Annotated in this window: 54 protein-coding genes (1 of these 54 running past the window's edge); 27 read left to right on the top strand and 27 right to left on the bottom strand. The window is 40.0% G+C overall.

The features are described from left to right. Positions 1–836, bottom strand: partial view of a 3-hydroxyacyl-CoA dehydrogenase family protein gene (locus BVH04_RS05470; protein WP_086540326.1) — the 5' portion only. The gene continues 55 nt to the left of window position 1, outside the view; only the first 836 of its 891 coding nucleotides appear in the window; the start codon lies at positions 834–836; its stop codon lies off the left edge, out of view. Positions 837–1,012: 176 nt separating this feature from the next. On the opposite strand from BVH04_RS05470, the gene BVH04_RS05465 reads away from it, so the two are divergent. Then, positions 1,013–1,849: a CvfB family protein gene (locus tag BVH04_RS05465; protein ID WP_086540325.1), complete on the top strand. Its 837-nt coding sequence runs from the start codon at positions 1,013–1,015 to the stop codon at positions 1,847–1,849. Here the strand turns inward: BVH04_RS05465 and BVH04_RS05460 are convergent. Continuing rightward, the gene (locus BVH04_RS05460; protein WP_086540324.1) at positions 1,827–2,201 is read right to left on the bottom strand and encodes an arsenate reductase family protein; all 375 of its coding nucleotides are present in this window, start codon (positions 2,199–2,201) and stop codon (positions 1,827–1,829) included. The two genes, BVH04_RS05465 and BVH04_RS05460, sit on opposite strands and share 23 nt — an antisense overlap. Positions 2,202–2,305: 104 nt before the next feature. On the opposite strand from BVH04_RS05460, the gene BVH04_RS05455 reads away from it, so the two are divergent. Both BVH04_RS05455 and BVH04_RS05450 read left to right on the top strand, forming a co-directional pair. After that, positions 2,306–2,800, top strand: coding sequence for a YkgJ family cysteine cluster protein (locus tag BVH04_RS05455; protein ID WP_086540323.1), 495 nt, complete (start codon positions 2,306–2,308; stop codon positions 2,798–2,800). Between the two features lie 46 nt (positions 2,801–2,846). Then, the gene (locus BVH04_RS05450; protein WP_086540322.1) at positions 2,847–3,779 is read left to right on the top strand and encodes an ROK family protein; all 933 of its coding nucleotides are present in this window, start codon (positions 2,847–2,849) and stop codon (positions 3,777–3,779) included. Here the strand turns inward: BVH04_RS05450 and BVH04_RS05445 are convergent. Continuing rightward, entirely contained in the window at positions 3,760–4,146 is a 387-nt protein-coding gene (locus tag BVH04_RS05445) for a hypothetical protein (RefSeq protein ID WP_086540321.1), read from the bottom strand. The genes BVH04_RS05450 and BVH04_RS05445 overlap by 20 nt on opposite strands. A 2-nt stretch (positions 4,147–4,148) precedes the next feature. After that, entirely contained in the window at positions 4,149–5,381 is a 1,233-nt protein-coding gene (locus tag BVH04_RS05440) for a sterol desaturase family protein (protein ID WP_086540320.1), read from the bottom strand. Between the two features lie 115 nt (positions 5,382–5,496). On the opposite strand from BVH04_RS05440, the gene BVH04_RS05435 reads away from it, so the two are divergent. From BVH04_RS05435 to BVH04_RS05415, 5 genes are all read left to right on the top strand, one after another. Then, positions 5,497–5,991, top strand: coding sequence for a DNA topoisomerase IV (locus BVH04_RS05435; RefSeq protein ID WP_086540319.1), 495 nt, complete (start codon positions 5,497–5,499; stop codon positions 5,989–5,991). A 23-nt stretch (positions 5,992–6,014) separates the two neighbouring features. Beyond that, on the top strand, positions 6,015–7,916 hold the full coding sequence (locus BVH04_RS05430; RefSeq protein WP_086540318.1) for a DNA topoisomerase IV subunit B: 1,902 nt from the start codon (positions 6,015–6,017) through the stop codon (positions 7,914–7,916). A 106-nt stretch (positions 7,917–8,022) separates the two neighbouring features. After that, positions 8,023–8,652, top strand: coding sequence for a SatD family protein (locus BVH04_RS05425; RefSeq protein WP_086540317.1), 630 nt, complete (start codon positions 8,023–8,025; stop codon positions 8,650–8,652). 308 nt (positions 8,653–8,960) lie between these two features. Further along, positions 8,961–11,585 carry a DNA gyrase/topoisomerase IV subunit A gene (locus BVH04_RS05420; RefSeq protein WP_086540316.1) on the top strand — a complete coding sequence of 875 codons (2,625 nt, stop codon included), beginning with the start codon at positions 8,961–8,963 and terminating at the stop codon, positions 11,583–11,585. A 17-nt stretch (positions 11,586–11,602) separates the two neighbouring features. After that, complete coding sequence (locus BVH04_RS05415; RefSeq protein WP_086540315.1) at positions 11,603–12,307, top strand: TrmH family RNA methyltransferase; 705 nt, start codon at positions 11,603–11,605, stop codon at positions 12,305–12,307. Here BVH04_RS05415 and BVH04_RS05410 read toward each other — a convergent pair. After that, on the bottom strand, positions 12,304–12,909 hold the full coding sequence (locus BVH04_RS05410; RefSeq protein WP_086540314.1) for a hypothetical protein: 606 nt from the start codon (positions 12,907–12,909) through the stop codon (positions 12,304–12,306). The genes BVH04_RS05415 and BVH04_RS05410 overlap by 4 nt on opposite strands. A 144-nt stretch (positions 12,910–13,053) precedes the next feature. Between BVH04_RS05410 and BVH04_RS26040 the strand changes: the two genes are divergently transcribed. Beyond that, positions 13,054–13,569 (top strand): hypothetical protein, encoded by a 516-nt coding sequence (locus BVH04_RS26040; RefSeq protein WP_240510838.1) that lies wholly within the window; start codon positions 13,054–13,056, stop codon positions 13,567–13,569. Then, positions 13,570–14,610 (top strand): hypothetical protein, encoded by a 1,041-nt coding sequence (locus BVH04_RS05405; RefSeq protein ID WP_240510837.1) that lies wholly within the window; start codon positions 13,570–13,572, stop codon positions 14,608–14,610. Positions 14,611–14,664: 54 nt separating this feature from the next. Here the strand turns inward: BVH04_RS05405 and BVH04_RS05400 are convergent, their stop codons facing one another. Both BVH04_RS05400 and pckA read right to left on the bottom strand, forming a co-directional pair. Then, positions 14,665–15,102 carry a peptidylprolyl isomerase gene (locus tag BVH04_RS05400; RefSeq protein WP_086540313.1) on the bottom strand — a complete coding sequence of 146 codons (438 nt, stop codon included), beginning with the start codon at positions 15,100–15,102 and terminating at the stop codon, positions 14,665–14,667. Between the two features lie 260 nt (positions 15,103–15,362). After that, complete coding sequence (gene pckA / locus BVH04_RS05395) at positions 15,363–16,961, bottom strand: phosphoenolpyruvate carboxykinase (ATP) (protein ID WP_086540312.1); 1,599 nt, start codon at positions 16,959–16,961, stop codon at positions 15,363–15,365. 346 nt (positions 16,962–17,307) lie between these two features. Here pckA and BVH04_RS05390 point away from each other — a divergent pair, with 346 nt between their 5' ends. Further along, the gene (locus BVH04_RS05390) at positions 17,308–18,807 is read left to right on the top strand and encodes a peptide MFS transporter (RefSeq protein WP_394335224.1); all 1,500 of its coding nucleotides are present in this window, start codon (positions 17,308–17,310) and stop codon (positions 18,805–18,807) included. A 78-nt stretch (positions 18,808–18,885) separates the two neighbouring features. Here BVH04_RS05390 and BVH04_RS05385 read toward each other — a convergent pair whose 3' ends face one another. Both BVH04_RS05385 and tyrS read right to left on the bottom strand, forming a co-directional pair. Then, entirely contained in the window at positions 18,886–19,581 is a 696-nt protein-coding gene (locus BVH04_RS05385) for a TetR/AcrR family transcriptional regulator (protein WP_086540310.1), read from the bottom strand. A gap of 149 nt (positions 19,582–19,730) precedes the next feature. Beyond that, positions 19,731–21,023, bottom strand: a complete 1,293-nt coding sequence (tyrS, locus tag BVH04_RS05380; protein ID WP_086540309.1) for a tyrosine--tRNA ligase — start codon at positions 21,021–21,023, stop codon at positions 19,731–19,733. A 173-nt stretch (positions 21,024–21,196) separates the two neighbouring features. Between tyrS and BVH04_RS05375 the strand changes: the two genes are divergently transcribed. Next, positions 21,197–24,436 carry a S41 family peptidase gene (locus BVH04_RS05375; protein ID WP_086540308.1) on the top strand — a complete coding sequence of 1,080 codons (3,240 nt, stop codon included), beginning with the start codon at positions 21,197–21,199 and terminating at the stop codon, positions 24,434–24,436. Positions 24,437–24,508: 72 nt separating this feature from the next. Here BVH04_RS05375 and BVH04_RS05370 read toward each other — a convergent pair whose 3' ends face one another. Together BVH04_RS05370 and BVH04_RS05365 are read right to left on the bottom strand one after the other, a co-directional pair. After that, a complete protein-coding gene (locus BVH04_RS05370) occupies positions 24,509–24,838 on the bottom strand; it encodes a BlaI/MecI/CopY family transcriptional regulator (RefSeq protein WP_086540307.1) in 330 nt (109 codons plus the stop codon). A gap of 163 nt (positions 24,839–25,001) precedes the next feature. After that, entirely contained in the window at positions 25,002–25,751 is a 750-nt protein-coding gene (locus BVH04_RS05365) for an acyl-CoA desaturase (RefSeq protein WP_086540306.1), read from the bottom strand. A gap of 143 nt (positions 25,752–25,894) precedes the next feature. Between BVH04_RS05365 and BVH04_RS05360 the strand changes: the two genes are divergently transcribed. The 6 genes from BVH04_RS05360 to BVH04_RS05335 all read left to right on the top strand — a co-directional run bounded on the left by BVH04_RS05360 (position 25,895) and on the right by BVH04_RS05335 (position 31,533). Beyond that, on the top strand, positions 25,895–26,260 hold the full coding sequence (locus BVH04_RS05360; RefSeq protein WP_086540305.1) for a phage holin family protein: 366 nt from the start codon (positions 25,895–25,897) through the stop codon (positions 26,258–26,260). A 363-nt stretch (positions 26,261–26,623) separates the two neighbouring features. Then, on the top strand, positions 26,624–27,187 hold the full coding sequence (locus tag BVH04_RS05355; protein ID WP_086540304.1) for a hypothetical protein: 564 nt from the start codon (positions 26,624–26,626) through the stop codon (positions 27,185–27,187). Positions 27,188–27,241: 54 nt separating this feature from the next. Then, positions 27,242–28,144: a histone deacetylase family protein gene (locus BVH04_RS05350; RefSeq protein WP_086540465.1), complete on the top strand. Its 903-nt coding sequence runs from the start codon at positions 27,242–27,244 to the stop codon at positions 28,142–28,144. Between the two features lie 97 nt (positions 28,145–28,241). Continuing rightward, the gene (locus tag BVH04_RS05345) at positions 28,242–28,841 is read left to right on the top strand and encodes an OmpH family outer membrane protein (RefSeq protein ID WP_169714363.1); all 600 of its coding nucleotides are present in this window, start codon (positions 28,242–28,244) and stop codon (positions 28,839–28,841) included. A gap of 97 nt (positions 28,842–28,938) precedes the next feature. After that, positions 28,939–29,910, top strand: a complete 972-nt coding sequence (locus tag BVH04_RS05340) for a deoxyhypusine synthase family protein (protein ID WP_086540303.1) — start codon at positions 28,939–28,941, stop codon at positions 29,908–29,910. Between the two features lie 3 nt (positions 29,911–29,913). Then, entirely contained in the window at positions 29,914–31,533 is a 1,620-nt protein-coding gene (locus tag BVH04_RS05335; protein WP_086540302.1) for an OmpA family protein, read from the top strand. Positions 31,534–31,707: 174 nt separating this feature from the next. Here BVH04_RS05335 and BVH04_RS05330 read toward each other — a convergent pair whose 3' ends face one another. Continuing rightward, positions 31,708–33,165, bottom strand: a complete 1,458-nt coding sequence (locus BVH04_RS05330) for a Gfo/Idh/MocA family protein (RefSeq protein WP_086540301.1) — start codon at positions 33,163–33,165, stop codon at positions 31,708–31,710. Between the two features lie 249 nt (positions 33,166–33,414). Here BVH04_RS05330 and BVH04_RS05325 point away from each other — a divergent pair, with 249 nt between their 5' ends. From BVH04_RS05325 to BVH04_RS05315, 3 genes are all read left to right on the top strand, one after another. After that, complete coding sequence (locus BVH04_RS05325) at positions 33,415–35,013, top strand: family 20 glycosylhydrolase (protein ID WP_086540300.1); 1,599 nt, start codon at positions 33,415–33,417, stop codon at positions 35,011–35,013. A 155-nt stretch (positions 35,014–35,168) separates the two neighbouring features. After that, the gene (locus tag BVH04_RS05320; RefSeq protein ID WP_086540299.1) at positions 35,169–36,518 is read left to right on the top strand and encodes an alanine/glycine:cation symporter family protein; all 1,350 of its coding nucleotides are present in this window, start codon (positions 35,169–35,171) and stop codon (positions 36,516–36,518) included. 2 nt (positions 36,519–36,520) lie between these two features. After that, the gene (locus tag BVH04_RS05315) at positions 36,521–37,624 is read left to right on the top strand and encodes a glycerate kinase (protein ID WP_086540298.1); all 1,104 of its coding nucleotides are present in this window, start codon (positions 36,521–36,523) and stop codon (positions 37,622–37,624) included. 11 nt (positions 37,625–37,635) lie between these two features. Here BVH04_RS05315 and BVH04_RS05310 read toward each other — a convergent pair whose 3' ends face one another. The 5 genes from BVH04_RS05310 to BVH04_RS05295 form a co-directional block, all read right to left on the bottom strand. Beyond that, positions 37,636–38,076, bottom strand: a complete 441-nt coding sequence (locus BVH04_RS05310; RefSeq protein ID WP_086540462.1) for a DUF6526 family protein — start codon at positions 38,074–38,076, stop codon at positions 37,636–37,638. A gap of 56 nt (positions 38,077–38,132) precedes the next feature. After that, positions 38,133–38,282, bottom strand: coding sequence for a hypothetical protein (locus BVH04_RS25375; RefSeq protein ID WP_169714362.1), 150 nt, complete (start codon positions 38,280–38,282; stop codon positions 38,133–38,135). A gap of 71 nt (positions 38,283–38,353) precedes the next feature. Beyond that, the gene (locus BVH04_RS05305) at positions 38,354–38,542 is read right to left on the bottom strand and encodes a hypothetical protein (RefSeq protein ID WP_086540297.1); all 189 of its coding nucleotides are present in this window, start codon (positions 38,540–38,542) and stop codon (positions 38,354–38,356) included. Between the two features lie 287 nt (positions 38,543–38,829). Next, a complete protein-coding gene (locus BVH04_RS05300) occupies positions 38,830–39,186 on the bottom strand; it encodes a response regulator (protein ID WP_086540296.1) in 357 nt (118 codons plus the stop codon). Positions 39,187–39,400: 214 nt separating this feature from the next. Continuing rightward, positions 39,401–39,976, bottom strand: coding sequence for a DUF4136 domain-containing protein (locus tag BVH04_RS05295; protein ID WP_086540295.1), 576 nt, complete (start codon positions 39,974–39,976; stop codon positions 39,401–39,403). Between the two features lie 139 nt (positions 39,977–40,115). Here BVH04_RS05295 and BVH04_RS05290 point away from each other — a divergent pair, with 139 nt between their 5' ends. Continuing rightward, positions 40,116–40,598, top strand: coding sequence for a deoxycytidylate deaminase (locus BVH04_RS05290; RefSeq protein ID WP_086540294.1), 483 nt, complete (start codon positions 40,116–40,118; stop codon positions 40,596–40,598). Here the strand turns inward: BVH04_RS05290 and murB are convergent. Then, a complete protein-coding gene (gene murB, locus BVH04_RS05285) occupies positions 40,595–41,608 on the bottom strand; it encodes a UDP-N-acetylmuramate dehydrogenase (RefSeq protein ID WP_086540293.1) in 1,014 nt (337 codons plus the stop codon). The two genes, BVH04_RS05290 and murB, sit on opposite strands and share 4 nt — an antisense overlap. Positions 41,609–41,776: 168 nt before the next feature. Between murB and BVH04_RS05280 the strand changes: the two genes are divergently transcribed. From BVH04_RS05280 to BVH04_RS05270, 3 genes are read left to right on the top strand one after another with little or no spacing between them, the layout of a single operon-like run. Further along, a complete protein-coding gene (locus tag BVH04_RS05280; RefSeq protein WP_086540292.1) occupies positions 41,777–42,721 on the top strand; it encodes a succinylglutamate desuccinylase/aspartoacylase family protein in 945 nt (314 codons plus the stop codon). Positions 42,722–42,764: 43 nt separating this feature from the next. Beyond that, positions 42,765–43,910: an ergothioneine biosynthesis protein EgtB gene (gene egtB / locus BVH04_RS05275; RefSeq protein WP_086540291.1), complete on the top strand. Its 1,146-nt coding sequence runs from the start codon at positions 42,765–42,767 to the stop codon at positions 43,908–43,910. Between the two features lie 3 nt (positions 43,911–43,913). Further along, positions 43,914–44,879, top strand: coding sequence for an L-histidine N(alpha)-methyltransferase (locus BVH04_RS05270; RefSeq protein ID WP_086540290.1), 966 nt, complete (start codon positions 43,914–43,916; stop codon positions 44,877–44,879). Between the two features lie 48 nt (positions 44,880–44,927). Here BVH04_RS05270 and BVH04_RS05265 read toward each other — a convergent pair whose 3' ends face one another. The 9 genes from BVH04_RS05265 to BVH04_RS05225 all read right to left on the bottom strand — a co-directional run bounded on the left by BVH04_RS05265 (position 44,928) and on the right by BVH04_RS05225 (position 54,865). After that, on the bottom strand, positions 44,928–46,658 hold the full coding sequence (locus BVH04_RS05265) for a phospho-sugar mutase (RefSeq protein ID WP_086540289.1): 1,731 nt from the start codon (positions 46,656–46,658) through the stop codon (positions 44,928–44,930). A 274-nt stretch (positions 46,659–46,932) separates the two neighbouring features. Then, entirely contained in the window at positions 46,933–47,925 is a 993-nt protein-coding gene (locus BVH04_RS05260; RefSeq protein ID WP_086540461.1) for a YihY/virulence factor BrkB family protein, read from the bottom strand. A 17-nt stretch (positions 47,926–47,942) separates the two neighbouring features. After that, positions 47,943–48,902, bottom strand: coding sequence for a mechanosensitive ion channel family protein (locus BVH04_RS05255; RefSeq protein WP_086540288.1), 960 nt, complete (start codon positions 48,900–48,902; stop codon positions 47,943–47,945). Positions 48,903–48,964: 62 nt separating this feature from the next. Next, a complete protein-coding gene (locus tag BVH04_RS05250; protein ID WP_086540287.1) occupies positions 48,965–49,987 on the bottom strand; it encodes a DNA topoisomerase IB in 1,023 nt (340 codons plus the stop codon). Between the two features lie 419 nt (positions 49,988–50,406). Beyond that, entirely contained in the window at positions 50,407–51,501 is a 1,095-nt protein-coding gene (hppD, locus tag BVH04_RS05245; protein ID WP_086540286.1) for a 4-hydroxyphenylpyruvate dioxygenase, read from the bottom strand. Between the two features lie 75 nt (positions 51,502–51,576). After that, the gene (locus tag BVH04_RS05240) at positions 51,577–52,578 is read right to left on the bottom strand and encodes a 1-acyl-sn-glycerol-3-phosphate acyltransferase (protein WP_086540285.1); all 1,002 of its coding nucleotides are present in this window, start codon (positions 52,576–52,578) and stop codon (positions 51,577–51,579) included. A 32-nt stretch (positions 52,579–52,610) separates the two neighbouring features. Then, positions 52,611–53,513: a bile acid:sodium symporter family protein gene (locus tag BVH04_RS05235; RefSeq protein WP_086540284.1), complete on the bottom strand. Its 903-nt coding sequence runs from the start codon at positions 53,511–53,513 to the stop codon at positions 52,611–52,613. Beyond that, entirely contained in the window at positions 53,514–54,224 is a 711-nt protein-coding gene (locus BVH04_RS05230; RefSeq protein WP_086540283.1) for a DUF3307 domain-containing protein, read from the bottom strand. Then, positions 54,224–54,865: a hypothetical protein gene (locus tag BVH04_RS05225; protein ID WP_086540282.1), complete on the bottom strand. Its 642-nt coding sequence runs from the start codon at positions 54,863–54,865 to the stop codon at positions 54,224–54,226. Before BVH04_RS05225 ends, BVH04_RS05230 begins: the two co-directional genes overlap by 1 nt. A 287-nt stretch (positions 54,866–55,152) precedes the next feature. Between BVH04_RS05225 and BVH04_RS05220 the strand changes: the two genes are divergently transcribed. Both BVH04_RS05220 and BVH04_RS05215 read left to right on the top strand, forming a co-directional pair. Next, complete coding sequence (locus BVH04_RS05220; protein ID WP_086540281.1) at positions 55,153–56,523, top strand: Gfo/Idh/MocA family protein; 1,371 nt, start codon at positions 55,153–55,155, stop codon at positions 56,521–56,523. Positions 56,524–56,528: 5 nt separating this feature from the next. Further along, positions 56,529–57,437: a sugar phosphate isomerase/epimerase family protein gene (locus BVH04_RS05215; RefSeq protein ID WP_240510836.1), complete on the top strand. Its 909-nt coding sequence runs from the start codon at positions 56,529–56,531 to the stop codon at positions 57,435–57,437. Positions 57,438–57,671: the final 234 nt, after the last annotated feature.

Here is a 57,671-nt window from a genome sequence, read left to right as displayed (position 1 = left end):
TAAAAACCTTCTCCTGATTTCACTCCTTTGAATCCAGCTTCGACCATATTGATTAACAGTGGACATGGAGCATATTTTGGGTTGCCAAAGCCATCATTTAACACTTTAAGAATGGAAAGGCATACATCCAAACCAATGAAATCTGCCAATTGCAGCGGCCCCATTGGGTGTGCCATGCCAAGCTTCATCACCGTGTCTATTTCATGCACACCGGCCACACCCTCAAAAAGAGTGTAAATCGCCTCGTTGATCATCGGCATCAGAATTCTATTTGCCACAAAGCCGGGATAATCATTGACTTCGACAGGATCTTTGGAAAGATTGGCTGAGAGACTCATGATCTTGGCTGTCACCTCATCGGAAGTGGCATAGCCACGAATTACTTCCACCAGCTTCATCACAGGAACTGGATTCATAAAGTGCATACCAATTACCTGCTCTGGTCTTCTCGTAACAGCAGCTATTTTGGTGATGGAAATAGACGAAGTATTACTTGCCAAAATTGCAACATCTGGGCTGAATTGGTCTATTTGACGAAAAAGATCCAGCTTGATTTCCATATTCTCAGTAGCGGCTTCCACTACCAAATCAGCGGATTTAACACCGGCTTCCAAAGCTGTGAATGTTTTGATTCTACTTAAGGCTGCATTTTTTTCGTCTTCTGAGATCAATCCTTTACCAACTTGTCTATCTAGGTTTTTGGTAATTGTAGCTAGGGCTTTGGTCAAATATTCCTGCTTGATATCGATCAAACGGACATTATAACCATGCTGAGCAAACACATGTGCGATACCATTTCCCATCGTGCCAGAACCAATGACTGAGATGTTTTTCATAAGAAGGTGATTAAGATTAAAGTTAGAATTTGGGTCTGTTTCAACGGATATAGCCAATTGAAGAGTTCAAAGCTAATCCCGACAGTCACCAAATCCAATTTTTTAACTTTCGATCCCTGACTTTGTTTGTCGCAAAAGTTCAGTTTCGAACTGCGATTATTGCCTACCTTTGAGTCATGAAAGAACTTGGTTTAATTTCAAAATTACCCATAAATAGATTTACGGACTTCGGAGCCTACCTAGCTCTCAGTTCTGGAGAAGAACTTTTGCTACCTAAAGGTTACCTTAAAGGAGAGGAGAAAGAAGGAGATGAGATCGAAGTATTTGTGTACACAGATAGTGAGGATCGTCCTGTTGCGGTGACTCAAAAGCCATTTGCGCTCTTGGATGAGTTTGCTGTTTTGGAGGCCAAAGAAGTCACTTCTTTCGGAGCATTTGTGGATTGGGGTTTGCCGAAAGATCTTTTCGTACCAAAATCTGAAATGGGTAAAAACATGGAAGTGGGCCAGAAATACTTGGTCAGGATCTGTGTGGATTTTAAGACCAATCGATTAATTGGAGTAAATAAGTACCGGGATTTCATGCGTCTGGCACCGTTTGACTGGGAAGAAGGAAAAGAGCTTGAAGGAGTGATTTTTGAGGAAAGCGACTTGGGTTTCAAAGTTTTGATTGACAACGAATACGAGGGATTGCTTTTCAAAAATGAAATTTTTCAGCCTTTGGAACTAGGTGAAAAGCGTAAAGTCTATGTGAAAAAGAACCGTGAAGATGGGAAGTTGGATTTGCAATTACTGCCTCCAGGTAGGGTGAAATACGACGAAGGATCAGAAAAAATACTTGCTATATTGGAATCAAATGGCTTTTTGCCCTTGCATGATAAATCAACTCCTGAGGAGATTCAGGAGCAATTGAGCATGAGCAAGAAGCATTTCAAACAATGCATTGGTCAGCTGTACAAAGCTAGGATGATCCAAATAGAGTCGGATGGGATCAGACTAAATGCATCGAATTAAGCTTTAAGATATCGGTAGGAGTGATGCAGAGAATTGCCCTGTTCCGAAGACTTGCAATTGGTGCTTTAATCAGATTTGGAGATTTGATTAAGATATTGAGCCAGCTTTCATCATCCCAGTTTTTTCCAGCAATGAATCGCTGGTAATCCGGATGAGCTCGATTGAGTAGATCTTTAGCTCTGAGATTGAGTTTCACTAATAGCATATTCCACTGAGTGGCTGTGAGCCTCTCTTTACTTAGGTCAATTGTATTCACAAATGGAGAGATTGACTTTGCGTAAGCAAGCGTTTGCTTATCTACTAGCTGTGTAGGCGAATGATAGAAATACAACTCTGAAGGATGTGTTTTCATGGCTTTTAGGGATTATATGCTTTTTAAGATACTGAAAATCTACCTTTTATAAAAGAATTATTTTTCTTAAATAGCTTTTAAACATCATTTAACTTCCTGAGAAATTGGAAATTGACCTTGATAATTTCGGTAAAGAGAGCAGATCAGAATATTCTTCTAATCAAAAATTAAAGACTAGACTTAGAAAAGTAAAGCCAAACGTCTTGGACGAAAAGTTTGAGAATCTTCATGTAGAGGTTTTTAGAGAGCTCGATTGCCTGGACTGTGCGAACTGCTGTAAGACGACAAGTCCTATTTTTTTGAATACAGATATAGATCGATTAGCAAAAGTATTTCGGATGAAAAGCAGTGCTTTCATTGATGAGTATTTACATCGGGATGAGGAAGGAGATTTTGTGCTAAATTCTTCTCCCTGTACTTTTTTGGGTGCGGACAATAAATGTCTAGTATATGAGGATCGACCCAAGGCTTGCCGAGAATATCCACACACGAATCGTAAAAAAATGCATGGTATTTTGGAGCTTTCGCTTAAAAATACCCTCGTTTGTCCTGCAGTTCTCAAAATTTTCCAGCAGATTGGGAAGGATTATAGGAAGTAATACTTTTCTTTTGCTTTTTTGAAACCATAAACCTATTAATAATACTATGCAAAAGCAGGAAGCACATTTCCTAGGAGTGGACGTGGGTGGAACTCACTTGAAAATTGGCCTTGTAGATAGAGAAGGCAATATTATAGACTTTGTAAAGGAAGAGACCGCTTCTTACCGTAATAATCCTGAAGGATTTGGACCTGCATTTATAGCAGGTTTAGAGAAATATCTATCTAAATATCCACAAGTTAAAAATATCGGAATTGGCCTGCCTGGCATGATTTCCAAAGACAGAAACACTGCTCTTGAAATCCCTGCTATTCCTGCTCTAAACGGCTTTAATCTGAAAGGCGGGCTTGAGGAGAAGTTCCCGAAACACGAATTTTTCTTGGAAAATGACGCTGCTGCAGCTGCCATAGGGGAGTTTTATTTTGGAAAAGATGATCCTGCCCAGAATTTCCTGTTTATCACCATGGGAACTGGTATTGGCAGTGCCTTGGTATTGGATGGTGAAGTATTCAAAGGCTCCAGAGGCAACGCTATGGAGATGGGACACATGCTTTCCAAAGGAGCTGCAAGACTAGAGACACTAATCGGAAGACAAGGGATCTTAAATATCATGTCTCGCCTCATAGATGCTTACCCTGAAAAGGCCGGCGTCCTAGTAGGAGCTGAACTAGGAACACATCTTCTAGTGGATACTGCAAAAGCTGGAAATCCAGTTTCTTTGATGGTATTTGAAGAAGTCGGTAGGATTTTAGGTGAAGCGATTGTTTCAGCCATCCGTATTTTAGATGTAACTGACGTGTATTTTGGTGGCGGAATTTCTGCTGGTCTGGAGTTTATGATGCCTACCCTTGATCGCACGATAAAGCAATATCTGACGCAGTATTATGGCAAGGATCTGGTTTTGAAAAAAGCCACTCTTGAAAATAACGCGGGCACGCTGGGAGCAGCTGCACTGTGTTTTATGGGTTCTGGGTTGTAATAGTCACCTCAGAAACTTTACTTATAGCATTCAATCGAAAAAGAACTCTTAGGGGTTCTTTTTCTATTTCTACCCCATCGCAAGCTTCACTGGGCTCCAGGAAATAGGAGAAAAAAGTTTGACTTTTATCTACCAATTCTACTCGATCCGGACGTCCAAAAGTTTTGATTAAAGCTTGGTTGTCCACTCCTAAAAAAGAGTTCTTTAACCGCTCAAGCTCTTCCAAATCCTGCATTCTTAGACTCTTGCAACCGTAGTGATCAGATTTCCAATTTTCCATATCCATACTCCCAGTGTCTCTTTTGGAGCTACAGGAAAAAGCAACGGAAAGAGATAGTATTGAAAAAAGCAGAAGGGTTCTATTCATGATTATAGAGAAATGGAATGTATTTGTGATTTGAGTTGCTGATTTTTCCAGAGCCAAAAGAAGGAAGCTAGGCTGTAAGCGCTTAAAGCTCCGACTATAATAGGCAAAGGTAGGAGAGATTGAATTAAGAAAAAGACAACTCCTGAAAAAGCCAATATTCTCAACACCTCTTGGGGTAAGTACCAGTTTCTCTTTTCAAACACTCCCGAAAAGCTCACCGTAGTCCAGATGATTAAGGCAGTTACGAGCACTTTAGGTAGCCAGGTAAAGCTATCGACTTTGAAGAGAAATAACCCTGTAAGTACTAAGACAAAAATATACTGGGCAAAAACGTACCAGTTCAAAGAGGGGGGGACGACTGTGTCAAATTTTTGAAAATCCGCTTCTACTTCTTTGGGGGCGCGATAGCCTCCAAGGTAATCAGGTAGCCAGCCAGGCTTATAGAAGAGGTATTTCACGCGATCCGACCAATTCGGAATCATCTTGAGTTCTTCTTTCATATTGGCATAGTGCGCCAGATTCACCCAGACTGGATTCCAGCTTTTGACTGGAGTGGTGATTCCATAAATAGGCTTTTCTTCTTCCTCTTTAAAAGTGCCAAACCACTTGTCAAAAATGATGAAAGTTCCCGCGTGGTTTTTGTCGATGTATTTGGGATTTCGGCCATGATGGACACGATGATGGGAAGGTGTATTCATGAATTTTTCCAGGAATCCCATTCTATCTATTGCTTCAGTATGAATCCAAAATTGGTACAACAAATTGATTCCTGAAGCTAATATCAACATGACTGGATCAAAGCCAAGTAAGGCAAGAGGGAAATAGAAAAAGAACGTCCAAATGGTCTGCGTGCTACTTTGTCGAAGGGCTACGGAAAGATTATACTCTTCACTGGAATGATGCACCACATGGCCACCCCAGAATAAATTAATCTCATGACTCTTCCGATGTGCCCAATAGTAGCAAAAATCATAGAGGAAAAATAAGAGCAGGAATGTCCAAACATTATTTGGAATGTGATAGACTGCAAGGTTCTCATAGATCAACACATAAATTCCTATTGAAAGGACTTTGATGAAGACTCCTGTCACTTGGGATACTACGCCACAATTGATATTTGTAATTGCATCGTTAATTCTATAACCAGGATGTTTTTGAAATCTGAGTGCAATCATTTCTATTGCCATTAAGATGAAATACATCGGGATCGCGATCACTACTGGACTGAGGTTCATTATATTGAATGTTTTTGCGAAGCTACTTGTCAAAGATAAAGATAAAAGGAACACGGATAAGTCTGATTCTGTTTGGGCAAATCCTTTATATTAGCGCATTCAATTCGCCTCAATTATGTATTACCGATTCGGAAAAGCCTTTTATTTTCTCACTGTCGTTCTCTTCATTTTCTTCCTTTTGTATTTCTATTCTGCAATGCCAGAGAAGGTTAGTTACAATTTTGATGAAAATGGATTATCACCCGAAAAGCTTAGCAAAGAGACTTTTTTTTATGGAATGATCGCCATTTTTATTATAATGAATGTGATCGTACTACTTCCTCCAAAATTACTTGAAACCAAAAATCACAAAGGATTGATCCGAATTTTCCCGATAGGGGATAATTTTCGAGATTATTATCTGGGTTGGTTTTATTCCTTTGGAGGTATACTCAATATGAGCTTAGGCATGCTGGTGTTTTATACTCATGCTATCAATAATCAAGATGAAATCGCCGCTAGCCAGTACAATTTCTTCTTTTACCTTATTCCTGGGCTTTTCGTCGTCTGGGTGATTGGATTGTTTGCGATCCTGGTGGGGAAATTCAATCAGGTGAAAAATAAGTCTTGACGATAATTAGGATCAAATAGAATATGGCTGAAGCAGTTAAATATACAGAAGACAGTATCAAATCCCTTGATTGGAGAGAGCACATCAGACTAAGACCCGGTATGTACATCGGTAAATTGGGTGATGGAAGTGCGCAAGATGATGGGATCTATGTCCTAGTGAAAGAGGTATTAGACAACTCCATTGATGAGCACATGATGGGCTACGGGAGAACTATAGATGTGAAAATCTCCGAACATAAAGTAGAAGTTCGGGATTATGGCCGAGGTATTCCGCTGGGAAAAGTGATCGATTGTGTATCCAAAATCAATACCGGTGGCAAATACGACTCGGGAGCTTTCCAGAAATCTGTAGGTCTGAATGGTGTCGGTACCAAAGCAGTGAATGCACTTTCCGATTTTTTCAAAGTACAAGCTTATCGTGAGGGAGATACCAAAGTGGCTGAATTCGAAAAAGGCATCTTGGTAAGCGATCCTCCGATCAGCAAATCATCTGATCGAAATGGTACCAAAGTGATATTTTCTCCTGATGGAGGGATTTTCAAGAATTACCACTTCATACCAGAATACCTTGAAAATCAGATTTGGTACTATGCCTATCTGAATGCTGGTCTTACCATTAATTATAATGGCAAGAAGTACTTCTCCGATAGAGGACTTTATGATCTGCTTTCCAATAAGATTGACGAGGAAACTCAGAGATACCCAATCATTCACCTGAAAGGAAATGATATAGAAATGGCTCTCACTCACTCCAATCAGTATGGAGAAGAGTATTATTCTTTCGTAAACGGGCAATATACAACCCAAGGAGGAACGCATTTGGCAGCATTCCGAGAAGCACTGGTTAAGACAGTTCGTGAGTTTTTCAAGAAGGATTACGATGCTTCCGACATTCGCCAAAGTGTGGTAGCTGCAATTTCTATACGTGTTCAGGAACCAGTTTTCGAATCTCAAACCAAGACAAAGCTAGGTTCTCAATCTATTGGTCCTGATGGCCCGACCGTGCGAGCCTTTATCAATGACTTTTTGAAGACTGACCTTGATAATTACCTACATAAAAACCCGGCAGTTGCTGATGCACTATTGAAGAGAATTCTTCAATCTGAGCGCGAACGAAAAGAGATTTCTGGAATTAAGAAGCTTGCCAATGAACGGGCGAAAAAGGCCAATCTTCATAATAAGAAGCTGAGAGATTGCCGCGTTCACTACGACGATCCAAAGGCAAACGAGGACGTGAAAGCGAATACAATGCTCTTCCTTACCGAGGGTGACTCTGCCTCGGGATCTATCACCAAATCACGTGATGTACAGACTCAGGCTGTCTTTTCTCTTAGAGGAAAGCCATTGAACTGCTTTGGAATGACCAAGAAAGTAGTATATGAAAATGAAGAATTCAATCTTCTTCAGCATGCCTTGAATATTGAAGATGGAATCGAGAATCTTAGGTATCGTAAAATTGTAATCGCAACAGACGCTGATGTAGATGGCATGCACATTCGCTTGCTGATCATGACTTATTTCTTGCAGTTTTTCCCTGATCTGGTGAAGAATGGGCATTTATTCATCCTTGATACCCCGCTTTTCCGCGTGCGAAATAAGAAAGAAACGATCTATTGCTACTCGGATGAAGAGCGACAGCGAGCTATTCATAAGCTTGGAAATAAGCCAGAGATTACCCGATTCAAGGGATTGGGAGAGATTTCTCCGGAGGAATTCGGTGGATTTATTGGAGAGGATATTCGATTGGAACCAATTATCCTGAATAAGGAAACAAAGATTGTTGACTTGCTTACTTTCTATATGGGGAAAAACACGCCTACTCGTCAGAATTTTATAATCAAGAATCTTAAAATTGAGAAAGACTTGGCCCTGGATGACCCTAAGACCACTGAGGGGACTGAAGAAGAAAATGAAGCCGCTTAACTTTTGCGTATAAAATGCAATAATTTTCAAAATTGTATTAATTATGCAAATCTATTTTAAATTGCATCATATTTACAATGATTTAATGATGTAAATTAAATGCCTTATGAGAGAGTGGATACTTATGGGAGATGTGGTCAAAAGCAGCGATGCTGACCAATTAGCCCTACAAAAGAATTTCGCTGAGCTTATCAGAATGGTTAACGATTCATTCAAGGAAGTATTAGCATCACCTTTGACGATTACATTAGGTGACGAATTTCAAGGGATTGTAAAGTCCGTAGAAGCTGTTGCTTTCGTCCTTGTAGCTTTGGAGGAATATAGATGGCAGCTAGAAATACCCATTCTGATTAGATATAGTGTGACATTGGGAGAGATTGATACAGAGATTAATCCCGTAATCGCCTACGGAATGCTGGGTTCTGGATTTGCAGAAGCCAAGGAGGCACTGGTGGAGATGAAGTCAGCCGAAGATAGATTAATGCTGAATGGGGATTTTCCCCAAAAACGCCAGATGGCCTTATCACTCAACCTTCTCTTGGAATTACAAGAGCAGTGGAAATGGAAAGACAAGGACATAATTAAAGGTTATTTTAAGTTTGAGGACTACAAAAAAGTAGCAAAAGACTTAGACAAAGATGTTTCGCTGATGTGGAGACGATTTAGATCTTTAGATTTCTCTTCTTATCAAAAAAGGAAGAAGCTTGTCAATCTGATATATGGGGACAGAGATTAGGTTTATTGGTTTTTATTAGGCTTCTGAAGTGCCCGCTTATTTCATCTTTAAGCGTGTGCGAATGAAGTATCTAAAAAACTATGGCTTAAACGTCCAATGTGGAATGAAATAATTGAGCGGATCTTTATTTAGCTCTGTCTGATTGCCGGTGTTTACTATAGATTGACGCTATTTGGCGCTTTGAAAATCGGTACAAGAATCAAAGCAGATTAAAACAAAATTTCAAATGACTATTTCCTAGTCGGAAATATGATTTCTGTTGGACTGGTTTTATTGACTTTCCAACTTTATAAATACTGGACTGTAACATGAGTGACGAAAATAATTTATCTGAGAACGGAGACGAATCGCTGCACACTTCTGTCCCTGTGACAGGAATGTACAAGGAATGGTTTCTTGATTATGCTTCATATGTAATTCTAGAGCGGGCTGTTCCAGCAATTGAGGATGGTCTGAAGCCTGTACAGCGAAGAATCATGCATGCAATGAAGGAGATGGATGATGGCAGATTTAATAAAGTTGCCAATATCATCGGTCAATCCATGCAGTTTCACCCACATGGTGACGCTTCCATCGGTGATGCAATAGTAAATATGGGTCAAAAGGACCTGCTAATAGAAACCCAGGGAAACTGGGGTGACGTAAGGACTGGTGACCGAGCAGCGGCTGCTAGATATATTGAAGCTCGACTTTCCAAGTTTGCTCTTGAGGTATTGTTCAATGCGCAAACTACCGAGTGGCAACTTTCTTACGACGGTAGAAAAAGAGAGCCAGTTACGCTACCTGTCAAATTCCCCCTTTTGCTGGCGCAGGGTGTAGAAGGTATAGCGGTGGGACTTTCTACCAAGATCCTTCCACACAACTTTTGCGAGTTGGTAATTGCTTCTATTGAGATCCTTAATGGAAATAAAACCAATGTACTACCAGATTTTATCACAGGAGGATTTGCAGACTTCTCCGAATACAATGAAGGTCTAAGAGGTGGTAGAGTAAAAGTTCGAGCAAGAATTGAAGAAGAAGATAGTAAAACACTTTTAATAAAGGATATACCATTTGGAGTGACTACAGATACTTTGATTGATTCTATCCTGAAAGCAAATGATAAGGGTAAAATTAAGATCAAAAAAGTAGTCGATAACACTGCTAAAGATGTGGAGATAGCGATTCAGTTGGCGCCTGGAGTTTCTCCTGATGTTACGATTGATGCGCTGTATGCTTTCACAGATTGTGAAGTGTCTATCTCGCCAAATGCTTGCGTGATTATCAAGGATACTCCAGTATTTCTCACTGTAAATGATATTCTTGAATACAATACCAAGCAGACCAGAGCTCTTCTCAAGCGCGAGCTAGAAATTCGCAAAGGTGAGTTGATGGAGAAGTTGCTATTTTCTTCCCTAGAAAAAATATTCATCGAAAACAGAATCTACCGAGACATAGAAGAGTGCACTACTTGGGATGATGTTTTGAAAGCTATAGATGAAGGTTTGGATCCCTATAAGCCTGATTTTTATAGAGAAATCACCACGGATGATTTGGTTCGCTTGACAGAGATCAAGATCAAGCGTATTTCCAAATTTGATACGTTCAAAGCAGATGAGTTGATGAAGCGACTTCAAGATGAGCTGAAGGAAGTGAATCACCATTTGAGACACCTGACCGATTATGCGATAGCATACTATGAAAACCTGCTGACAAAATACGGTAAAGGCCGAGAGCGTAAGACTGAAATCAGGACTTTTGATGCTATTCAGGCCAATACGGTGGCGGCAAGCAATGCGAAGCTATATGTAAATCGTGCAGATGGCTTTGTAGGGTACGGGCTCAAAAAAGATGAGTTTATATGCGATTGTTCTGATCTAGATGATATCATCGTGATTCGAAAAGATGGTGTGTGCATGGTTTCCAAGATCCAGGAGAAGAATTTCATGGGCAAGGATATTTTGCATGTAGCCGTATTCCGAAAAGGTGATGAGCGAATGGTATATAATTTCATCTACTTAGATGGAGGAACTGGCCGTGCGATGGTGAAGCGTTTCCAGGTATTGGCTGTCACTAGGGACAAAGAGTACCTGCTTAACAAAGGAAGCAAAGGAAGTAAGACGCTTTATCTCACTGCCAATCCAAATGGAGAAGCAGAAATTATCACCGTTTATTTGACTCAGGGAGCAAAGGCACGGGTCAAGGTTTTTGATTTTGATTTCTCTACAATTGAAATCAAAGGAAGAGGAGCAGGAGGAAATATTCTGACTCGATACCCAATTCGGAAGATTCAATTGAAGATGGAAGGTGTCTCCACTTTGGGAGGATTGAATATCTACTACGACTCAATTGTGGGTCGATTGAACACGGATGAGCGAGGGAAATTGATAGGCAATTTCCTTGGAGACGATAGAATTTTGGTTTGTTACAAAAGTGGTGATTATGAATTGACCACCTTTGAATTGACTAATCGATACGATGCTTCAAACATTGTATTGATCGAGAAATTTAATTCTGATAAAGTGCTGTCAGCTATTTACTTTGATGGTGGAAGTAAAACCTATTATATAAAGCGTTTCCAAATCGAAACGACTACGCTAAATAAGAATTTCAATTTTATTTCCGATCATAAGCAGTCTTATCTGAAGCTAGTCTCTACCGAAAAGCAACCTCAGGCTCGCGTCACTTTGATCAAAGGCAAAGAGGAAGAAGTGATGGAGTATGATTTGGATATGTTGATCGATATCAAAGGATGGAAAGCTTTAGGGAATAAATTAAGCACTTATGAAGTGAAAGAGCTAAGCTTAATAGAGTCCAAAAAGGCTGAGGAATCAAAAGAAACAGAGTCAGAAGGAAAGGAAGATGAAACGGATTCTGATGATGATCTGGAAATTGGATCTACGATAGATTTGTCTGTAAAAAAAGATGATGATGAACAATTGGGGCTATTTTGATAGTCTCATTTTTTTAAATGCAGGAAAAAAATCACTTAGAAACTATCGACCAAGGCTGGCTGGATTATTTGAGCCAATTCATCACTGAGCATAAGAAATCAGTGATGGAGAAAGTGCTCGCGCAAAGAACGCGGTTCATGACTGTAGTCTTGGAGGATATTTTCAAAACTCATAATGCCAGTGCGGTTCTCCGAACCTGCGATTGTTTTGGGATACAGGATGTGCATGTCATTGAAAAGGTGAATGCATACAAAATCAATCCTTTTGTGACCCGAGGAGCTTCTCAGTGGATTGATTTATACAAGTATCACAACAAAGAGGGTACCGCCGTCAAGGATTGCTTTTCTAGCCTCAGAGAAAAAGGCTATAAGATCTATGGAACTAGCCCATTGCCAGGCTCAATTTCAATTCATGATTTGGAACCTGATGAAAAGATTGCACTGGTATTTGGAAATGAGCACGAGGGAATAAGTGCCGAAGTGCAGCAAAGCGTCGATGGATTGGTGCATATTCCTATGCTGGGCTTCACTGAGAGCTTTAATATTTCAGTTGCCGCTTCAATATCACTTTACGAACTAGTAAAAAAAGTAGAGAACTACGATCATCCTGATTTCTATTTGACAGAACATGAGAAGCAAATTCTTAGAATGAAATGGTTTAGATCTGTGGTAACTAGAGCTGATTTGCACGAAAAAGCCTATCTGAAATCAAAGAATACCTAATTCTTCTTTTGGAAAATAGAATTGATCTGCTCATTTAAAGGCACTTTCTGGGACTTGTTTTTTGCCTTTTGCCGCCGTCTTTGCTTTTTCTTTTGCTCCTTACTTTTCACCAATACCATGCGGGCAGAGATACCCACTTGTCCTCTATAAAATTCCTCACGGCCGACTAGATTTATATTAGGCTTGTAATCTATAGAAATGGCAGTATTCAAAAGCGTGAGTTCCAGTCCTCCTATCAAGTCTATTCCTGCTGTAGAATTCCCGTAAGTATGTAGAATTTGATTGCTTTCCTCGTCTTTCACAAAGGTTTCCTCCATACCCAAAGACCCGCCAACCCCATAATAATAATTAAATCGCTTGGAGATAATGGGACGGTGCTTTTCCAACAATGCGGTAAAAGTAGTGTTCCTCTTAAAGTCTGATTGAAGGATACCTTCTACGGTAAGTCCCTTTGTGATTCGTTGCTGGGCGGTCAGGCCGACTGTTCTATAGTTGCTATTATTACCAAATCGAAGTCCAACGGCAGTTCCATAACGCTGAGCCTGTGCGACGGATAGAGAAGCAAAGAAGACGATAGTGCAAAGAGTAAGGCGTGCTTTCATAGACTGATGTTAAAGGAATGACTCTTGTTCAATAACTATTCCAAGAAAGTCATGAGGCATCCAACCAACTAGTTTCGAGGACACTTTGAGAAAAAATCTCCTAACTTAGAATTCACCTTTTTCTGCTTTAAATCCATCTACTCTATGAAGAAAATTCTTCTTTTCCTTTTCAGTCTAACTTTGATTTTGGTTGTGGCTGCCTGGCTTGTTTCACTTTACCAATTCAGGGATCGGCACAAAGACTACCGGATCGACCTGAATCTTCAATCTAGCCAGAATGATATCCAAGCTGGTTTTGCCAAAGTGGACATTAGTCCCGAGATCCCCGATACTTGGATAGATGCCAATGGCGATTCAAGGTATAATCCGGATGATGGGGATACTTATTTGGATGGTAATGGGAACGGAAAATTCGATGGTGTTTGGTTGGCAGGTTTTCATACGGCGCGAGCGGCTCAAGCAGTTTTAGATCCGCTATGGGCAAGAGCTATGGTATTGGATGCAGGAGATGTCAAGATGGCTTTGGTAGTCATCGATATGATTGGTTTTGGCAATGATGAGGTGATTGCTACTCGAAAAATGATCCAACAATCAAATCCCTGGTTGGACTATGTCACTATATCGAGTACGCATGTTCATTCCTCACCAGATTTAATGTGAATGTGGGGAGCTTCGGAATTCGAAAGAGGAGTAGATCCCGCTTATCTTTATCAGGTTCAAGAAGGTATAAGAGATGCCGTTAATGAAGCATTTGAAAAACTGAGACCGGCTTTCTTTAGATTTTCGGAAGAAACTGAAAAATTGAAGCCTTTTGTAGGGGATACCCGGGACCCTCAAGTTTTCGATGCTGGTCTGAAACTCATGCAAGTATTAGATGCTGAAACATTTGAAACTATGGGCACTATTATGAATTGGGGAAATCATCCCGAGACGCTGTGGTCGGAGAATATTCAAGTGAGTTCTGATTTTGCTCATCATTGGAGAGAAATGGTGGAAAACGGGATCGTCGAAAAAGACACTGTTTTGATTGAAGGTGTGGGCGGAATTGCGATATGGCTAAATGGTGCGATCGGAGGATTGATGACAACCCATCCTTCCATGGAAGTGATTGATCCATACTCCAAGGAAAAATTTAAAAAGCAAAATCCGGATAAAATTGTAGCCCAGGGTAGAGCATTAGCTAAAGTCACGCTGGAAACACTTCGAGATAGTTCGTATGTTGAAGTGTATAAAGCCAATCTATCCATTCGAGCGGAGACTATTGAGCTGAAAATGGATAACAAACTTTTTCATCTTGCTGCGTATTTGGGGATTTTTGATCGCGGTTTTACAAAGTGGAAACATATACGATCCGAAGTTTCGGCATGGAAACTCGGTCCCGCTACTTTTGTACATGTGCCGGGAGAGCTTTACCCAGAGATTTTGCATGGGGGAATAGAAAGTCCAAATGGTGGAGACTTTGGAATAGAACCGTTGGAAGTTCCTACTATTCAAAGTCAAATACCTGGTCAGTTTAAGTTTTTTGCTGGTATGTCAAATGATATGGTCGGGTATATTATTCCAAAAAGTCAATGGGATGAAGTCGCTCCTTATACCTATGAGAATCAAGACAGACCTTACGGAGAGGTCAACTCCCTAGGACCGGAAACTGCCCCAAAAATTCATTCGTCAGTAATAAAGATTTTAAAGGAGTTCAAATGAAAAAAGGCTCCATTCTTAAACGAATGGAGCCTTTTGGCTTTAAGTCTCTGGTTTTTATGATTCGGAGATCGTGATTTTCTCGATTTTGTCTCCTGCTTTGATCTCGTCAATTATGTCCAAGCCTTCAACTACTTTGCCGAAACAAGTGTGATTTTTGTCTAAATGAGCTGTGTTATCACGGCTATGGCAAATAAAGAATTGAGATCCGCCAGTATTTCTGCCAGCGTGTGCCATAGAAAGTACTCCACGGTCATGATACTGGTTTTCTCCGTCTAGTTCGCATTTGATGTGATAACCAGGTCCACCAGTTCCATTTCCTTTAGGGCAACCTCCCTGAATCACAAAATTTGGAATAACTCTGTGGAATGTCAATCCATCATAAAATCCTTTTTTTGAGAGATCAATGAAATTTTGAACTGCAATAGGGGCATCTTTCTCGTAAAACTCCACTTTCATGGTCCCTTTCTCTGTAATCAATTCTGCTGTCTTCATCTTTATAGGTTTCGTTATTTTCTGATCTGGATTTTTTTAAATTTTCAGGAATACAAAAATATAATAATTCAGTAAAGTTTTAGCACTCGATTTATAGATTAGAAATAAATCAGAATTCTTATTTGTTTCCATAGAAATCCTTTCCAAGTAACTAAAAAAGCATTTCATGCCTACTATATTTTTTAATTCATTACTAATCAACAGTTAATAAAATTTCAAAACAAGGCAGCTTACCTGTAAAGAAGAAGTTTTATTTAGGATTAGAGTGGAGCTCCTTTTAGGATATCTTCTGTTGCAAAGTCCTTGAATTTCTCAAAATTGGACTTAAATGCAGCTGCAAGTTCAGAAGCTTGTCTATCATAAGCATCTACGTCCTTCCATGTAACTCTAGGATTAAGTATCTCTGATGGTACATTTGGACATTCCTGAGGTATATCTATACCAAAAACCTGATGCTTTCTATATTCCACATGATCTAATTTCCCATCTAGGGCTGCAGCAATCATCGCTCTGGTATAAGTCAACTTCATTCTAGAGCCTACTCCGTAAGGCCCACCAGTCCAGCCTGTGTTGATTAACCATACATTTGTATCGTATTTCTCCATTTTTTCACCAAATAATGAAGCATACTTAGTCGGATGAAGAGGAAGAAAAGCTGCGCCAAAACAGGCTGAAAATGTCAATTTTGGCTCGATAATACCCATTTCAGTACCTGCAACTTTTGCAGTGTAGCCAGAAATGAAATGGTACATAGCCTGACTTTTATTCAATTTAGAGATGGGAGGTATTACGCCAAAAGCATCTGCTGTCAGGAAAAAAATGTTCTTTGGAATTCCTGCTTTGGATGGATTTAGCGCGTTTGGAATAAAATCAATAGGGTAGGCGGTTCTGGTATTTTCGGTTACAGATTTATTCGTATAATCTACCTCTCTAGAGTTTCCTTTGAATCGTGTGTTTTCTACTATTGATCCAAACCTGATCGCATCCCAGATTTCGGGTTCTTTTTCTCTACTTAGGTCTATGACTTTAGCATAGCACCCACCTTCGAAGTTAAATACTCCATCTTCAGTCCAGCCATGTTCGTCGTCTCCGATGAGACTTCTATTTGGATCAGCAGAAAGGGTGGTCTTTCCCGTGCCTGAAAGGCCAAAGAAAATAGCGCTATCTCCATTTGATCCGACATTAGCCGAGCAATGCATAGAAAGCACATTTCTATCATGAGGAAGTATGAAATTTAATACTGAAAAAATGCCTTTTTTAATCTCACCAGCATAGCCAGTTCCTCCGATCAAAACGATTCGTTCGGTAAGATTGATGATTGCAAAATTTGAATTTTTGGTTCCGTCAGTTTCAGGATCAGCTTTAAATTCCGGTGCACAGATGATAGTAAAGTCATGCTTGAAGTCTTTCAATTCAGATTCAGATGGCCTCAGAAACATGTTATGGCAAAAGAGGTTGTGCCATGCTTTGGTGTTAATCACCTTCAAATTGAGTCTGTGATTCTCATCTGCTCCAGCATAAGCATCTCTGACGAAAAGCTCTTTGTCGGCTAGAAATACTTTCATTTTCTCCAATAGCAAATTGAATTTATCAGAGTCAAAAGGAATGTTGATTTCTCCCCACCAGACGGAGTCTCTAGTTTTATCGTCTAGTACGATGTAACGGTCTTTTGGCGATCTCCCGGTGAATTTGCCGGTATCAGCCATCAAAGCACCAGTAGAAGTGAGTTTTCCTTCTTTTCGAGCTAAAGCAATTTCCACCAGCTCGGCTGGTGGAAGATTGGAGTGAACTTTTCTGAAAGCTGTAGAGCTGAGAAAAGCCAGAGGAGAAGTCTGGGTTGCCAGATCTAGTTCCTGCATAAATATTTGGGTTTACAATCTAAAAATTGTCTTCACAAAACTACTAAAATCCCTTCTACATTAAGCAATAAAAAGCGCTTTATTTTTAATTACAATCGATTGCGTTACTAAAACAATTGTTTATTTGGAAGTTCATTCCTTCTTCAAAAGAGATGCTAATAGTACACTTTTCCAACGGTGTAATAATTGGGTATGCCGTTTTAATTGAGATGCTTTAACTTTGGAAACAAGCCCTAAAAAGGTTTATCATTGTAAAATTTACTTCACCCAAATAAAACTATCCTTGGAAAAACAACTTATTCCTGAATTTATTGGCCCTACTATTTTTGGCCATCCAAAAGGCCTGATGACTCTCTTTTTTACAGAAATGTGGGAACGATTCAGCTATTATGGCATGCGGGCATTACTCATTCTTTTTATGACCATGGCTATTGCAGAAGGCGGTTTAGGTTTTGATGACCAGACCTCCGGAGCTATTTATGGTTTATATACGATGGGAGTTTATCTGCTGGCTTTGCCAGGCGGCTGGCTTGCCGATAGGCTTTTTGGATTGAAAAAGTCTGTTTGGTATGGTGGGATTATTATCGCAATTGGTCACTTTACCATGGCTCTTCCTGGAATAATGGCTTTGATTTCGGGAGATCATTCTATTAAACCTGAGTTAAGTACGCTTGATACCACTTCCTTTTTTCTTGGATTGATTTTAATTGTAGTTGGTACGGGGCTTTTGAAACCAAATATTAGCTCAATTGTAGGACAGCTTTATCCAAAAGGAAGCACAAAGAGAGATGCTGGTTTTTCTATTTTCTACATGGGGATAAACATCGGTGGTTTTATAGCACCGATTGCTTGTGGTACGCTGGCAACTTATGACATGCACTTGGGCTTTGGTCTTGCTGGTCTAGGGATGGTCTTTGGACTTATTCAATACAAATTGTCTGCAGGACTTCTAGAAGGACTTGGTGATCCACCTGTGGTGGAAACCCCGAAGGAGCTTTCAAGTCAGAAAAAGCTGAAATCTGTAGTGACCTATTTGGGAATCGTGTTAGTTGCAGTGATTGGGATTCTTTTGATGGGAGTAGTGCCAGTAGACGCTTCAGCGATCGCTGGAGCATCAGGGACTGTAATTGCTATTGTTGCTTTTGGATACTTAGGCTACGTGATCGCATTTGGCGGGCTAAATAAATCAGATAAAAACAAAGTAGGCGTAATCGCTATTTTATTCCTTTTCTCGGCAATGTTTTGGTCTGGATTTGAGCAGGCAGGATCCACCTTGAATCTTTTTGCAGATAGATTTACAGACAGAACCATCCTCGGTTGGGAGATTCCTACCAGTTATTTTCAATCTGTAAATTCCTTATTTATTATAATTTTTGCGCCTATTTTTGGAGCACTCTGGGTATGGTTAGGTAGAAGAAATCTAGAGCCGAGTTCTCCTTTGAAATTCACTTTTGGTCTTCTGCTTTTAGGCGTTGGTTTTTTTGTCATGTATTTCGCTACCAAGATAGCAGCGTCCGGTGATTTGGCTGCACCTACTTGGCTTCTGGTTACCTATATGCTTCATACTTTCGGTGAGTTGAGTTTGTCTCCAGTGGGATTGAGTTTGGTGACCAAATTAGCTCCTCAAGGTTATGGAGGTCAAATGATGGGGATCTGGTTCTTATCAATTGCCTTGGGGAATCTATTTGCAGGTCTGATCGCTGGTGAAGCCAGTGGCGGGACTGAAGAAGCATTGGCGCAAATGCCGGATCAGTATATGATGATTATTTATACTGTGTTTGGTTCTGCAGCGCTATTGTTCATCTTAAGACCAATGATCAAAAAAATGATGGGAGAGGTGAATTAACCTTCCTTATATTATAGGTTGTAAACAAGAAAGGCTGTCCATCGACAGCCTTTCTTGTTTGTTACCATTCCATTTCTGTTAGAATAAACTTCCTTGTACCGTAGTCTTCTTGGTTGCTTGGATAGTGCCTTTTAGCATTTCCTGCATCAGTCGAAGGAATCCTGGCTCCCAGTTTTCTGGGTGGATTTTAAGATCTTTGCCTTCGTAATCAATAGGTCCAAGCATTTTCTCATAGCCTATGATCATGCTCCAGACGGTGTAAAACGTGATTTCTGGCTGTAGTTCCGCTCGAATACTTCCGTCTTTGATACCTTGACTGACCATCATACTACCGATTTTGGCGGGCTCGTGATGAATTTCCAAAAGTTTTTGGAAATGTACAGACTCCATCGTTTTTGGATCAATTAGCTTGCGTGTTTCTGGGTTATTATATTTCTTGAGGAGATCCAGAAAATTAAGAATAGCATCGTAATAGACTTGATTTGCTTTCGCAAAGGCTACGATTTTCACCATAAGATCCGAGAGCATTTCCAATCCTGATTTTCCTTTGGATCTGTACACGTCCCTGAACTCATCCTTGAATTGGTCGAAGGCTTTTTTGGTCAAAGCCATGAAAAGGTCTTCCTTATTCTTGAAATAAAAATAGGTGAGGCCTTTACTGATTCCTGCTGATTTGGCCACATCTTCCATTCTGGTGGCTAAATAGCCTTTGGAAGTGAAAAGTGAAACTGCTGAGTCTAAAATGAGTTTTTCTTTATTTTTCTCTCCTGCCATGGGGTTTGATTCTTTTTCTAAAAATAGAATTCAAAGATATTAAACTTGGGTCAAAAACAGGCTTTCACTCAGGTTAAATTTAGCTGAAATGCATAAAAAAAAGGCTTTAGTAAATCCCTAACGCCTTTTTTTGAGTGAGTATCATGTAGTTACGTCACTTCCACGATGCAATAATTTTTCTTGCCTTTTTGCACAAGTAAATACTTATCCTGAAGAAGAGTCAAATTTATGGAAGCAGTTGGATCGGTTAGTTTTTCTTTGTTTATGCTCACTCCACCACCTAGGATCATTTTTCTGGCTTCTCCTTTTGAAGCAAAAACAACACCCTGCGTGATGTCTCCAAAGAGATCCAAAATTGAGGTTAATCCTGAATATTCCTCCGGACTAACCTGAACTTGAGGGACTCCTTCGAAAACCTGTAGGAAAGTACGCTCGTCCAATGCTGCCAAGTCCTCAGTTGAAGACTTGCCAAACAATATTTCTGAAGCCTTCACAGCCATCTCATAATCAGAATTTCCATGAACCATGATGGTGATTTGCTTTGCTATTTCCTTTTGCAATATGCGAAGGTGAGGTGCTTCTGCATGCTCAGTTTCTAGTTTTTCGATGGTTTCTTGATCCAAAATTGTGAAAATGCGAATGTATTTTGAAGCATCTCCGTCAGATACATTCAGCCAAAATTGGTAGAAAGCGTAAGGAGAAGTTTTCTCAGGATCCAGCCACACAGAACCACCTTCGGTTTTGCCGAACTTAGTTCCGTCAGCTTTAGTGATCAAAGGCACCGTCAAAGCATAGGCGCTTCCTCCGCCCATTTTTCTGATCAATTCCGTACCGGTTACTATATTTCCCCATTGATCTGATCCACCCAGCTGAATGGAGCAGTTTTTATTTTTCCACAAATGGTAAAAATCATAGCCTTGGATCAGCTGATATGTGAATTCTGTGAAAGAAAGTCCATGTCCATCCTCCAGACGTCTTTTCACAGAGTCTTTAGACATCATATAGTTCACGGTGATATGCTTGCCTATATCGCGAATGAAATCCAAAAAGCTGAATTCTGACATCCAATCATAATTGTTTACGAGCTCAGCTTTATTAGAAGTAGAGCCGGAAAAATCCAAAAACTTCGAAAGCTGTCCTTGTATGCAAGCCACATTATGATCGAGAGTGTTTTTATCCAAGAGATTTCTCTCCGTGGATTTGAAGGAAGGATCTCCGATCATCCCAGTGGCACCGCCAACTAATGCAAATGGCTTGTGACCAGCACGTTGGAAGTGTAAAAGCGTCATCACTCCCACCAAGTGACCTATGTGTAAGGAATCCGCCGTAGGGTCGAAGCCTAGATAGGCCGAAGCCATTCCTTTAGTCAGGTGTTCTTCGATTTCCGGAGTCATATCCTGAAGCATGCCTCTCCAGCGTAATTCTTCTATAAATGAATTCATCTAATGCGTTGATTTTTGGAGGTGCAAATATAGTCTTGTCTGCCTAAGGAATGAAGGAAAGCTTTAATCCATTAGAGCTTTTTAATCTCATTTACGCCGAAAAGTACCGATCAAAAAATGTGAGTAAATAGAAATTACAATTTTGATTACTTTCAAAAATAAATTTGAACACTATGAATAAAATACTTAAGATTTTCACAATTCTTCTTAGTTGTCTGCTTGGCAATATCACATTCGCTCTGGATGCGCCTAATTGGATGCGTTATCCCGCTATTTCTCCAGATGGGAGTCAGGTAGTTTTCACATATAAAGGAGATCTGTATTTGGTAGCTAGTACCGGTGGCGCTGCACGACAGATTACTTTCCATGAAGCACATGATTATCAGGCTGTGTGGAGCCGAGATGGGAAGTCGATTGCATTCGCGTCTGATCGCTACGGGAACTTTGACATATTTACAATGAGTCCGGATGGTGGAGCGGCAACGAGATTAACATTCCATTCCAATGACGAGCAACCTTTTGAATTCTCAGCCGATGATCAATCGGTGATTTTTGGGACACAAAGAATGGATATAGCAGCCCACAGGCAATATCCTACTGGCTCTCAGCCAGAGCTTTATTCCGTTCCTCGAAAAGGAGGAAGGGTAGATCAAATCTTCACGATTCCTGCCGAATATGTGACAATCAGCAAGGATGGAAGCAAGATGATCTATCATGATAAAAAGGGGGGAGAAAATGAATGGCGAAAGCATCATGAGTCTGGTATTGCCCGCGATATTTGGATCTATGATGCTAAAACCAATGCGCATAAGATGCTGACAACTTTTTATGGTGAAGATAGAAATCCGGTCTTTTCTCCTGATGAATCCGAGATCTACTACCTCAGTGAGACCAATGGAAGCTTCAATGTCTTTGCTATGAATGCTTCAAATCCAGCTCAAACGGAGGCTCTTACATCACTTGAGAATTTTCCTGTTCGGTTTCTTACCATTTCTGATGATGGGCTGATGAGTTTTGGATATGACGGTGAGCTCTATACGCTGCGCAAAGGTGAAACTCCGAATAAGCTTGAGGTTACACTTCAGACACAGGCGATTGCTAATTCTGATAATTATATCGCTATCAATGGTGGCGTGAGAGAAATGTCTATTTCTCCAGACGGCAAAGAGATCGCTTTTGTGGCGAGGGGAGAAGTTTTTGTGACTTCTGTGGATGGTTCTTTGACCAAAAGAATCACGAATACTCCAGAGCAGGAGCGATTTGTGGAATTTGCTCCTGATGGAAAATCACTAGTTTATGCGAGTGAAAGAGATGGGAAATGGCAAATATATCAGAGTACAAAAGTCAGATCAGAGGAGCCGTTTTTCTTTGCTTCCACGCTACTTAAAGAAAAGCCATTGGTAAGTTTGGAGGAAGAGGCATATCTGCCGAAGTTTTCTCCCGATGGAAAAAAGCTAGCTTTTGTGGAAGGAAGAAGAACCTTGAAAGTTCTTGATTTGAATACCAAAACAAGCGTGACGCTGATGACTCCTGATGAACTCTTTCACATGCGCGACGGGGATCAGTATTTCACTTGGGCACCAGATAGCAAGTGGCTTTTGGCTACTTATCGGCCTACGATGGCAAATTCAGAGGTAGTTCTTTTGGATGCCTCGGGTAAAGAGAAGATGAAGAACTTAACGAAAAGCGGTTATGGAGATGATAATGCGATGTGGGTGAACGAGGGCAAACAAATGCTTTGGTTTTCCAACAGAGATGGTTTGCGTAGCTATGCCACTAGCGGGCAAAGTCAGAATGACGTCTATACACTCTTTTTTGACGAGACTGCATGGGATAAATTCTCATTATCAAAAGAGGACTTTGATTTGGTGAAAGAGATCGAAAAAGCAAATAAAAAGGAAGAGAAGGAAGATGAATCGAAGGACGAAAAGGATAAGGAGAAAGACAAGAAAGTTGAAGATTTGAAGTTTGAGTGGGAAGGAATAGAAGAGCGTAAAGCTAGATTGACCATACACTCATCTTCTCTTGGAGATGCAGTTTTGTCCAAGGACGGAGAGAAACTCTACTATTTAGCAGCATTCGAGAAAGGAATGAATCTCTGGAGTACAAACCTCAGAACAAAGGAAACCAAACAAGAAATAAGCCTTGATGCTAATTCTGCAAATTTGGCTTGGGACAAGGAACAAAAGAATCTGTACCTACTTAGCAATGGTACTATCTCCAAGATCAATCCGGATGGAATGAAAAAAGAGGCTATCAAAATTTCTGGAGAAATGACTTATGACAAAGAAGCAGAGATGGCGTATATGTTTGAGCACGTATGGTTACGTACAAAAGGCATTTTCTACACACCTGACATGCATGGAGTTGATTGGGATTCAGCCAAAGTAGATTATGAAAAATACCTTCCATCTATAGGTAATAGTTATGAGTTTTCTGAGATGATCTCAGAGATGATCGGCGAATTGAATGTGTCACATGCCGGATCAAGGTATTCTCGCTCTATTGATATGGCAGATGCTACGGCTGCTTTGGGAGTATTTTGGGATTTCGATTATGATGGCAGCGGCATCAAAATCACCGAAGTCATACAAGGTGGGCCTTTGGATAAGGCAGATTTGGATATCAAAAAAGGGATGATCATCGAGAAAATAGATGGTATAGCACTTACTGCTGAGACTGATATTGCCAAGTTTCTCAATCGAAAAGCTGAAACGTTTACTCTACTCGAAATAGTAAATCCTGAATCGAAGGAGAGAAAGCAGCTTACAATAAAACCTATATCGCTCAGAGCGGAAAATCAATTGCTATATAAGCGATGGGTGAAAATCAATCAAGCTGAAGTAGATAGCTTATCTGATGGAAAACTTGGCTATGTGCATATCCCTGGCATGAGCGACGGCCCTTACCGGAATGTTTATGAAGAAATGATGGGTAAATATCATGATCGTGAGGCTGTGATAGTAGATACCAGATTCAATGGAGGTGGTGATTTAGTCGCTGATTTGGCGATGTTTTTTACGGGCGAAAAGTTCCTGACCTATGCTACTGAGGCTCGATCTGTAGGATATGAGCCTACCTCACGTTGGACTAAGCCAACTTTAGCTATGTTCAACGAAGCTAATTACTCCGATGGACATTGTTTTGCCTGTGGATATACAGATCTGAAAATTGGTAAGACGGTAGGGATGCCTACACCGGGCACTTGCTCATTTGCAGGTTGGGAAGCACTGCCAGATGGATCACGATGGGGAGCAGTTCCAATATCTGCTAAAAATAAGGCTGGAGAATGGTTGGAAAACAACGAGACTAGGCCTGAGTTTCTTGTGAAAAATATGCCAGGTAAAATCGACCGGGGCACTGACCAACAGCTCGAAAAGGCTGTGGAAGAATTATTAAACGATGTAGATTGAGAAGATTAGTCATAAAAAAACCTGGAATTTATTCCAGGTTTTTTTATGACTAACTCATTTCTTCAAGAATGATTACTGAAACGATTTTGTATTCAGTGTTTCATCACTTTTAAAAAAGTCTGTAAGTTTTCCGAAGGAATTTTCGAAATAGCCGTCTAGCATTTTCTTAATAATGAAAGAACGATATTCATCTTTCGATACAATCGGGAAGTACTCATGGCTCTTGCCGTAAGACTTGTGACTTACAAATCCCTTGCGCTCCAATATCCTAACTATCGTTGAGACAGTGTTATATGCTGGCTTTGGATCGGTCATAGGGGTTAGGATATCTTTAACGAACCCTCGTTCGATATCCCAGAGGATTTGCATAATCTCTTCTTCTGCTCTTGTTAATGGTTTCATAAGTAAGGCGTTAAGTTTTAATTACAAGAAAATTATTCGTTTAGTTTCACAATTGCAAAAAAAACCACCTTTACTTTTAATATTTTTTTATCTAATGATATGTGTCGTTTGTATAGTGATATGTCAATTTCAATAAAAATGGCCTCAATTGAGGCCATTAAAATTATGCGGGTCTTAGTTTTATTATTCGTGTCAAGTGAAGTAGCTTGACGATGGGATAGGTGGGATCAAACTCATACCATTTCACCGCGAAATTAGGTCTGTTTGGTAGTTTGTGATGATTATTTTGAAACAATTCCCCAAGCATCAAAACGTCAAGCATAAGACTATTTTTTGAGTGATCATTATTGTCAAAGTTGGCATATCCGTACTTATGCCCACTCCAGTTCACAATAGCTCCATGCACTGGCCCCATAAGGAAGTGAATTGGAAGCAAGAAATACATCCACCAATGCGTACCTGGCAAATCAAAAACAGAGATACAAAGTACATAGATGGCTACATACAATAATCCCCAACTTACTCTTACGAGCATGGTGTCAGCAAATCTATCAAACTTGTTCCAATCAGGAATGCCTTTAGAGAACCTTTCCTCAGGCTTCAGGCGAAAAGCAAAGTATTCATTATAGATGTTTTTTGTCTTCCACATCATGGTGAACAAGTTCTCCGTATGATGAGGACTATGCGGATCCTTTGGCGTATCGCTGTAGGCATGGTGCATTCTGTGCAGAATAGCGTAGGCTCTAGGAGAGAGGTAGGAACTACCTTGCCACATCCATGTGAAAAAGTAGAAGAATTTTTCCCAATACTTATTCATGTAGAACATCTGATGTGCAGCGTACCTGTGCAGGAAGAAGCTTTGGCAGAACAAGGAGAAATACCAATGCAGCAAGAAGAAAAGGATGATTATCACTCGGCGTAGGATTTATGATTAATTTACAAATATATGGCAACGTAAATCAAGTAACGAATTTCATGTCTGAACCATTCCATTTTTATGAGATGATATTTATCAGGTTTTGAGAAAAGTTAAGCTAAAGCCGTATTTTTATTTCTATGAAAAAGACAAATAAACCATTGAACTTTATAGTGAAAATTCTATTGGGAGGGGTAGCTGTACTCATAGCAGAGTTTCTGCTGCCAGGGATTCATATAGACACTGTGATCACTGGATTTATACTTGCTGCGGTCATCATTTTGATCAATATTACATTAAAACCGATCTTAGTCATTTTAACGCTGCCAATTACAGTAGTTACGCTTGGGCTATTTTTACTTGTAATTAATGCGCTGATGATCATGCTGGCAGATCGGATTATCCCAGGCTTTCAGGTTGATGGTTTTTGGTGGGCAATACTGTTTGCTATCGTACTAAGCGTAATCAATTCACTTTTTGGCAACAATTTGAACCAAGCTGACTGACTAAATATGAGGTAACAAACTGGTAATCAATTGTTATTTTGGGAATAGATTTTTCAAAGAATTGGCAGCAATGGGAAATAATTATGTCGATAATATTTTTTTTACCTCTTCCTTCGGTTATTCCAAATATTAAAACCTGTTAAAAGTAAAAAATGTAAAAAGGTGGCTTTGAAGTTTTTATTTTAAGTTGATAGTTCTAGTTCTTTCTGAATTTTTAGGTTTTATACTCCTTAGAAATACTCAATTTTTTAACAATTTCTTTATTAAATTTTGTGTAATTAATTAAATTCCATTAGATTTTGATAACATATTACTATAGGATTTAGTACTATTGGATTGCTAATCACTTAAAATATTTTACCTATGTCAATTTCAAATCCAGGTTTTGACCCACTGGTCATCGAAGAGCTAAAGGAAGAGTTAGGGGAGCTCAAAAAAACCTTCAAAATATTACCCGATGAAGAAAACGCTGACGAGTTTGTAAATTTCTATTTTATAGGAATGTATCAAGGCAAGGAAGTAATATATGATGCTGCGCTTTACACCCTCAGGTTACATCATGCTAGTGAAGTGTACGAGCTTGCTGAGCATAGAGCAGCTCAGAAATTTCCTAATTTCAAAAGTATATCCTACGAAGAAGATGAAAATGGTAATTTGAAGCCGTTGACTAGTGAGGAGGAAGAGATCGGTTGGTTTATTACCGAGATCATTATGGAGATAGAAGAGGATGAGAGCATAAAAGTGCAGGAATTTGTAGATGTAGATACACATCATGACTATGGAATCGGTGTAGATGCGAGCCTTAATGTGGATCATATCGATGAGCAAGTGATCGCGAAGTTTATCGAGGAATTTAACGATGACACTTTGAAGCTTGATGATACCATGTATGCATTTCAATCTGAAGAAGAAGATATCGAAGATTGATCATAGTTGAGTTAGACCAAGATAATGACGCTTGCTGAACACAAGCGTTTTTTTATGCTAAAAATTGCCTTTTCACCTATTTATAAACATCCGCTGCCAGAGAACCATAGATTTCCAATGGAGAAATATGAGTTGCTTCCAGGCCAATTGCTATATGAAGATATAGTAAAAGAGGATAATTTCTTCGAGCCAAAACCACTTGATGAAAAGTGGATTTTGAATACCCACACGAAGGAATATTGGACAAAGCTCAGGCATTTGTCTTTATCCAAATCTGAAGTTCGAGCTACAGGATTTCCGCTGTCCAAAGAATTGGTGGATCGGGAAATCACCATATTAAATGGTTCTGTCCAAGCAGCTGTCTATGCTTTGCAACACGGGATAGCAATGAATATCGCCGGTGGTACGCATCATGCATATGCGGATAGAGGAGAAGGCTTTTGCTTATTAAATGATATTGCTGTTACGGCTAATTATCTGATTGAAAATAAATTATCAAATAAAGTCCTTGTGATAGATTTGGACGTTCATCAGGGTAATGGAACTGCAAGTATATTTGCAGGTAAACCGGATGTTTTCACATTCAGCATGCATGGAGAAAAGAACTATCCCATGCGCAAGGAAGTTTCTGATTTGGACTATGCTGTACCAGATGGGACAGGCGACGAAGTCTATTTGAAGATTCTTCATTCGCAGCTTGAAATAATTCTGAAAGATTTTTCACCTGATTTTATCATTTATCAATGCGGTGTGGATGTCCTGAAAAGTGATAAATTGGGAAGATTGGCGATGAGTATAGAAGGGGTGAAAAACCGTGATGCTTTTGTGCTGGGAATAGCTAAATCGCTCAAAGTGCCAATCATATGCTGTATGGGAGGAGGATATTCGCCGAACGTAGCCAAAATAGTTGAAGCTCATACACAGGTCTATAGATTGGCTCAAGATCTTTATTTCTAATTAATGAAAAGCAAATTTGTCCAAGATCATAATTCAATTCTTGTAAAATCAATACTTTCTTTATATTTGCGCCCTTGTAATCAATAACATCAACAAAGTGAAAAGAGGATTAAAACTAATCGGTGCATTGAGCCTTGCTACAATGCTTTTATACGGCTGCGATAATGCTGGAACTTCTACAACTACTGGCGAAAGCTCCGCTAAAGAAGTTAAACAAGGCGATTTGAATGTTGCTTTTGTTTTTACAGATAGCGTAATCAACAAGTATGATTACTTCAAATCAAAGTCTGAACAGCTTACTGAAAAAGGAAAGAAATTCGAAGGTGATCTGCAGGGTAGAGCTAGCGGATTCCAACAAGAAGTTCAAAATTTCCAGCAATCCGGCGGTAACATGACAGTGAATCAGCAAAGAGCTAAGCAGGAAGAATTGAGTAAAAAGGAACAGAACCTAATGACTTACCGTGATAATTTGATGCAAGAATTATCTGCTGACGAGGCTGCGCTTTACAGCGAAGTTTACGATAAAGTGCAAAAATACCTTAAAACTTATGCTGAAAGCAACGATATTGACGTGATCTTGAGCTACACTAGAGGTGGAGCAGTTTGGTATGCAAATGATGCAATCGACCTCACTTCAACAGTAATTGAAGGAATAAATAAAGAATACACTGCTGCTCCGGCAGATACAGCAAAATAAGCTGAGATACATTTTCAAATATTCTAACCTAGCTTAGGCTGGGTTTTTTTGTGGGAAAAAATTGGGTAATTTTGAAGCATTAACGAAAATTTACAGAATGAAAATCACTGAATTTTTAAAGCATAATTATCGCCATTTCAATGCAGCTGCATTGATCGATGCAGCTGAAGGATATAAAAGCCACCTGGATAACGGTGGTAAAATGATGGTCACACTAGCAGGCGCGATGTCCACCGCTGAGTTGGGTATTTCTCTGGCGGAGATGATCCGGCAGGACAAGATTCAAATAATCACGTGTACTGGAGCTAATTTGGAAGAGGACGTTTTCAATTTGGTTGCGCATGATTATTATGAGCGTATTCCAAATTACCGAGAGCTTACTCCAGCGCAAGAGCAGGATTTGGTAGAGCGTCATATGAACCGTGTCACTGACACCTGTATTCCGGAAATGGAAGCGATGCGAAGAATTGAAAATGTGATTTTGGAAGAATGGATGAAGGCTGATCAAGCTGGAGAGGCTTTCTTTCCACATGAGTTCTTTTATAAAATCTTACTTTCTGGCAAGTTAGAAGAGTCTTATCAGATTGATCCTAAAGACAGTTGGTTACTTGAAGCTGCCAAAAAGAATATTCCGATTATCGTTCCAGGCTGGGAAGATTCTACCTTGGGAAATATGTATGCGAGTCACGTGATTTCTGGAGACGTGAAAAATGTGCATACCGTTCGTACTGGCATAGAATATATGATTTACCTGGCAGAATGGTATACTAATACCGCTACAGACGAAAGTACGATCGGATTTTTCCAAATTGGCGGGGGAATTGCAGGAGACTTCCCTATATGTGTGGTGCCGATGTTGCACCAGGATTTGCAAAGAGAAAATGTACCGCTTTGGGGGTATTTCTGCCAAATTTCTGACTCGACCACTTCTTACGGTTCGTATTCTGGAGCTGTTCCGAATGAAAAGATTACCTGGGGCAAATTAGGAATCGATACTCCGAAATTTATCATCGAGTCTGATGCAACGATAGTAGCACCATTGGTATTTGCCATTGTGCTAGATCAATAAATTATGAGAAAATTCAATAACGTACTACATAGAGCAAGTGGTGTAATGCTACTTGCTTTTTGCTTTTCCTTCAATCTCCAAGCTCAGAAAGTAGTTTCACTTTCTGGTGCCAATAGTCCTCAGGATGATATGAACCCTGTGTGGATTGGTGACAATACATTACTTTTTACTCGCGCTTTTCACCCTGATAATATAGGCGGAGTCTCTGATCCAGGTGATATCTGGATGACAAAAAAAGATGATTCCGGCAAATGGCAGGAGGCTGTTCACCGAGCAGATCTAAGCACGGATGGATATGATTTTTCTCTGGGTCTAGAGGATTATCTTACGCTCCTGATGTATCACACCGGTGGTGAGCGTTTCGGGATTTATCAATATTCCAAATTTGGGACAGACTGGAATTTTCTTCGTCAGGTATCGATGGCTGGATTGGATGGTCTTTCAGGGCAAGTAGCCGGTCGAGTAGCTTCAGGTGGAAAAGTAATTTTTCTTTCAGGAAAAGGTAAAGATTCCAAAGGAAATGAAGATATCTATGTGAGCGAGAAAGTTGGGCCGATAGACTGGTCAAAACCTGTAAATATCGGTTCTGCTGTGAACACTATGGGACAGGAGATGAGCCCTTTCTATGATGCGAATTCTGGAGAATTGTATTTCTCTTCCAATATGCATGAAGGTGCGGAAGGAAAAGATATTTTCATAGCCAAGCGTATGGGAGATGGTTGGAACAATTGGAGTAAGCCAGTGATATGGAAACAAGTGAGTTCTCCAGGATCTGAAGTTTCGGTTACTTTTATCAATGAGGAAGAAGTGGTATGGACAAGTACTCAGAACAGTGACGGCTTTGCAGATTTATTGACTTTCGAAACGGTTGTGCCACTTGTGATTCCTGATGAGTTTGTGGCCGCAGAACCTGAGCCCATGACTCCGAATAATGTAAATGCTAAAACAGTAGCAATCGTTCCTATTTTCCCTGCTTCTACGGTTGGTTTTCCTGAAGTAAAAGTGACGGAGGAAGTGGATGAAAAGGCAGAAAGTCCTATTTCATGGTTTGTGGTTGATGCAAAAAATAAGACTTTGATTTCGTTTTCTTTGGGTTGGAAAGCTGGAGACAATCTGGTTTCCAAAAGTGCAACTGATTCGGTTATATTGTCTGAGTTGGAAAACTCGCAAGTGAGAGAAATAAAGGTAAATGCGGAAGGATATTTTCCTAAGTCTATTTTGCTAAGTGAAATAAAGACTGGAGAACCAACTGTGGTATTGATGACAAAAGCAGAATCCGGAAGTATAATCTTATTGGATAATGTGAATTTCAAACGAGCTACAGCAGAATTGGAAGGAGAAGATACAAAAGCCTCATTGGTAGAATTGGCTGAATTCCTCCTGAAAAACCCTGCAATGACACTTAGAATTCATGGGCATACAGATAGTGCAGGTGACCCAAGTTTGAACAAAGCACTTTCATTGGATAGAGCAGGAAGCGTTAGAGATTTCTTGATCGAGCAAGGAGTTCCATTTGAAAGCCTGAGGATATCAGGATGGGGAGGCACTAGACCGTCTGCCTCCAATGCTACTGAAGCTGGTAGATCTAAAAATAGAAGGGTAGAACTAGAAGTAGAACGATAAAGAGAATCCGTATTTCTAGAATAAAAAATCCGGGGGTAAAATGACAAGTGATCAGACACAGTGATCAGTCTCAGTCTCAGAATCTGACCATCAAGTTTGATTATCTTGGGAGTAATTATACATAGACTATAAGAAAAAACGGCTTTGAAAGATTATTTCAAAGCCGTTTTGAATTTAAAGAGAATAGTCGCCTCTATAATCCCGCCTCACAAATTGATTGGCTGCTTCGAAATTTGTAATCTCCATCTTCTTACCATCCCACAACAGCTTAATTCCTCTTCCTGGATAGTCAAACTGTGCTGCATTATCTGGTTTTGGAGTTCTATAATCATAGCTTCTGATAGCCAAATTACCCATCAAAACTGATTCGGTAAGTGGGCCGGCAATTGAGAACGGCGAACTCAAGTTTTTGTATTCCTCTGATCCATGGCCTGCGATACAAGCTTCTACCCAGTTATTATAGTGTCCACTATCACCACCTGGAACCCGGTATAGAGTCTGAGGTACGTTAGCATCTTTTGTTTTGGAAGTAGGAAGTAGCTGAGGATTTTTCCCATAGGTAGAGCACATCATTTTGCCTTTAGTTCCTTCGATAATCACGCCGTTACCACCATCACCCATTTGCTCGTTTGGAGCCAATTCCTCAGGTCTAGTTGGCTGAATACCGCCATCCATCCAGTGGAATTCAAGATCTTCTTTGCTTGGTCTGTCAAATCGCAAGGTGATATGAGAAGAAGGGGGGCAACTCTCAGGGAAATATCCTCTTTTAAATTCACCTACATAAACAGAACCTACGGAGCATTCTGCAGATTTCGGATAACCTAGGCCTAATACTCGGAAAGGAGGTTCCATAATATGGCAAGCCATATCACCAAGCGCACCAGTTCCATAATCCCACCAACCTCTCCAGTTAAATGGCACCAAATTACCTACGTAATCTTTGTACGGTGCTGTACCTAACCAAAGATCCCAATCCAAATCAGTAGGAGGAGTCACTGGCTCTGATGGCCATTGTATTCCCTGTGGCCAAACAGGCCTGTCTGTCCAAGAGTATACTTTAGTAGCTTCACCAATTAAACCTGCATCATACCATTCTACCATTTGGCGAACGCCATCTCCAGAAGAACCTTGGTTACCCATTTGGGTGACTACTTTATATTTCTTTGCTGCTTCAGTAAGCATTCTTGCTTCATAGATATCATGAGCTAGTGGTTTTTGCACATAGACATGTTTGCCCATTTTCATGGCTGCCATAGCTGCAACTGCATGTGTATGATCGGGAGTTGAAACAGTGACTGCATCTATATTCTTTTCCTCCTTTTCCAGCATCTCGCGGAAATCCTTGTAATATTTAGCCTTAGGATGTAATTCTCGACTTGCCTTAGCTCTCGAATCATCCACATCACAAAGTGCTATGAAATCCGCTTTCTCTGTTCGAGTTATACCACGTACATCACTTCCACCCATTCCCCCCACACCAATACTAGCTACCCGAAGTTTGTCACTTGGGGCTATGAAGCCTGGTCCTCCTAAGACATTTCTTGGGACTATGTAAAATCCGGCGGCAGCTAATGCCGATCCTTTCAGAAATTTTCTCCGGGAATTCCCAGAACTTGAGTCTTTACTTTTCATTAGATTAATAATTATGTTGAAGAGGGTTTTTGATATTTTTCGCTAGTTTCTTGAATCAGATCAACTTCTGATCATTTAAATCGGAAATTATCAAAAACAAGTCATAATGTTCAGCCCATTCATAAAATTTGAATAGGAATCTCTAATTACTGTTGAATTAATACCTGTTTAAGTGTTTTAGTATAAAATCAATTAGTGTCAATAAGCTTATCAGAAAAATTAGATTAAGTTTACTCAAACCTTTATTCTATGAAATATACCCTATGGACATTAGCTGTTTTGGCAGTATTATCTAGTAGCTCCTGCCAATCTCCAGATTCAAATAGACTTGAAGATGCAGGCATCATTCCTATCCCAAGTGCTATTTCTTCTGCATCTGGAGTTTTTGAGTTAGGAGATGATTCTTCCATTCAATTGATGGGAACTAGCGAGGATTTGACAAGAGTTGGGAATTATTTGGCTGATAAGTTGCGACCTGCTACCGGCTATGATATTCCAGTAAGTTCAGGAAGTGGTGATCTGATTTTGGAGTTGACTGATGGAGAGGCTTCTGAGAAATATAGTATTGAAATCACAAGTGAACAGGTGAAAATATCATCAACTTCTGCAGCTGGACTTTATTACGGCATGCAGACACTTATTAAAGCATTTCCGGTGGAGATTGAAAATACTTCCAAAGTGGATGTGGATTGGGTACTTGCAAATGGTACAATTGAGGATGAGCCGGAGTTTGCATACAGAGGAGCAATGCTGGATGTGGCTAGACATTTTATCAGTATGGAAGATGTGAAACACTATATAGATCAGATGGGAAGCCTGAAATTCAACTACCTTCATCTTCATTTATCCGATGATCAGGGTTGGAGAATTGAAATCAAATCCTGGCCAAAACTGACTGAGATCGGTGGGAAAACTGAAGTAGGGGGAACTGAAGGCGGATTTTATACCCAAGAAGAATATTCTGAGATTGTTGACTACGCAGCAGACAGGTTTATTACCGTAGTGCCAGAGATAGATATGCCGGGTCATACCAATGCGGCTTTGGCAGCTTATGCAGAACTGAACCCGGGTGTGAATTTACCAGATGGTGATTTTGCTACTATGACCGAAGGAAAAATTGATTTTGATATCCTTGACAAGAATCCGGAGCCGGCAGAGCTTTACACAGGTATTGAAGTAGGTTTTAGTACGTTTGCGACCAATAAAGAAATCACTTACACTTTTGTAGAAGATGTGATTAGAGAACTTGTTGAGCTTACACCTGGTCCATACATTCACATTGGCGGCGATGAGTCTCATGTGACAGAAAAAGATGATTACATTTATTTTGTAGAGAGAGTGCAAGAAATTGTAACTAAGTATGGTAAAAAGAGTATTGGTTGGGATGAAGTAGCCACTGCGAAATTATTGCCGGGCACCGTAGCTCAATTTTGGGCCTTGGAAGAAAATGCGAAGCTGGCAAAGGAGCAAGGAAATCAGATCCTGATGTCACCAGCTAAGCGTGCATATCTCGACATGCAATATGACTCTACGTCTAGACTCGGACTTCATTGGGCAGCATATATTGAACTTGATGATGCTTACAATTGGGATCCAGCGACCTACGCAGACGGGATAAATAAATCTGATATTTTAGGAGTTGAAGCGCCGCTTTGGACTGAAACAATTGCCAGCCGCGCTGATATTGAATACATGGCTTTTCCTAGATTGGCAGCACTAGCTGAAGTAGCTTGGTCTACAAACGAGCGAAGAAACTGGGAAGACTTCCAAAAGAGAATTGCTCAACAAGGTAAGCGCTGGGATATCAATGGAATAGGTTTCTATCGATCACCCAAAGTCAATTGGTAAAAAATACTTATGAAATTAAAGACCCGGCCTTGACCGGGTTTTTTTGTTTTTTAGGAATGGATATTCTTTGAATTTGATTAAAATGAAACTAATATGGATGTTAATTTTAAAATCATCCGATCAAATAGCTTGATTACTATAACTAGAAAACTTTAATGGGCGAATACATTATTTCCTTTGCGAACTGGATCTGGGGAACTCCTATGCTTATCATCTTAATGGGTGGAGGAATGCTTCTTTTGGTTCATTCCGGCTTTGTCCCCTTTCGCAAAATAGGCCATGCAGTAGGATTACTCCGAGGTAAATATGATGATACCTTTGCTCCAGGTCAGATTACATCATTCCAAGCGTTATCAGCCGCTATTGCAGCGACTGTCGGACTGGGAAATATAAGTGGTGTTGCCATTGCTATAAATATGGGTGGTCCGGGCGCAATTTTTTGGATGTGGGTATCTGCTTTTGTAGGAATGGCTACGAAGTTTTATACCTGCAGCCTTGCAATAATGTATCGGGGAAAAGACTCCGAAGGTAATATACAAGGCGGCCCCATGTATGTCATAGAGGAAGGAATGGGGAAAAAGTGGAAATTTCTCTCTATTATATTTTGTAGTGCTGGTGTTTTGGGGTTACTGGCAATTTTCCAAGCCAATCAATTGACAGCTGTAATAAGAACTGTAATCCTAGAACCTGCAGGATTGGATGAGGGAGATAAGACCAGATGGATTATCGGTATAACTATGATGATAATTGTCGCGATCGTGATTCTTGGAGGAATCAAAAGAATAGCTGCGGTAGCGTCAAAAATGGTCCCTTTTATGGTTGGACTCTATTTCATCACAGTAATAATTATAGTTTTCAAATACTTAGGAGATGTACCTGATATGCTATTGAAAATCGTTACTGATGCTTTTACAGGCGAAGCAATGGCAGGTGGAGCAGTAGGAGCTGTGATAATCATAGGAGCTAGACGTGCTGCATTCTCTAATGAAGCTGGTATTGGAACCGCCCCGATGGTTCATGGAGCTTCTAAAAACAATGAGCCTATTCGAGAAGGTTTGATCGCTATGCTTGGGCCTTTTATTGACACAATTGTAGTTTGTACTCTTACTGCATTAGTGATCATGCTGACAGGCGTGTGGGAATCGACCGAAAAGGATGGGGTGAGACTTACCCTTGCTGCATTCGATATGGCACTTCCTTTTTATGGGAGATACCTTTTGATGATTGCTGTATTGGTTTTCGCGTTGTCCACGATGTTTACCTATTCCTATTATGGTCACAAATGCTTTGGTTATCTCTTTGGTGCAAAAAGAGCTGATTACTACAATTATTTTTATTTGATCACAATCGTAGTGGGAGCTGTGGCATCGCTGGAAGTTGTGATTAGTTTGGTAGATGGGATGTATGCGATCATGGCTGTACCGACGATGATTTCCACGATCTATTTGGCACCGAAAGTCAGAGTAGCTATGAAGGATTATTTCCATAGAATGAAAAGTACTTAATCATGAATATCCTGATTTCTCCCAACGCTTTTAAAGGCACGATGAGCGCTCGTGAAGCTGGAGAAATTATTCAGGATATTACTAACAGTAAATTTCCCCAGTTCAACACCGATTTACTCCCAATAGCAGACGGGGGAGATGGCACGTGCGAGTTGTTGACTGAGATATTAGGCTTGGATAAAAAGCATGCATGGGCACTTGATCCATTTGGGAGACCTATTCTGTGTTCTTATGGATGGGATGAGCATTCCCGAAAGGCCTATGTAGACGTTTCTGCTGCCTCCGGAGTAGGATTATTAGGGAATGAGGTAAAGAACCCTTTTGTCGCCTCTAGTTTTGGTACAGGCCAACTCATTCGGAATGCAATTAAACTAGGTGCTGAAGAAATAGTTATTGGACTTGGAGGAAGCGCAACAGTTGATTTGGGAATTGGGATTTTAGCAGCTCTGGGTATTCATTTTTTAGATAATCATGGCAGAGAGTTAACTATGTTTGCTCCAAATTTTCTTTCCAAAATCAGACATATTCAAAAATCTCCAAGTATCCCTAAAGTTAGATTTTCATGTCTCTGTGATGTGAAAAATCCGTTTTTCGGGGATAGAGGGGCTATTCCTGTATTTGGGCCTCAAAAAGGACTTCTACCGACTCAGTTCGAATCTTACGAATTAGTATGTGAGTCAGTAGTAAATCAGCTTTTTCGAAAGCAGAAGAAAACATTTGTGGATGAGCAGGGCTTTGGTGCTGCTGGCGGAATAGCTCTTGGACTTTCAGCATTTTTTGAAACTGAAATCAAATTCGGATCACATTACTTTTTTGAACAAGTAAATCTAGAAGCAAGGGTGAAATGGGCTGACTGGATTATCACAGGCGAAGGGAGATATGATAACCAATCTGCTGAGGGGAAAGCTTGTTTTGAACTATTGAAATTAGCTCATAGTCACTCAAAAAAAATAACCTTGATTACGTCTGGAAATGAAGTTGGAGTAGAGTTATTCGACCAAGTATTGAAATTGCCTGATCTTGATTTCTCTAAACCAGCGTATAAAGAAAAGTCAAGAGAAAATCTCCGCACTTCGGTTGCTAGAGAATTCTCTCTGGACTTTTGAATTAGTGATGATTATACTCTATGATGATCAGCATTCCAGATCTTGATGCTTTTTTTGATCTCTTTTGGAACTAAATTATCTTTTATTGATTTATCCATTAATTCCAAGATCTCATCGTCACCAGCAAATCTTAAAGCGATAATCTGTGCTGAAGTAAGTTGGCTCTCTTTTTTGTAAAAAGGTGAGCCAGTTAGGTAGAAATAGCGCTGTCTCATCTCCAATCTGATGATTCTGTTCTGATTTTTGATAGCATACAATCTAGTGAGAAGAGAAATTAATAATACTAGAAACGCCAGCAAACCTAAGTATATGCTTTCAGAAATTGATTGGGAAGAGCTAAAGTCCATCCTTGCTGCTGTCCATCCCAAGAAAAGCAAAGCCATAGGCATTATGAAAAAGTGATGCAGAGGGTAATACTTTGCGTGATTTTCGAAATTCTGTGTTTTTGGCATTTTGAAAGACATAAAAAAAGGAGGCGTGAGCCTCCTTTTAAGTAAGATATAGGTTATTAGTGATCTGCTTTTTTCTTCTTGTTGAGGGAACTTCGTGTATCTATTGCAGTTATCCCGGCTCCAAGACCGATTAGTACACACACAATCACAAGGAAGGTTTGGGCTCCTCCAGCAAGCGGAGAAATAAAAACGTCAAGTAATATCATGATCAATTTGTTGAATTTCTAAAGATTGCTCGAAGATAAATTCTTAACTCCAATTAACCAAAGGATTCTAGTTAATCGAACTGATCATCATCGAAATCTTCTTCTTCCTCAGCATCATCGTCATTATCGAAATCTTTGATGTTGTCATCGACAAACTCATTTTCTTCCTCGAGATCATATTCATCTTCGAAATCATTGCCGAAATCTTCATCATCATTGAAGTTATCGTCATCTTCTAAATCGTCTTCAAAATCCTCCATAGTAGTTTAGATAGGGGTTTTTAATAGTTTAACCTACGAATTAAAGTAAAAAAATAGGTAGCACAATACTGCAGATATAATTTTTTTCAACTTTTTTTACGCGACTTCTATTTCAATAGTTTTTATTCACTTTTGAAATGAGAAAGTTTGAGTTCAAAGTAGGCTAGGACATTTAATATCAGAATGATTAAAAAATTTTGTGAAGACTTTTTCAAATTATCGTTTGGCAGTGCTACAAAATGTACAATCTAGCAATAGGTAAAAAAAAATACCCCAAATTTTTGGGGTCAGTTGAAAATCGATTTGATGTACTTTTTTATGAGGGGTTTTGAGAAATAGTCCTTCACTATACTGTAACCACTAGCTTTATTAATGTCTCTCTCGTCCACGGAACTACTCAAAATGTAGATTTGTGCTTCATTTTGGTCAGAATTAAAGATATCCAAGAAATCCCATCCAGTCATTTCTGGCATGTTTATATCCAGGAAGAGGTAATTGGGCTTAATAGAATAGATTTCTTGCAAAGCAGCTCTGGCACTGTGGTACTTGAAAAATTGACATGGCTCTTTTACATTCCTGGAAATAAGCTTTTCAGTAATGAAAGTACTGATTGGGTCGTCATCTATTAAGACAATGGTTAACATTCAAATGCAAAAATTAGAGGCTGAAATGCAATATATCTAATACAAAAGTACTAGGTAATTGATATTTTACAAATATTTTGCCAAATAAGACCAAAAAGATATTTTAATTCTGCTGTAAAGCCATTATGAAGAGGGCAATAGAACAACTCTAGGATTTGAGGCTTGCTTTTTGGCTTATGTTGTCACTCATTTATGAATAATAAACCAACGGACATTACTGGCTTTCCTTGATTTCATAAAGGAAATATTCTATGATTTTATCTGTTGTTTTCAATACTCTTCTACTTTTGGTTTTCTCACTGCTAACTTCAGTTACACCTGTCAAAGTCATTAGTAATTTATCTTCCTTTTGGTCTATGAAATCCACAATTACCTGCACTAATTCATAATTAGTCGTGCTGGTATTATTTCGGTTGTTGGAATAGGGATTATACATCCACGGATCCCAAACTCGGTAACCCCAAAACGGATAAGAATTGAAAGTCTGTGTGTTTTCTCTTTTTCTAAGGTCTTCATTGGAAGTGTATCGAATAACCAACTCAGGTTCGGTTTTGTCGTAAACCAACCCTTCTGCTTCTAGTGCTTCTTGCAAGTGTATTTGAACTTGTTGATCAATAAACTGAGAGGAAAAGCCTCTCATCCCCACTTCCTGATTGATGATCACAAATGACTTGTAGGGCCTTCTTACAGGTATTTCAGTGTTTTCCTTGAAGATTTCAATAGAACTGCAAGAGCTAAGTGCTAATAACAGAATGAGCGTAAAGAAGTAGTTTGAGCGTGATTGGTTCATTGTTTATAGCTTTTTCTTCAAAAACGGGGAATGAAATAGAAAGTTAGAATTTACTGGTTAACGAAAAACTTGTTCCCTTTATTTGGGAATTTTTGTTTGTCTTCGATATCAAATGCTACTTTTGCCCAAAGTATAAGAAATGATTAGACCTGATTTTGATGATATTTTTATGGAATTGGCTGTCAATTTGGCCAAACGTTCCCATTGTATCAAGAAGCATGTGGGAGCTGTTCTAACCAAAGACACCCGTATTATTTCCATAGGCTATAATGGCCCTCCCGCCGGCACGCACAATTGTGATGTGGAATTTCCTGATCATGGCTGTGCCACAGATAGCAAAGGCAGCTGTTCTTTGGCTCTACATGCGGAGCAGAACGCAATCCTTTACGCAGTAAAAAATAATACAGCAGTGGATGGATCAACACTTTTTGTGACTCTTTCTCCATGCCTTGCCTGTGCAAGAATCATTTTCTCTATGGGAATTTCAAGAGTGATTTATCTCTTTTCCTATGCTGAATACAAAGGAATTGGTTCTGATGAAGGGGTAGATTTCTTGAGAAAATTCGGTGTGCAGGTAGATAAATATGAAAAGACACTGGAGGTAAACGATCAATTGGTCTAAAGGAAATTGACTTCCGGGTGAATGGAAATGTTAAATTTATCGAGAACTGATTGCTGAATTTTTTCAGCTAAGTTTTTAATTTCATTTCCATCACCGTCGCCATAATTCACTAGCACAAGAGGCTGTTTGGCATGCACGCCGATTTCTCCAAACCGCCGCCCCTTCCATCCGCATTGCTCAATTAGCCAAGCTGCAGGTACTTTCACGCCCTCAGCATTTGGGTAACCAGGAATGGAAGAATACTCACTTTTTAAGATTTGATACTGGTCAGACGAGATTGTTGGATTTTTGAAAAATGAACCGGCATTTCCTATTTCTTTTGGATCTGGAAGCTTTGATTGTCGGATGTGGATCACTGCATCTGAAATTGTTTTTAGGCTGAGTTCTTTTACTCCATTAGCTTCAAGGGTTTCTTTAATTGCCCCATATTCAGTGTGAAATTCAGGAGCTTTTTTCAGTCTGAAAACTACTGAGCATATCACATATTTGCCTTTCAGTTCATGTTTGAAAACACTTTCCCTATAGCCAAATAGGCACTGCCCGGCATCGAATTCTTCCATTACTAAAGTATCTCTGTTTAGGGCTTTCAAACTGGCGAATACATCTTTTATTTCTACCCCGTATGCACCGATATTCTGCATGGGTGATGCACCCACAGTCCCTGGAATTAGAGAAAGATTCTCTATTCCAGCCCAGTCATTTCCGATTGCTTCCAGTACAAATTGGTGCCAATTCACGCCTGCACCTACTTCTACGAAGAAAAACTCCTCTGTCTCATTTATGACTTTGATACCATCAATTTCAATTTTGATTACCAAAGCATCTTGATTTTGTGTAAGGAGCACATTACTTCCACCACCAAGAATCAATGAGTTGATTTTCTGTGATTTAGCCCAGTTTAAAGCTTCTTTTAGCTCATCGATAGATTTTACTGCGACAAAAAATCGAGCATTTTTAGCAATTCCAAACGTGTTGTGTGCCTTGAGGGAGATGTTTTCTTGTATATTCATAAGCCTAGAGTGCCTTGCGAAATAAGCAAGATTTTGGCCGAATAAGAAATGAAATCACCCAATTGAGCTTTAATAAATGAAATCGAGCCTGAATAAAATGTCACTTGGAAGGATGAATATACACCATGCGAGATTCCATGTGGCCTTTGGAAGACAAATTAAAAACACATGAAAGAACTGCTCATAAATGGAGTACGGATTAGACCGGGCCAATCGATGAACATTGAAATTGCAATCGCAAAACTCCCTACCCACACATTAATTGATCTGCCTATTTTTATAAGATCCTCCAAAGAAGAAGGACCAGTAGTATTGATTAGCGGCGGTGTACATGGAGATGAGATCAATGGCGTTGTTACAGCCAAAAGATTACTTGAAGAAGTGGATGAGGGTCTTGAACTGCTGAAAGGAACTCTGATATTTATTCCTTTGGTGAATATATATGGCTTCCTTTCGAACAGTCGAACTTTTCCGGACGGGAGAGATCTAAATCGAAGTTTCCCGGGGAGCAAAAAAGGTTCTTTAGCAGCTAGTATAGCCTTTATTCTTAGTAATGAAATTATTCCCCAGATTGATTACGGAATTGACTTCCATACCGGGGGACGTATGCTGACTAATTATCCGCAAGTCCGTGTGGACTATAAGGATAAGGTGGCATTAGAACTGGCAAAGTCTTTTGGAACACATTATATAATCAACTCAAAGTACATTGAGAAGTCTTTTAGAAAAGAAGCTTACAAAGCAAGGAAGCATATCATTGTATTTGAAGGCGGGGAGTCTATGAGGTTGGATGAGTATGGGATTGAAGAAGGAGTAAATGGTACCAAGCGGATGTTGGCGAGTCTGGGAATGCTTGCCAATGCGCCGGCGCCTCAAGCGAGTATTTTTTTGAAAGAAAGCAGTTGGGTAAGAGCAAGGGCATCTGGGATTTTTAACTCAAGTGTGAAAGTAGGAGAGTCTGTAAAAAAAGGCCAGATCTTGGCACGAATTTCGGATCCATATGGTCAGGTGAAAATCCCTGTCAAAGCACCTACAAACGGACATATCATAGGAATGAATAATTTACCTGTGATCAATACTGGAGATGCTTTGGTACATATCGGTAAGGAATAGTTAACCCAATCATTACCTTTTAGACTCTAAATTTCAGCCTTTTATGTCACTAGTAGAAGCATTTAGGGGAGTAAGAAATCACTCTCTTTATCTATGCAAAAATTTAATAACTGAGGACTATAGCTTACAAGCATCAGAGGAAGTCAGCCCCCCAAAATGGCACTTAGCACATACTACCTGGTTTTTCGAGCAGTTTATTCTTGTGCCAAATGATCCCGATTATGTGGTGAAACATCCTCAGTTTAACTTCCTATTCAACTCCTATTATAACTCCCTAGGAACCAGAACCGCAAGAAATCAAAGAGGTTTGATGTCTAGGCCATCTGTGGCTGAAGTCAAAGCCTATCGTGCGTATGTAGATGAAGCTATGGCCAACTTGATTCAGAAAAACAATCCAACTATAGATGAGTTGGTAATTCTTGGTATGAATCACGAACAGCAACATCAGGAATTATTGATTTCAGATTTGAAATACAGTCTGTGGCATAATCCGCTGAATCCTGAAGTAATGGATATTTCGGAGTACACTCCTGAGTCAGAGTCAAAGTGGATTTCTATAGAATCTGGAGTCTATGAAATTGGCTACCAAGGAGATTCCTTTTGCTATGACAATGAGCTGAATCCGCACAAGGTTTATATCAGTGATTTTGCGATCTCCTCAGCATTAGTTACTAATCAGGATTTTCTTGAGTTTATGGAAGCAGGTGGCTACGATGACCCCAACTATTGGCATGATGAAGGTTGGGCTTGGACAAAAGAACTAGAAGTAAAAGCACCGCTTTATTGGGAAAAGAAGGATGGAGATTGGTGTTATTATACGCTTGACGGACTTAAGCCAATTGATAAAAAAGCTGCCGTTTCCCATGTGAATTTTTACGAAGCTTCGGCCTTTGCTTCTTGGAAAGGAATGCGACTGCCGACAGAATTCGAGTGGGAAGTTGCACAAGATCAATTCGACTGGGGCAAAAGATGGGAGTGGACTAACTCGGCATATTTAGCTTATCCTGGTTTTACTGTCGCTCCCGGAGCCATAGGGGAATACAACGGTAAATTTATGATCAATCAAATGGTGCTTCGTGGTGCCTCGGTTGCTACTTCGGAAGGACATTCCAGACCGACATATAGAAACTTTTTTCATCCAAAATACAGATGGCAATTTATGGGCATTCGCCTTGCCAAATCACTTTAACCTATGAATGCTAAAAACACAGATTTCGGGACATTTGCCCAAGATGTAATGCTTGGTCTTAATTCAACTCCGAAGACCTTACCCTCCAAATATTTCTACGATGCCAAAGGTGATAAGCTTTTTCAGCAGATTATGGCCTTGCCTGAGTATTATCTTACACGGAAGGAATATGAAATATTAGAGGGTCAACATGAGCAGATTTTAGCTCCTATTCTGGAACAAGATCAGCCGTTTAATCTAGTGGAACTTGGAGCAGGAGACGGAATGAAAACCAAAATTTTGCTTAGATACCTTACTCAAAAGAGGGTAGAATTCACCTATTATCCGGTGGATTTCTCAGGTTCAGTTTTAGAAGGATTGGAAGATAGTCTAGCCAAAGAGCTTCCTGAATTGGCAGTGAATCCGATTCAGGATACTTACAGAGATTCATTGAAGAAACAAATCTGGGAGGATGGAAGGCCCAATCTGATTTTATTTCTGGGAGCTAATCTTGGGAATTTTGGTGTTGAGGAAGCTAAAAATATCATTGATCACTTGCGTGTGGGTACGAAGAGAGGTGACCTGGTTTTGCTTGGCTTTGATCTCAAGAAAAACCCTCAAACCATATTAGATGCTTACCATGATGAGCAAGGAGTGACCCGTGAGTTCAATATGAACTTACTGGATCGAATTAATAGAGAATTGAACGCTGATTTTGATAGAGATTCATTTGTTCATTGGCCTACTTACAACCCTGTAAGCGGGGAATGTAGAAGCTATTTGGTCTCTCAGAAGTCCCAGATAGTTACTATCGGAGCTTTAAATCAAAAATTTGAATTTGAGGCATATGAGTCAATTTTTACTGAAATATCTAAAAAGTATAGTTTGTCAGAAATCAGCCAATTAGCTTCCTTAGGTGGATTTCACGTCGAAGAAAATTTTACAGATTCAGAAGGATACTTTGCAGATGTACTTTGGAAAAAGCATTAAAAAAAGCACTGAGAAATCAGTGCTTTTTTAATTTGATTATGAGGTATATTAACTAAAGTAACGCTTCAATCCTTCTAGTTTTTCTTCAAGTTCTGCTTCTACTTTCCTGTAATTTTCTGTATTAGATAGAGGAGCATTTACGGAAAAATAATACTTGATTTTTGGCTCTGTGCCTGATGGTCTTGCGGATATTTTACTTCCATCAGCAAGATAGAATTGCATCACGTTGGATTTGTCCATATCGAGCTTTACGGATTTTCCGGACTTCACATTTTTTACAGTACTTTCTTTCACATCTACAATTTTCTCCACCGCTATTCCATTCATTTCCGATGGAGGGGTAAGGCGGAAATCATTCATCAAGGCCTGAATTTGCTCAGCGCCGTCTTTGCCTTTTTTGGTCACAGAAATTAACGATTCCTTATAAAAACCAAACTGATTGTAAATCTCAGCAAGAACATCAAAAACTGTTTTGCTTTGAGTTTTATAATAAGCGACTAATTCAGCCACCATAGCGCAAGCACTTACACCGTCCTTGTCTCTTACAAAATCCCCAACCAAATAACCATAAGATTCTTCGCCCCCTGCGATGAAGGTTTCTTTGCCTTCCAGATCTTTGATTATTGCAGCGATATTTTTAAACCCTGTCAATACGGAGAAACATTTCACTCCAAATCCTTCACATATTCTATCTATCAACTCTGTGGTCACGATGGTATTGACCATGAACTGATTACCATCTAGCCTACCAGCTTCCTTCCATTTACTTAATAAATAGTAGGTTAGGAGGGAGCCAGTTTGATTTCCGTTCAGTAGCTCAAATTCACCAGATGCATTGGGAACTGCTGCGGCATATCGGTCACCATCAGGATCACAAGCTAATACCAATTCAGCACCAACTTCTTTTCCAAGCTTTAGTGAAAGCGTCAATGCTTCCGCTTCTTCCGGGTTTGGATAAATGACTGTAGGGAAATTACCATCTGGCTCTGCCTGCTCTTCTACGATGTTCACGTTTGCAAAGCCAAAGGTTTTCAGAGCAGCAGGAACCATTTTGCCAGAGGCACCATGAATAGGAGAAAAGACAATAGGCATATCTTTTTGAGATGCAATTGCATCTGGAGACATGCTCAAGCCTATAACTAGCTTCATGTAAATGGCATCAAAATCTTCCTCTATGTATTGGAAAAGAGCATCGTTTTTGTCCCAATTCACATCATCAAAGGAAGTGATCTTTTTCACCTCATCGATGATATTTTTGTCATGTGGAGCTACGACCTGCGCACCATCGTCCCAATATGCCTTGTATCCATTATATTCTTTTGGATTGTGTGAAGCAGTGATCATCACACCGCTTTTGCAATCGAAATGACGAACGGCAAATGACAGCATCGGAGTAGGACGCATTTCCCTGAAATACAACACATGGATGCCATTTGCTGTCAACACATTTGCTGTGGTAGTTGCAAAAAGCGTGTTGTTAATTCTAGAATCATGGGTAATAGCTACCCGGATTGTTTCGTCAGGAAAGCAATGCAGAAGGTAGTTTGCCAATCCTTGAGTAGCCATTCCGATAGTGTAGACATTCATTCGATTGGTTCCCACACCCATTAATCCTCGCAATCCTCCTGTACCAAACTCCAAATCTTGATAGAAGGAATCTGTTAATTCGGAAGGATTTTGATCAATAAGAGTGCGGATTTGGGCTTTCGAGTCTTCATCGATATTGCCATTAAGCCATGCGTCTGCTTTTGCTTGAATGCTAGGGTCTATGGTTGTCATGTTATAAAAATTGTTTAATGTCTAAGATATAGAAAAACACAAAATATGCCATTCCCTTATTTGAAATCATCTTCAGTAGTAGGGAATTAATTTTTCAAAGGAAATAATTGACGTTGATATTAATCATTTTTTGACTTGTTTTCCACTAAGAATCATCCGGATGCCACCTCACCAGGATAACTTTCATAGTAAAGTTAGGTATCGATATCAAAGTCAATCCATCAATGATTGAGTTTGATTTCAGCTGTGCCCTCTTAAATACTTTATATGAAAACTATTTTTTCTCCTGCAAGTCATCTACTTCGCCTTCAGGTAAGAGATCTTTTGGCCTTGGCACGAAATCTCCTTTAAGTACTACTTCTTTTTTTTTCACCCTTGAATAGTTCGTTCTAGGAATGATGCCATAGCCATATCTAATGGAGAATACTTTGGTGAACGCTGCTCCATAGAAGAATATCAAACAAGAATAGGACACCCAAAGCAAAACAAGAATAATAGAGCCTGCCGCCCCATAGGTGGATCCAGGCTCAGCCGCTCCAAAATATATACCTAGCAAATACTTGGAAAGAGTGAAAAGTAAGGAGGTAAGTATAGCACCTACCCATACCGATTTCCATTGGATTTTAGCATCAGGAAGATATTTGAATATCAGTGCAAATAGGGCCGTAATCACACCAAAGGAAATAATAAAATCCAGAATGAATGCAAATACAACGACAAACTCTGGTAAAATACTATTGATGAAATCACTGAAAAAGGAAAGTAAAGCAGTCAGAACAAAGCTTATAAACAAAAGAAACCCAAGTACCAGCACAAATCCAAAGCTAACTGCACGATCCAATAATGTATGATACCACTTAACATCACTATTTTGCTTTAGACCCCATATGGAATTGATGCTGATTTTGAGATGAAAAAACACTCCGGTCGCACCAAAGATGAGAACCCCTATACCAATGATAGAAGCGATAGTGGACTTACCACTTGATTGAGTTTCTTTAACCATACTAGTCAGGAAATCAGCAGTTTCTGGTCCCATAGCTGATGACAATTCATTAGAGAGTCTGCCTGTGACTATTTCCACACCCCAAATCGCTCCAACGGTATTAATTACTATAACCAGAAGAGCAGGTAGTGAAAGAACTGCATAATAAGCAATTACAGCACTCAATCTCCATGGATCATCGTTGTTCCAATGCTTGAAGCTATCTACCATCAAGCTAGGGATGTGAGTGATTTTAAAACGTGTAGGGGTAAGCTTGGTCATATTTTCTTCAGTTTCCATTAGCTCTCATTATTATTAGACGAAGAGCCATTTTGCGGCGAATTGGATAATCCAGAAAGTTCTTGGTTTAGCTTAGTTCCACCTTTTATCCCAAAATCCAAAGTACGGATAGGGAATGGAATCATTATATCATTTTTGTCAAATGCTTTCTTTAGAGAAATGATTGCTTCATTTCTCACAGGGATATAATCCAGATTAGGAGCCTTGAATTTGCACCAGATATTCAAGGTGAAATTGATAGAGCTGTCTCCAAAACCTGTCCAGAAAATGGTGGGCTCTTCAGACTCCAGCCTGCTTGAAACGGTTCTAGCTGACTCCAGTGCTACTTTTTCCACATGCTCCAGATCCTCTCCATAACTTATTCCGCATTGGATCTGTACTCTTCGCTGCTCAAATTCGGTGTAATTAGTAAAGCTCTCTTGAAACAAATAGCGATTGGGTACATAGACAATCGGGCCGTTAAACGTTTTGATCTTCGTCACGCGAAGGTTTATTTCAATTACCGAACCTTCATGACCGTTGTGAGTCTTGATGATGTCTCCGAGTTTGTAGGGTTGATTGAATGTGATATAAATACCTGCAATGAAGTTGGCAGCTGTGTCTTGAAATGCAAAACCCAAAGCCAAACCAATAATCCCCAAACCTGCCAATATGGATGAGACCGTCTTGCTTAGATCCATTACAGACAATGCCATCATAATTCCAAATACTAAAATTGCAATGAAAATCAGTTGACTTAAAAAACTAGCAATAGTTTTATTTGTTCCAAGTTTATGGATGTATGTAGCGGAAAAACGCTTTATTGATTTTGCAATGAAAATAGTGAAGACTACAAGAATAACGGCTAGGACAAAGTTTGGTAGATTCTCTATAATTATGTCTAGCCATCCGCTTAGTTTGCTTGTAATTTTTTCAAATATCCCTTGGGTATCGTATCCTAAAATTTGTGCTGTAATCATATTTAAATTGTTCTTTTTTACTGCTTCAGGTTAAAAAAACATGCCAAATCAACTTTAACTTGTTAGCTCAACTTAGTACAGAGAATTTGCATTAGTTGTATTTCTTCTGGTTTGTATCCTTCCCCGGAAAAATCTTTAGGCAGACATTCTTTCAGTTTCTTAGGTTTCAAGCATTGGGACAATATTTCAGGATGCAAATACGAGCTCCTGCATACTGCTACTGTATGCCCCATTTTTTCGGCTACCATTTTGATTAAGGTAGTCTCTGGCTTTTTTCTAGTGTCTTCACAAAGCACCCCCACTTCATCAGAATGCTTGATACAAACACAATTCGCTCCCCAGGTTCTAAAATATTTTGCTGTGTAATAATCATCTTCAGGAGCATTTAAACTGATATACTCGTTTAACTCAGTAGAATCTACAGTGTACCATTTATCTTCTTCTTGGTACCTGAAGAGATCATAGCCTGGCAGTTGAGAGCAATCTTGCAACAATCTGATCAGCCTTTTATTTGTAAGGGATACTGAGCGCTCTTTGCCACTTTTTGCAGTGTAATTGATCAAAATATTTTTACCATCTTCTTTCAGATGTTTTCTTCTAAGCGTGGTCAGTCCATGCGTTTTGTTGCTTTCAGTGTATTGTTTATTCCCGACTCGCAGATACAATTCATCCAATAGAGCTGTTGCCAGAGCAAGCACTTTATTCTTGTTCCAGCTTCTTTGTCGCAAATCCTTTTGATAACGTTCTCGCAGTTTGGGTAAATAAAACCCAAATTTGAGCAGGTCATCATACTTGATCTTTTGGGAATATTCAGACCATTTCTCGTGATAGAGGTATTGCTTTCTACCTTTGTCGTCTATTCCTGTTGCCTGTAAATAGCTGTTCTTTTTTGGGCTGATCCATACGTTTTTCCAAGCCGGTGGAATCACCAATTCTTCAATTCGCTCTATATGTGATTCATTGGAAAGCTTTTGGTTGTCTTTATCCAAAAAAGTAAAACCACGTCCCTTTTTCTTTCTGAGTATTCCAGGTTGGGAGTCTCGAATATACACGAGACCTTTTGGGAGTTCGGCTGCTGTAACCATATGTATGTAATGTCAGGCTGTTTCCTGAAATCTTTACAAGTCTCATGCAAGTATTGTTTGTGATTCTGGGTCTTACTGTTTGCAAATAAATCTGCCCCTACATTAAGTCTTTGTAAGTTGCTAAAAGGAAAAATGAGTGTTCGCTTTGTTGCACGTTCCGGGAAAAAGCTAAATTTTGATTCTAAATCGGATCAAATTCCCCCTTTCTCAAAGGGGGTAAGGGGGATTTCAGGAAGCAAATCAGTATTAAATTTGGCAACGTGCAGGATTGCGGATACTCATTAAAGGAAACATCCTTTTCTTCGATAGTATTGCTGAAGAAAAAGTAGGTTTCATGGTTAAAAATTTGAAGAAATTTCTTCCTCCTTTTCAAAAAAGAATAACCAAAAAAACCGACTATTTCTAGTCGGTTTCGTGCCTTATAAATTCCCTCTCAGTTCCTGCTCTCGCTCAATGGCTTCAAACAGGGCTTTGAAATTCCCCTTGCCGAAGGACTTGGCGCCTTTTCGCTGGATTATTTCAAAGAAAAGCGTCGGTCTGTCTTGTACAGGTTTGGTGAAAATCTGAAGTAAATATCCTTCTTCATCCCGATCTACCAGGATATTCAGATCTTTCAGTGGTTGTAAATCCTCATCTATTTTGCCCACTCTATCCAGCAAGTCTACATAATAAGACTGTGGCACCTCAAGAAACTCTACGCCTCTTTTTCTCAACTCAGTTACCGTATGGATAATGTCATCTGTAGCAATCGCCATGTGCTGAACTCCAGGTCCACGGTAGAAATCCAGGTATTCTTCTATCTGTGATTTTTTCTTGCCTGCAGCAGGTTCATTGATTGGAAACTTGATGAAGCCGTTGCCATTGGAAACAACCTTGGACATCAGCGCTGAGTACTCAGTAGAAATATCCTCGTCGTCAAAGGTGATCAGTAATTTGAAACCCATGACGGTTTCATAGAAATCCACCCAGCGATTCATCTCTCCAAGCTCCACATTTCCTACACAATGATCAATATACATCAAGCCAATCGGCTCTGGTGTATAATGACTTTTACGAGGCTGATACCCCGGAAGAAAGATGCCTGAGTAGTTTTTACGCTCCACGAAAGTGTGAATCGTGTCTCCATAAGTATGAATTGATGCTACTTTGGCTTCGCCAAATTTATCAGAAATAATATGCGGCTCTATGGCAGATGCGGCACCCCTGGAGGTGGTTTCATACCAGGATTTTTCTGCATCTTCTACCCAAAGTGCAAGGACTTTCACACCGTCCCCGTGTTTTTGGATATGCTCAGCAATTGGGCCTTCGGGAAAAATAGGAGAGGTCAGAACTAATCTGATTTTGCCTTGCTTCAAGACATAGGATGCCCTATCCTTGATGCCAGTTTCTGGCCCCGCATAGGCGATCAATTCGTAGCCAAAAGCATATTGATAGTAAAGTGCGGATTGTTTGGCGTTACCGACGTATAATTCGACGTAGTCAGTCCCATTGATTGGGAGGAAGTCTTGACTCATGGTTAAGTTATTTTTGGGTTATTCAGTAAACCAAAGTTACGAAATAACCCAAAGAATATTTGGTCAAGCACGTCTTTATTCCTGTGGATTTTTGTTTCCGATTAGAGTGATCCAGGCCATTACCAAAAATGCCAAAGCCCATGAACCTAAGGAAGTATCCATAGCTAGCCAAAGGAGGAAAAAGTAATAGAAAGGAACAAGGACAAAACCTATCATGAACTTCCAGGTTGATGAAAAAACAGGATCTTTCACGCTTGGCTTTTTCCAAAGCCAAACCCAATAAAGAGGGAAATGGAAGATTTTCATCAGTTTATTCTTCAGTCCTGAGGGCTCTGCAATGGGGTTTGGAACTTCTCCAGTTTCAAGAAAAAGCTTTACTTCTGCTCTGCAAGTCAAGTCCACGTCATTTTCGATCAAATTGGCCAAATCCTGCTCGTAGGTTGCCAATGGAATTTCCACTACGAGTTCCTTCAATGCCTGCTCCACAGATTTGGTGAGTAATCCTGATTTTGAAGCTGGCATATCTACCGGAATGGCTTTCCCGAAGGTTATTCTCGCTATACCCCCAGATTTTTTGTGAGCAGAGTAATCTAGCGCTACAGGTAATATTACAGGTTGAGTTTCAGGATATTTCTCTTTAAGGCCAAAAGCCATACGCGTAAAACCCTTGCTCAGTGGACGGAGATTTCTGATTAAACTATGACTTCCTTCGGCAAAAATGATCACTGTTCCATTTTTACGAAGTACCTCATAGGTTTGATCAAAAGTACCTTGATTTTGCTGAATGGTAGAGAAGCCATCGCGCACTCGATAGACAGGCAGCATCTGGATTAAATTCAGGAATTTGGCAATAAATGACTTTTTGAAAACAGATGCACGAGTCAAGTAGTAAGGTTTTAGCGCTGTGTGTGAGCCCAAAAGCATTGGATCGATCAATGCATTTTGGTGATTTGCTACCAAAAGAATCGGGGCATTTTTTGGAATATTTTCTGCGCCATCGATAATTATTTTCTTCAAATAGCCCTTCAACGTGATCTTAACTAAGAAGCGAAGGAATTCATTGATTAAGTATGTCATTGATTTGTTAGGGTTTCACAGACTGTTTTTATTCAGACTTTTGATTTCCAAAGGCTTGCGATAGTCATACCTGAAATCAAATGCCAGATACCCCACCATGCTGTAATAATAGCCATTCCACCAAGGCCATCAAAATAAGTGAAAATCAAAACCAGCCCCAATCCAGAATTTTGAATTCCAGTTTCGATTGTCATAGTTTTCACATCAGCAAGTGGCAATCTGAAGATTTTTCCTGTAATAAATCCCGAACCCAATGCCACAAAATTATGCGCCAAAACCCATAGGAAAATCAGGGAAATGTACTTGGTAAAGAGATCAAAATTCCCGGCAAAGGCAATCACTACAAATGCTGCAAAAATAAGAATACTCAGGGGCTTAAGGATTTTTGAAGCTTTTTCGGCGAAAGTAGGAGCGTACTGATGCGTGATAATCCCGAGTATTAATGGGATGCCCAGAATTAGCGCAATTGTAGAAAAGGTATCAGAATAATCCAGGCTTATTTCCCGTAGCAAGTTTGAAGTTGGGGCGTACAATCCTGCCCAAAGTGCGAAATTTAAAGGTGTACTGATGATGGAAAGCATGCTGGAGAAACCTGTCAGACTTACCGAAAGAGCAGTATTTCCTTTTGCCAGACTGGTAAGGAAATTTGAGACATTTCCTCCGGGACAAGCAGCTACCAGGAACATTCCCAAGGCCACGGATGGCGGTGGCTTCATGATAAGCACCAGGCACCAAGTGAGAAATGGCAAGAGTAGAAATTGGGAAAACACCCCCAAAAAGAATCCCTTTGGGTTTTTCGCCAAGTATTTGAAATCCTCAAATCTCAGATCCAGCGCCACCCCATACATGATTAGTGCTAGGGCTAGGTTTAGCAGCAGTAAATCACTGGAAGAAAAATTGAGTTGGATGGAATCCAGTTCGTTGGTTGGGTTCATTTAGTTGGTGATAGATAAAAAGATTAGCCCAGAAACCATGGCTGTGCCGAAGCTTAGCAAGGTTCCGATCAGAATGTATTCAGTGAGTTTTCGCTCCTTAGATTTCCTTAGATCTCCAAACCTAAATACGGATTTGGCAGCTAGCAAGAAACCTACAGCTTCCCAATGCCCTGTCACGATAAAGGAAAAGACGAAAAGTCGCTCCAAAATTCCTATGTACTTTCCAGCATCTTGGAGGGATTGATCAGGTTGGGATGGGATAGAATCCGACCACTTTTTGAGCAAATTTGATAAAATAATAGAAGTAGGTTGGGTAAGGAAAAGCACTAATGTAATCATTCCAAAAAGCACAGGATCCTGAAATGCTAATTGCCAATCCACGGATACTTCTGTGAATACAGCCCAAATGATCAGAATACTTATGAGGTGCATCGCTTGATCAGCAATGAACCATGTCGTTTTGGTTTTAGACTTTTGAGCGTAAAGTTTGGTGAGATCAATTATCAAATGTGCGATGGTGGTCGCCAGAGCTATTTGCCAATCGCTGAGATCCCAGAGCAGCAACAGGACAAGTAAGCCATGGATTAAAACGTGGATATATAGTTTTGGAGAAGCTGCTTTTCGGCGTTCTTTTTCTTTTACCCATGAAGAAGGTTGCAGCAGAAAATCTCCGATTAGATGGGCGAGTATGAGCTTGATCAGGATGAGCATTAGAGCAGCTGGCTGAGTTTCTTTCTGAATAATTTCTCCATTGCCAAGATATCCTCGCCATTTGCGGCTTTGTAGCGCTTACTCACAGAGTTTTGGTTGATGTGAAGCACTTCTCCGATTTCTGCCTGTTTACGATCTGGATTGGAGAGCATTTCTGACATCAATTCTCCTGAAGAGATCGACCAGCTGTCCATTTGTATTCCCGCTAGTTTCAGGTAAAGATTCATCTCGATATTCCATTCAGTCCAAGGAGAGTTGATAGCCAGAGTGATCATCTCGCCTTTTAATTGCTCAAATTTTTCTCCTGATCGTACGAATGCTTCACCATTACTTTCGGATATTCTATCTGCATCATAAGATTTTGTACCTATTCCGATTGCCATTCGGACATCTACTGGAGAGCTTCTTTTATTCTCATCCGGATAGGGAAGGCTTTTGATCAGGGCTTTGATCTGTAAGGCTGCAAGCAAGCTTTCTTGCGGCTTTGAGATTTCCAGTTGAAAACTATCTCCTCGGAAGATTTCCCACTGCTTCGGAGTACGGCCCCATTTATTCAGTAATTTCTTGAATGGATCGATCCACAGATTCTGATCTTTCAGCTCTCTGGAATTGATGATGTCTCCTGTAAGTAATGCAATCATACTGCCAATATCACCGTAAATGGTGATAAATCCAAATATCACCGTAAATGGTGATATATTAGAATATCACCGTAAGTAGTGATAAAGTGTGGGAAAGTTTTTGAGCGGGCATGGAAATACGCAATCGTTTGCACATCATATTAGGGCATCCAAATAATTAGTATTGATTGGTAGAAATAGAATGTTTAGATTAAAAATTCATAGCTGAATTACTGTCTATGAACAAAAAACAACTATTCAATAACCCTAAAAAGTAAAAGGCACAAACCCTGTAACCTCAAATAGAAATGGAAAAAAGAAGAGAATTCATAAAAAAAAGTCTCTTAGGCACAGCCGGAATAGCTATGGCCGGTATGAGCATGAGTGCCAAATCATATGCTTCAATCATAGGAGCAAACGAGCGAATCAATATTGCAGTGATTGGAATACGCGGACAAGGCAGCAATCACATCAACCAATGGTGTGCCTTAAAAGACAATCGCAATGTGAGATTAAAGACACTTTGCGATGCTGACGAGCAATACTTCGAACCAAAGTCAAAAGTTGTAATAGAGAAAACAGGCGTCACCCCAACGACAGAGTGGGATATGCGAAAGGTGCTGGAAGACAAAGAGCTAGATGCAGTTTCTTTTGCAGTACCCAATCACTGGCATGCGCTAGGTACGATCTGGGCTTGCCAAGCAGGAAAGCATGTGTATGTAGAAAAACCTGCAAGTCACAACGTATGGGAAGGTAGAAAAATGGTAGAAGCCGCCCGAAAGTACGATAGAAGAGTGCAGGTAGGTTTTCAAAACCGATCTATTGCCAACGTGATGGAAGCGATGGAATTCCTTCATGGAGGAGGAATCGGTGATGTATATATGGCTCGTGGGACTTGCTACAAACCAAGAGATTCTTTTGGTAAAGTGGCAGATAGCACGCCACCGGAATCATTACATTACGACTATTGGAGAGGTCCGGCGGAGATGATTCCATACAATGAAAAGAAAGTGCATTACAACTGGCACTGGCACTGGGCCACTGGAAATGGTGATACAGGAAATCAGGGACCGCACCAGTTTGATGTCGCTCGCTGGGGAATGAATAAAAACGAACATCCTGTTTCTGTCTATTCAGCGGGAGGAATCTATGGTATAGATCCGAACGAATGCTCTCAGGAAACCCCAAATACGCAAAGCTCGGTGTTCAAGTATGCGGATGGCACCATGCTGGAATTTGAAACTCGAGGTAGATATACCAATGGAGAATCAAGTTTGGGAATCCAAATTGGTAATATGTTTTATGGAACTAATGGTTATTTGGAACTTGACGGAGGTACCTGGAAAGCTTTCCGTCAGAAGGAAAAAGAGCCTTTTGCCCAATCTAAAAAAGAAGCCGCTCCAGCAGCAAGTACTCAAGTTTTGGCAGCGCCAGGCGGTGCGGAGCATTATGCCAATTTCCTGGACGCAATCCGAGCTGGAAATAATGAAGCACTTCACTGCGACATAGAAGAAGGCTTCAAATCTTCAGTATTGCCTTTGATAGCCAATGTATCTTACCTGACTGGACGCGAATTGAGATTTGACGGAAGTACAGAGACTTTTGTCAAGGACAAAGAGGCAGATAAAATGCTTACCAGAGATTATCGTGATCCATACACTGTTCCAAATAAAGTTTAATTTTTATGAGTCAAGAAAAAATGAATACTAAAGTGATTAAGTCATTGAGTAATTCTAGACGTGATTTTATGCAGAAAAGCGTAGCCGCCAGCTTAAGTCTAGCAGCGATGCAATTTCCCTTTGATGCATTTTCAAGGACAAAATCAGGGATGGAATTTGGTTTGGTGACTTACCAATGGGGAAAGGATTGGGATCTGCCTACGCTTATTGCGAATTGTGAAAAATCAGGAGTGCTAGGAGTGGAGCTTCGTACAGAGCACGCGCATGGAGTGGAAACAAGCTTGAGTGCCACTGAGCGAGCAGCAGTGAAAAAACGCTTTAAGGACAGCAAAGTGACTTGCGTGGGATATGGAAGTAATTTTGAGTATCACAGCTCAGATCCAGCAGTAGTTCGAAAAAATATTGAGGGGACCAAAGAATATATCAAGCTTTGCAAGGATATAGGTGCTACTGGAATAAAGGTCAAGCCAAACAATCTGCCCGCCGACGTGCCCAAAGAAAAAACTATTGCCCAGATCGCAGCTTCATTTAATGAAGTTGGGAAATTCGCAGCTGATTATGGCCAATTAGTACGGGTGGAAGTACATGGGAATTTGACGCAGGAACTTCCGAATATGAAGGCCATTTTTGAGCAGGTCATAGAACCTGCTGTCAAGATATGCTGGAATTGTAATGCCGAAGATCTTTTGGCTCCAGGCTTGGAAGCTAATTTCAACTCTGTGAAAAAATGGTTTGGAGATACCGTTCACGTACGTGAATTCAACGATGGAGATTATCCCTATCCAGAACTTTTCAAGCTATTCAAAGGGATTAATTACCACGGTTGGATTCTTATGGAAGCCCGTACAGAACCAGCAGATCGAGTTGCTGCGCTAAAAGAACAGTTAGCTATATTCAATCAATTGACGAAATAGCGTTGATACTAGTAGTCAGTTTATTACCAAATGACCTCGGCAAGGCTCGGCCATTGGTCTAAGTATGAGTGAAGGATGGAAGGAAAAGTGCAACGAAGCCGTACTTTTCCTTCCATCCTTAATATTCAATTTGTCCGGACACCGAGCTTGTCGTGGTGCTAATAAAACTAATTTTGGCTCATGATATAATTCCATATAAACCAGTATGTTTAATCAGTATAACCGCTTTTCTGC

The organism is Algoriphagus antarcticus, from assembly GCF_002150685.1.
Classification (GTDB): domain Bacteria; phylum Bacteroidota; class Bacteroidia; order Cytophagales; family Cyclobacteriaceae; genus Algoriphagus; species Algoriphagus antarcticus.
The sequence above is the reverse complement of the archived record's forward strand: the minus strand, read 5'-3'. Positions and strand labels throughout refer to the sequence as shown.

Bases quoted from the DNA above. Each gene is read 5' to 3' on its own strand.
- BVH04_RS05465 (WP_086540325.1), top strand. From the start codon at position 1,013: ATGAAAGAACTTGGTTTAATTTCAAAATTACCCATAAATAGATTTACG.
- BVH04_RS05460 (WP_086540324.1), bottom strand. From the start codon at position 2,201: ATGAAAACACATCCTTCAGAGTTGTATTTCTATCATTCGCCTACACAG.
- BVH04_RS05450 (WP_086540322.1), top strand. From the start codon at position 2,847: ATGCAAAAGCAGGAAGCACATTTCCTAGGAGTGGACGTGGGTGGAACT.
- BVH04_RS05445 (WP_086540321.1), bottom strand. From the start codon at position 4,146: ATGAATAGAACCCTTCTGCTTTTTTCAATACTATCTCTTTCCGTTGCT.
- BVH04_RS05440 (WP_086540320.1), bottom strand. From the start codon at position 5,381: ATGAACCTCAGTCCAGTAGTGATCGCGATCCCGATGTATTTCATCTTA.
- BVH04_RS05435 (WP_086540319.1), top strand. From the start codon at position 5,497: ATGTATTACCGATTCGGAAAAGCCTTTTATTTTCTCACTGTCGTTCTC.
- BVH04_RS05430 (WP_086540318.1), top strand. From the start codon at position 6,015: ATGGCTGAAGCAGTTAAATATACAGAAGACAGTATCAAATCCCTTGAT.
- BVH04_RS05425 (WP_086540317.1), top strand. From the start codon at position 8,023: ATGAGAGAGTGGATACTTATGGGAGATGTGGTCAAAAGCAGCGATGCT.
- BVH04_RS05420 (WP_086540316.1), top strand. From the start codon at position 8,961: ATGAGTGACGAAAATAATTTATCTGAGAACGGAGACGAATCGCTGCAC.
- BVH04_RS05415 (WP_086540315.1), top strand. From the start codon at position 11,603: ATGCAGGAAAAAAATCACTTAGAAACTATCGACCAAGGCTGGCTGGAT.
- BVH04_RS05410 (WP_086540314.1), bottom strand. From the start codon at position 12,909: ATGAAAGCACGCCTTACTCTTTGCACTATCGTCTTCTTTGCTTCTCTA.
- BVH04_RS26040 (WP_240510838.1), top strand. From the start codon at position 13,054: ATGAAGAAAATTCTTCTTTTCCTTTTCAGTCTAACTTTGATTTTGGTT.
- BVH04_RS05405 (WP_240510837.1), top strand. From the start codon at position 13,570: ATGTGGGGAGCTTCGGAATTCGAAAGAGGAGTAGATCCCGCTTATCTT.
- BVH04_RS05400 (WP_086540313.1), bottom strand. From the start codon at position 15,102: ATGAAGACAGCAGAATTGATTACAGAGAAAGGGACCATGAAAGTGGAG.
- pckA (WP_086540312.1), bottom strand. From the start codon at position 16,961: ATGCAGGAACTAGATCTGGCAACCCAGACTTCTCCTCTGGCTTTTCTC.
- BVH04_RS05390 (WP_394335224.1), top strand. From the start codon at position 17,308: ATGACTCTCTTTTTTACAGAAATGTGGGAACGATTCAGCTATTATGGC.
- BVH04_RS05385 (WP_086540310.1), bottom strand. From the start codon at position 19,581: ATGGCAGGAGAGAAAAATAAAGAAAAACTCATTTTAGACTCAGCAGTT.
- tyrS (WP_086540309.1), bottom strand. From the start codon at position 21,023: ATGAATTCATTTATAGAAGAATTACGCTGGAGAGGCATGCTTCAGGAT.
- BVH04_RS05375 (WP_086540308.1), top strand. From the start codon at position 21,197: ATGAATAAAATACTTAAGATTTTCACAATTCTTCTTAGTTGTCTGCTT.
- BVH04_RS05370 (WP_086540307.1), bottom strand. From the start codon at position 24,838: ATGAAACCATTAACAAGAGCAGAAGAAGAGATTATGCAAATCCTCTGG.
- BVH04_RS05360 (WP_086540305.1), top strand. From the start codon at position 25,895: ATGAAAAAGACAAATAAACCATTGAACTTTATAGTGAAAATTCTATTG.
- BVH04_RS05355 (WP_086540304.1), top strand. From the start codon at position 26,624: ATGTCAATTTCAAATCCAGGTTTTGACCCACTGGTCATCGAAGAGCTA.
- BVH04_RS05350 (WP_086540465.1), top strand. From the start codon at position 27,242: ATGCTAAAAATTGCCTTTTCACCTATTTATAAACATCCGCTGCCAGAG.
- BVH04_RS05340 (WP_086540303.1), top strand. From the start codon at position 28,939: ATGAAAATCACTGAATTTTTAAAGCATAATTATCGCCATTTCAATGCA.
- BVH04_RS05335 (WP_086540302.1), top strand. From the start codon at position 29,914: ATGAGAAAATTCAATAACGTACTACATAGAGCAAGTGGTGTAATGCTA.
- BVH04_RS05330 (WP_086540301.1), bottom strand. From the start codon at position 33,165: ATGAAAAGTAAAGACTCAAGTTCTGGGAATTCCCGGAGAAAATTTCTG.
- BVH04_RS05325 (WP_086540300.1), top strand. From the start codon at position 33,415: ATGAAATATACCCTATGGACATTAGCTGTTTTGGCAGTATTATCTAGT.
- BVH04_RS05320 (WP_086540299.1), top strand. From the start codon at position 35,169: ATGGGCGAATACATTATTTCCTTTGCGAACTGGATCTGGGGAACTCCT.
- BVH04_RS05315 (WP_086540298.1), top strand. From the start codon at position 36,521: ATGAATATCCTGATTTCTCCCAACGCTTTTAAAGGCACGATGAGCGCT.
- BVH04_RS05310 (WP_086540462.1), bottom strand. From the start codon at position 38,076: ATGCCAAAAACACAGAATTTCGAAAATCACGCAAAGTATTACCCTCTG.
- BVH04_RS25375 (WP_169714362.1), bottom strand. From the start codon at position 38,282: ATGATATTACTTGACGTTTTTATTTCTCCGCTTGCTGGAGGAGCCCAA.
- BVH04_RS05305 (WP_086540297.1), bottom strand. From the start codon at position 38,542: ATGGAGGATTTTGAAGACGATTTAGAAGATGACGATAACTTCAATGAT.
- BVH04_RS05300 (WP_086540296.1), bottom strand. From the start codon at position 39,186: ATGTTAACCATTGTCTTAATAGATGACGACCCAATCAGTACTTTCATT.
- BVH04_RS05295 (WP_086540295.1), bottom strand. From the start codon at position 39,976: ATGAACCAATCACGCTCAAACTACTTCTTTACGCTCATTCTGTTATTA.
- BVH04_RS05290 (WP_086540294.1), top strand. From the start codon at position 40,116: ATGATTAGACCTGATTTTGATGATATTTTTATGGAATTGGCTGTCAAT.
- murB (WP_086540293.1), bottom strand. From the start codon at position 41,608: ATGAATATACAAGAAAACATCTCCCTCAAGGCACACAACACGTTTGGA.
- BVH04_RS05280 (WP_086540292.1), top strand. From the start codon at position 41,777: ATGAAAGAACTGCTCATAAATGGAGTACGGATTAGACCGGGCCAATCG.
- egtB (WP_086540291.1), top strand. From the start codon at position 42,765: ATGTCACTAGTAGAAGCATTTAGGGGAGTAAGAAATCACTCTCTTTAT.
- BVH04_RS05270 (WP_086540290.1), top strand. From the start codon at position 43,914: ATGAATGCTAAAAACACAGATTTCGGGACATTTGCCCAAGATGTAATG.
- BVH04_RS05265 (WP_086540289.1), bottom strand. From the start codon at position 46,658: ATGACAACCATAGACCCTAGCATTCAAGCAAAAGCAGACGCATGGCTT.
- BVH04_RS05260 (WP_086540461.1), bottom strand. From the start codon at position 47,925: ATGACCAAGCTTACCCCTACACGTTTTAAAATCACTCACATCCCTAGC.
- BVH04_RS05255 (WP_086540288.1), bottom strand. From the start codon at position 48,902: ATGATTACAGCACAAATTTTAGGATACGATACCCAAGGGATATTTGAA.
- BVH04_RS05250 (WP_086540287.1), bottom strand. From the start codon at position 49,987: ATGGTTACAGCAGCCGAACTCCCAAAAGGTCTCGTGTATATTCGAGAC.
- hppD (WP_086540286.1), bottom strand. From the start codon at position 51,501: ATGAGTCAAGACTTCCTCCCAATCAATGGGACTGACTACGTCGAATTA.
- BVH04_RS05240 (WP_086540285.1), bottom strand. From the start codon at position 52,578: ATGACATACTTAATCAATGAATTCCTTCGCTTCTTAGTTAAGATCACG.
- BVH04_RS05235 (WP_086540284.1), bottom strand. From the start codon at position 53,513: ATGAACCCAACCAACGAACTGGATTCCATCCAACTCAATTTTTCTTCC.
- BVH04_RS05230 (WP_086540283.1), bottom strand. From the start codon at position 54,224: ATGCTCATCCTGATCAAGCTCATACTCGCCCATCTAATCGGAGATTTT.
- BVH04_RS05225 (WP_086540282.1), bottom strand. From the start codon at position 54,865: ATGATTGCATTACTTACAGGAGACATCATCAATTCCAGAGAGCTGAAA.
- BVH04_RS05220 (WP_086540281.1), top strand. From the start codon at position 55,153: ATGGAAAAAAGAAGAGAATTCATAAAAAAAAGTCTCTTAGGCACAGCC.
- BVH04_RS05215 (WP_240510836.1), top strand. From the start codon at position 56,529: ATGAGTCAAGAAAAAATGAATACTAAAGTGATTAAGTCATTGAGTAAT.